Raw genomic sequence first — 57671 nt, forward strand, 5'->3', positions numbered from 1 at the left:
TTCCCAAAATTGTTGTGGTTCACTTAGTAACGTTAATTGATAACCCGAGGGCGTTAAGAGGGTACTCAGAAGCTTTAAGAGAGAGGAATCGTCATCGACAATTAATATTTTCGCGCTCGATTCACTCGCCTGTCGCAAGGTTTGAGTGACAACCGCTAAAATTTGAGAGGGCACTACAGGTTTTACCAAAAAGTAGTGATTTCCCCATCGGGCGGCTTCGATTCGTTTTTCAAAGCTTTCCTCTGCGGTTAATATTATTGCTGGAAGGCTTGGATGCTGACGGTTAAGGGTGGCGAGAAATTGTAGCCCTGTTGGCTCAGAATCGTAAAAATTAAGGTCTAGCAACATTACATTACATTGACCGCTATTGAGTAATTTCTCGGCTTCGTCCAAGGTTGTCGCCACTTGGGTTTCAATCCCCCAAGTCAATGCTTCTTTAACCAGAAGTTGTCTTAAAGTCATGTCCGACTCTAATATTAACAGGGTTCCGCGTGGGGACAAAACAAGGCTAACAGAAGATTTTTTTTGCCTCAAATCGCAACTATTTGGATTGGGCAAATTACAGCTTAATGCTTCAGTTAATTTGGTTGTCCATTGAAATAATTGTTCTGTTTCTAACGGGTTTGGCGGCTGGGGTTGCTTGAATATTTCTTCAATTCGACGCGCTATACTTGAAGCGTTTTCTAGACCAAAACTTCCCAAAGAACCTGCTAGGGTGTGAGCTTCTCGTTCCGCTTGATGTTGCAAAAGGGGGGTTAGAGTTCCCTTTTTGAGAGCCGTTACAGCTTGCTGGATGATTGAAGCGCGATCACAGTAAGACTGCCGGCACTCCTGCCACACTTCCCATAATTCGGGCGGGATTTGGAAACAAGAAAGACAATAGGGAGAAGATAAGTTTTTATCTCGATTAACTAGGCGTTTATCTTCGGCTTGATCTACCTTTTTCAATCTATAACCCATTTTATAAATTGTTTCTAATGGGTCGGGAACTCCTGCCTGCTTTAATTTTTGTCGTAATCCTTTAATATGCGCTCGCACTGCCCCTTCTGTCGGTGTTTTTTCGATACTCCATAAACTGTCAACTAATCGACTGAGGCTAAAAATTTGCTCGGGATTTCGTAAAAATAGCTCTAATAATTTATATTCTTTTTGAGCCAGTTGAATTTTTTGCTCAAGATAGGTGACTTGACCACTATTGGGACACAAGCACAATTGGCCCCATTTTAACATAGGCGCTCTCTCTCCTGACTTACGGCGTAAGAGGGCACGGATTCTAGCCAACAATTCCTCAAAATCCAATGGTTTTACGAGGTAATCATCGGCTCCTGCATCCAATCCCATTACTTTACTGGTTGTGGTATCCAACCCCGTCATCAGCAATATGGGAGTGTCTTGGTTTTGGCTAGGGATAAGACCATTTCTAGTCCGTAATTTTTCACAAAGTTCAATTCCCGTCAGTTTCGGTAACATCCAATCCAGTAGAATTAGGTCGTAAGCCGAGGTAGTGACTAAGTTCCATCCAGTCTCCCCGTCTGTTGCTATTTCTACTTCGTAGTGTTGCTTTACCAGGATTTGATAAAGCAGTTTGGCTAAACTTTCATCATCTTCGATACAAAGGATTTTCACAAATCTATTGATCTTTTGTGCTGTTTGCCATCATTATAGCCTTTATCGGCTTAATCAAAGTTCAATTTTGTCTTATCTATACTATAAATAAATCAACACTTTTTCCGAATTTTTATGGAGAAGTCCCCTAAGTTGATTTGCGCAGCCCACAGGGGTTGCTTCTAGCAGAGGCATCTCTTGCCAACAGTTTCGACAGAACCAGTACAACTGATGGTTACGAATGTGACGGAGCATGATGTGAGAGCAGCAAGGACAGTTATTCATTTTTACTCTTCTCTTAAAACTTTATTTTGAATCTCGGTTCATTTTTTTAAAGGTCGAGTTGACTTTGTTTAAACATCTAAAAAATTTATGAATTATTTATGAATTTTTGGCTGATGTAAATTAAATGTAATAATTCTCTAATTAACTTTTTAATTGATTAATCTAGTGTAGAAAATGGTTTAAGCATAGTTACCATAACAATATATTAATAAGTCAAGGTAAGTGATACATACAACCATAATAGACCGCTTAACATTAAGAACCGGCTACGAACTGCCCCCTGCGCCCTTGTTGACAAAAGAAGTTAATTTTCGTTTAAAGTCCAGCCTACAAGCTTGGCTATTTGTTGAGCTAACGTGTTAACATTAAAGGGTTTAGTTATCACTCCTTTAATTTCAATATTGTTTTTGCTTTCTGCCTCCATAAAAATGATTTCTGCTGTTAATAAGATGACGGGTAATGTTCGAGTTTTGGGGTTTTCTTTTAAATGTTTCAGCACAGTAAGGCCATTCATTCCTGGCATCTTTATATCTAAAATTAAAACATCAAATTGTTCTTGGTTTGCTTTCAATAATCCTTGATACCCTGTACTCGCGGTTGTTACTTGCCATCCAGCTAGATCTTCTAGAGATCCCTGTACGACTGTTCGCACCCCCGCGTCGTCATCAATCACTAAAACTCGTTTTTTAGCCATTTTTTCAAGATCCTTTAGGTTTTTAACAATTTTTTTTATTATTTAAGCCATATAATCTTTGTTTGAAGATAGGGAAATTTTGTGAATTATTTATGAATTCTTGGCTAATGTAAACATCCAGCAACAATTCTCTACATTACTTTTCAATAAAGCTTCGTTTTTTTATTGATATGTTTTTAATAACTACCTGTATAAAAATCAAAATTACTGTGTAAGAAAAGTAAACCTTTTTTTGTTTTCACTTCTCTTTAAGATACTGTTTAAAAAAAATAAAGAAAACGGCTTGACGGGGTGACAAGCAATGGCTAAACCCAGATGCGGCTTGAATTTAAAATATGCGGAAGAAGCAAAAAATCAACTTAAATTATAAAAAAAGCTAATTCTCAAATAATTTGAAATAAGTTTAGCTAAATTATTGTTGGCAAATTTTCTGAACTTTCTGGGGTTGATTTTTTCGTCAAGTACAAGGTTATATTAAATTATTAATAATTTTTTAAAATTCAAACCCCAAAAGCATTTAAGTTTTAATAAATGGCACTAATTTGAGAATAAGCTTTCATTCCTTTTTGATAATTGAAAATTTTATGCCGGTTAATAATCATTATTTCTTGTATAAAATTAAAGCAGAATTCTACCGCAAAAATCCAGTTGTCGCCATATAAACCTACCCAAAAATCACTATGTCGCTTATTTTTTCTCTTGGGTTCGCTCAATCTTGAAATATATTTTTGATATCCTTTATTTTTGATGACTCTACCAAGTAGTGCTGAACTTGTATAAGCTATAGCTATTAATAAAATTAAATTTGTGAGTCTCACCTCATTTCCTTTACTGCCTTCAAGATTATAACCACCTGTTTTACAGTCTTTAAACATTGCCTCAATACCGCTTCGTTTTTTATAATATTTTATTGTTTCATCTAAAGAAGGCAAATTAGTTAAAATAAACCAGGGTTCTTTTTCTTTATAGTTTAGATAATTTCTTTTCCAATAAATTCCTAAATTAAATTGGCCAAAACCTTTCTTTTTCGTGATTTGTACATTTGAGAGAAAGATTTTTATTCCTGGACCTTGGACTAGAGTCTTGAGAAGTTGATAATCATTTCTTCCTTTTTTAAAATTAACGTCTCCTTTTTCTCTAAAAGCAAAGTGAATTTTATTTTTACTTTTTCTATCTAAATTTTTTAACCAATAAGCCAATTCTATACCATGAAACTCTCTATCTCCTAGAATAACTAAACTATAATTAGCCAATAATTTTAAGACTGGCTTAATAATAGCTTGTTGTTCCTCTAAACTACTTCTTCCCTTTTTATTTAAAATTAACCAATATAAAGGAAAAGCTCTTTTTTTCCAGATTAAACTTATCACAAAAATATTATTATTTTTCCACTGCGTTCTATCTAAAACAAGAATAAGACGTTCTTGAACTTGAAAATTTTTTTGAATAATTAATTGAATTAAAGGAAACCAAAATAAAGTTAAACTTAATTTTTTTAAATTTAAAAATCTCTGAATTTTTCGGCGACGGCTTTCATATAAAATTGGAATAGGTAAACAAGCCGCTAATCTCTCTATTTTAACTTGTTTATGAACTTGAAGTAACCAAATTAATAATTTTAATGTTAACAGTTCTGAAGAAGTTAAGGTATTTTCAAAATAAGTTTGATAATATTGTAAAAAATCCATGAATCAATTGGTCTATTGAACAGTAATAGACCAATATTTTTAGCACTATTAACAACAAGTCATGATGATTTTCAAGAAAATTTAATTTTTTGAGCCGCTCTTTCAGGGTTTGGGGATTTTTGTACTAATTTACGTACTCAGCCGCACCCAAATTTTTCACGACCCCAAATCCTCAACCTGTGAAAAAACCAAGCTTTCAGGCTGCTTGTCACCCCGTCAAGAAAACGGCTAAAGAAGATTTTTAGGTTCTTGCGTACTTAGTGTGCTAAACTATTAAGACAATGCCCAAAAAGTAAAGCTAGTATTTCAAAGTTATTAAAATTTTAAAATCCAAATCCACTTACAATTATCACATTTAAATATACGACGATTTACTCTTAATATTACTTCTTTATTTCCTATTAGTAAATCTTGACTAAATACTTTTTAGTTTGATAAAGACGATAGCTTTTTTAACGAAGTAAACGCAGTTTGCGCCGTCGCACGGTGGGAAAACGTTGACCACAACGAGGACATATTGCTGTTTTTGAAGCTTTTTTTACTGATAAAATTAAAGTATTTTCTGCAACAGCTTATAACCCCTGGTAAATTTAGGAGAGCCATAAAATTTCTTTTGTCTAAAGTCCAATACTATAAATTTGCCGCCCGAAATTTCTTAAACATTAGAAAGGCAAAGATTTCAGGCGACTTGTTACCCTGTCAAACTCTAGGGTTGTGCGTCACGGGATACGAGATCGCACCAACGATTGAGCAACCGCCGCTTTCCGGCCGACAGGTCACGAGTAACGGACATATAGAGGGTACTCTCGAACATATCATCAGCGCTGACTGCCTTCATTTGCATCCAAGCCCCCTCAATTAACGTGCGATCGTCTAGGGGGAGAACCTCGGACATGACCGGATAAATTAGGTTGTAGACCCGGAAAATGTTGTTGTAAATAAACTCCCAATTGAGTTCTTCATCAGGCTTGCTATCCAAATCGTTGTCAAAAGGCATAGCCCGAATAGTTATATAGTTGTTGTACTCAGTATTCAACGGGTTTGGCAGGATCGGCATCTGTCCACCAGAACCGAATGGGAAAAGCCCAAGATTACAACAACCTGGTTTGACGGACTGTAAGTCAATCTTAACTGTTCCGTCTTCGCCAACTTCCACAACCGTACCGGTAGGTATGTTGACGCGCCCTGAAGGCTCTTCCTTGACTGCCTTTGCCGTTCTTTCTGCCCGTAACAAGGATAAGTCAATCTTGCTATCTTCCTTGATTGATCGAGAAGAAGTGCTGTGATCAGAGCCATTAGGATCGATTAATTTTGGTCCATTATTATCATTATCATATTGTGCTAGGAGTAATTTCGTCCCCGCAGGAGCCGGTTTACCTTTATATTGAACTTGGATGAGGCAAGATTTGGTTTCACCCTGTTCGATATAAACTCCCCGGTCATCGCTGATCGCCGTGTAGGGTTCCTCTAAAAGTGCTTGGACACCTTTGTCGCAGGGCAATCCTTGGCTTACTGACAGTGCTAGACAACCCTTCTCAATTTTCTCAATTAGTCCTTCATCCTTGAGCTTAAGATCAATAATCCCGGCACGAGCCTCATAGGCTTGTTTGTTGTAGTCTTTGTAATAAAGGGTAGCGATGTCCGTGATGCTTTGATCGGGGTTGATGACCTGAACTTTTAATGGTCCAAAGTCGGCTTTATGGGCATCTTTGTCGATTTCAGGGATTGTATCCAGAAAGTCAAGGCTCAAAGTCTTGCGCTTGGGATCGAGTTGGGCGAGTGCGGGTTTGAGGCGGAGGCGCTGAGTGCTATTTGGGGGTGTGACGGGATTGCTGGCCACTAAGTAGCGACCTCCAGGGGCAGTAGCCGGTTCACCTTGGTTCCAGATCCCAATCGAACCAGTCACAAGACTGTAAGCTGGATTCATAACCAACTTACCCTGTAAATACAACTGGCTCAGTTCCTGATTATTGCGAGGTTGGTATGGATATTTGTTCCGTATGCCATTTTGATAGTAGAGGGTTCGATAGGTGCTAAAACGAATCATTAACCCCTGAGCCTTAGGCTGCTGCATAGCTTCGATTAGGGCTGCCAGGAGGGCGGAATTTTCTGGATTGTTGATGGTAAGACCCTCAAAGGGGATCGCTGTTTGCCAAATGACACTAAAGGTACCGGCGATCGGCAAAGGGGCCAAAGAGCGCTTTCCAACCCAGTAAGAATACATCCTCTGATATCGCGGACCTTGAATTCCTGTTTCCTCGTCTCCGATGGCTAAACGATTAAAAAAGATCTGTGATGACCAAACCGAGTAAGGATCGACATCCACTAAGCGGCAGGGGGGTAGAGTTTTTTGGGCGTTGAAAGCGTTGCCGAGAATCTGAACTCCTTTACCAATAATGGGATCTCCGACCGTAACATCACGCCCGTCAGGCAGAGTCCCCCCAACTATTTTAGTTTTTCTGGCTAAGGTATCGTCATAGTCAACGAAATTGCAGGCATGGTCGCCGAAATAATTCCAATCGCCAGGAAGCTTACCTTGTTGATAAGTCATCATATATTGCTTGTAGGTCTCATAGGTAACCCCTTGCGGCAATGGTGTTGTGACCTCATTAGTAGATTCGTTGTAGTTGTCAGGAGTATTGTTAGCCGTATCTGGATTCCAGAATATTTCTCCTGTGAAGTAGAGACGCGGCAGAGATAGAATGCTCATAAGTTTATTCCTCTTGTTGTTTGATGTTTCAGCTATTTATAAACAGAACTGAAGTCGAGTTAAGTTTCTTAACGCTGGCGCTTGGCTAGTCGTAATGACCAAACGAAATCCATAGGGATGAATTCCTTTTGCTCAATCTGGTCTAAAATCTCTTGAGGAATGTCGCCCACATAGTAGGATAAGTTACCTCCTCTTGTATCCACAAACGACAGGCGGAAAGGTCCCGTATTCTTCGTGGCAATGCTGGCAAAGGCATGACAAGTAATACAAGACGAGGCTGGCTGAAAATGAGATTCGATTTGGGAATTGGCTAATAGCGTGGGTTGGTTGAAACCTATTTGGGCCCCGACTAATTCGTAATTAGCATATTTGCTTCCCTTCTCTCGCAATAGAGGTTGAATCTGATTATTGACGGCTTGTGCTTCCTCGGGAATTCCTAACTCAATAAAGGAAGTCGTATATTTGGCGTTATTGACATTTTCAAAGGTTGTCCAGACCCAATTGGACAGGGCTTTAGAGGTAATGTGCATTCCGGTTAGAGCGGCGCGTCCTACTTGATAGACGGGTTTCCCTGCACTATCGATCACTGGCTGACCGTTTTTGCCGATCTCCTGATAGTAAGCATTGCTGGTTATGTAGGTGTTGTTGATCGTGTCGTACTGAGGATTAGTTTTGTCTAGCCACAACCACGAGGTTTTGATTTCCTTGGCATTCCAATTAAAATCGATACAATCCCAGGCCGGAATCTGACTGTTTTGACAAGATTTTGCCGCTTGTTCCTGGCCGTTAATTTTGTAAAGTCCTGTTTGGTAGGGATTCTTTCCCAAGATATAGTCAAAAGTGCTTTTGTTCATCGCTAATTCATAGCGAATCGGTTTACCTTGATTGTCTTCGTTAGCTTTGAAGACTAGACCGGATACCTGCTGGATCGAACCGATATTTTGAAAGGGTTCATCAACAGGTAATCCTATTTCTTTTGCTTTTTGCAGGACCTCTAGGGGGACTTGCTTCTGGGTTCCCCAAGGTTGAGGGGTAGCCCCGTTTGGTAAAAAGACTTCGCTGGTTGTTTTCCAACCTTCCCAGACCACTACCCCCGGATTACCAATTTCTTTGTTAGGATCAGGCCGCCAAGGTTGATCTTCCCGCCCCGGCCAGTTCAAGGCGATGAACAAATCCCAAGCGTAGCAATCTGGCTGAGTTTGAGCAAATTGCTTAGAAAGTTCTTCGTCAGCCAATATCGCCATAATCTTCTCAATATTGAGTCCTTGACAGGCTGAATCTATTTCAGTAGGCGCACTACTGGCTGCTGGTATATAGATCAAGCTGCTCAGGAGAAAACAGAAGCCGATAATCGTTATGAATAGGCATCTTTTGAGTAGTGATCGCCTTTTTGATTTATTCATGAGTGTTTCAATCCTCTCTAGCTGGAAATTTTCAATCAACTAATGCTTTTAGTCTCAAGTATCCGCAAGTTGCGGCCGTTGCCGATGAACAGGGAGCCATTTGGCACTTGACGCTCCTCGAAGGTTGCATGGTTGTAGATCCGGACTAAGTATATAACTTGAAGTTTAAGACTTAACTTACATAGGATGACACCTTGTCTAAACATTAAAAACAAAGCAAAATGAGAATCTAGTTTCAGTATTCTTTGTTAGTCAATCCGCCGTTTTAATCCTTTAACGAACATGAAATTTTTTCGACTTAGCTAAGTCGATTTATCTTCGTAGTGGCTGTGTTTCTAACTTGGTAAAGTCTCTGAGGTGACTAATGCACCTTTCTTTCATAGTAATTTGGATGAGTAATATTGAGATCGCTCGTTTACAAAAGTTAATTTTACCTAAAATAGCTTTAAAAATCTATTTTATGTTAATATTCTAAGTTATAGTGGCAAGGAAGATCTGAGGCTAACGCTTGATGATAGGCAAGCCATTAAAACCCTTCGCTCTGGATGGTGTTCTCATCATTGGAGTGTGGACGGGGTTGCTTGTAACCTCTTACTCTTTGTTAACTTATTACTCTTAAAAGTATTGGCTACAGAAAATCATAAATTCCTAATAACCAATGGGTGCTTTTTCCGAGCGCTCCTACCCAATGATCAATGACGTACTGACAAATTTTATGAATTATATAGATCCTCATATTCACATGAGTTCCCGTACTACGGATGACTATCAAGCGATGAAACAAGCTGGAATTGTCGCCGTGATTGAACCCGCTTTTTGGTTGGGACAACCCCGCACAAATGTGGGAAGTTTTCAAGATTATTTTAACACTCTAGTAGGGTGGGAACGCTTTCGAGCCGCACAGTTTGGAATTCGTCATTATTGCACGATAGGATTAAACTCAAAAGAAGCCAATAACGAACCCCTAGCAGAAGAGGTAATGGAACTGTTACCTTTATATCTGAGTAAAGAAGGAGTGGTTGCTATTGGTGAAATTGGTTATGATGATATGACTCCAGCAGAAGATAAATACTTTCGTCTCCAGTTGGAATTAGCGAAAGAACTCGATATGCTGGTGTTGATTCATACTCCGCACCGCAACAAAAAAGCAGGTACTCTTCAAAGCATGGATGTCTGTTTAGAGCATGGGTTAAAACCGTCTCAGGTAATTGTGGATCACAATAATGAAGAAACTGTCCGGCAAGTGTTAGATCGGGGCTTTTGGGCGGGTTTTACCCTTTATCCCCATACCAAAATGAGCGATGCTCGGATGGTAGAAATTGTCCGTCAATATGGATGTGATCGCATTATTGTAGATAGTAGTGCAGATTGGGGGATCAGCGATCCCTTAGCTGTTCCTAAAACGGCTCAGTTAATGCGAGAAAATGGTATTAGAGAAGGGCAGATTAAAGCCGTATGTTATGAAAATGCCTTGGTGGCTTATAGTCAAAGTGGTCAAATGAATGAGCATGACTGGCTTAATCCTCAACCCGTTGATCAACGACAACTATTTGGTAGTAGTTCGGTTTTGCGAGGACAAAAGCCTGTAGTAGAAGAATCCAGCCAAAATTATATTCTCATTGACTAGAGAAGATAGATTATGCAGATTCAGAACTCCCATACCTCACCTGAATAATCTTTGGCAAAAACCAGAATTTTTGAAGAAAACTAATAAAGGATTAAGCCTTTGCCTCTTCCCCAAGAACCATGAATCCCGAATACAAGCAAGCAGTTTACTCGTAGCTTATTTTCTTACTCATACGATTATGACCATTAGGATTGATCAAAAACCACAAGTAGATTTTCAACCGATTCATCAAAGTGTTCCTATTACATTTCACTATGATGTTCATTTTACAAGAGGGCTATTTGAAACCAACAATCCTTTATTAGCAAAAATTATGGTCGCCGATAGAAAAGCCAGAATTAAACAAGCTATTGCCGTCATAGATTCAGGAGTTTTACAACACCATCAGCAGTTATTAAAAAAACTTCAAGATTATAGCGAGCATCACCAAAACTTTTTTACTTTAGTCGGCAAACCTATTATTGTCAAGGGGGGTGAAGAGTGTAAAAATTCTCCCAAATTAATAGAGAGCATTCATGCTTTTATCGATCAAGTAGGATTGTGTCGTCATTCTTATATTTTAGCTATCGGTGGCGGAGCCGTTCTCGATCTAGTGGGTTACGCTGCTGCTACCGCTCATCGGGGGATTCGTTTAATTAGAATTCCGACTACTGTATTAGCTCAAAATGATTCTGGTATTGGAGTTAAAAATGGGGTCAACGCTTTTGGGAAAAAAAATTTTCTCGGCACTTTTGCGCCTCCCTATGCAGTTTTAAATGATTTTAATTTTTTGACCACCCTAGATGATCGAGATTGGCGCTCAGGGATTGCAGAAGCGATTAAAGTCGCACTCATTAAAGATGCTGATTTTTTTGAGTTCATCAGTATATATGTTGGAGAACTTGTCAGTCGAGACAGGTCAATTATGGAACAAGTAATTTATCGGTGTGCCCAGTTACATTTACAACACATTGCTAACAGTGGTGATCCCTTTGAGAACGGGTGTTCTCGTCCTTTAGATTTTGGTCATTGGGCGGCTCATCGCTTGGAACATTTAACGAATTATCGCCTCCGCCATGGAGAAGCAGTAGCAATTGGCCTTGCTCTTGATTGTACCTATTCTTATTTATCAGGGCTACTTTCACAACAGCATTGGCAAAAAATTCTCACAACACTGGCTGCACTCGGTTTTAGTTTTTATATATCAGAATTAGGACTAACCAGTTATAACGGTGAATTATTTCAAGGGTTATCTGAATTTCAACAACACTTAGGAGGAGAATTAACTATCACTTTATTACAAGAAATTGGAAAAGTAAGAGAAGTCCATCAAGTTGATCTAAAATGCTATCAACTATCTGTTAATGTTTTAGAAAATTGGGTAAAAAGCCAAAGAGAAAACTTGTTTTCTTAGCAATAATATTTATCAAGAAAGATGAAATAGCTGGAAAAATATTTGAAGACGAGTATGATTATGTATTAAGCTATATAGCAAATATACATTATATCAGAATATGTCAGAAAAATAAACTCAATACACCCAGGAAAAAATAATATTAATTTTTGTAAATTAACCGATTTTAATATATCTAAGTTAAATTACCATGAACAAAAGGTATATAACTCACCTCAGAGACTTGACCAACTGAGTAAAAAAGCACAAATAACTACCTGAACAACAATAAAGATAACTTGCGTTTGACAGGTGGTGGGCAAGAAAAAAAGGTGTGGAAAAAAAGTAGGCATTTTAACTTATTGCGTTACTTGAAAAACTACAGCTAAACAAAAAAAGCTAATCCGAGCAGAAATATTAAGTTTTTACTGATTTTTTTCTTCTTTAATTGATGATTGAAGCCAATCAGTAGAAGAATGTTTTTGATAATTTTAGTCCAATAAATAGATTAAAAAGAATCTAAAATTTAGTCATTTATCAAACTTGATGATTGACTTATTTTCTCTTTTCAACAATATTTATTGATAAAATTTAGTTTAAATTTTGTGATGTGTTTAATACAAAAAACTTGATTAATATGGCAGAAAAAAATGATATGATCGCTATAGTTTATTCTGTTGAGAGTTAAAAACAATAATGAGTTATCTAAATCCATTACGTCTGGTGTTTGCAGGTGACTTTCAAGCCGATGTTTCAACAGTCAACAACGATGTTCGGATCTACGACAATACGACCTTCGAGGATCGTTTTCAAGAGCTTTTTGTCAATGCGTATCCCGCCGGTAACCCAGACATAATTTATAACGGTTATTGGAACCCAGTAGGTTCTGGGGCATTCCGCATCATTAACTCGACGGTTCGAGGGGTTTACTATCAAGATGGCAGTAGTGCAACAACCCCTATTAACGGTGATCACTCAGTAGGTCTTTACATCAATGGTTCTAATAACCGAGTTGGCGCTAAATTAGTAGATCTTGATCCTCAATGGCAGTCCTCTTCGGAAATTTGGGGGCTGACCATTCGGTTAAGTGACAGTAATGGTAAGGACTTGCTTGTTGGTCAATTTGAACCAGCACCCTTTAGGGATCTCTGGTTAAATCGGCAGCAAGGAAATATAGCAGATTGGGATCAACCCGCCTCTGCGGCTTTCCAATCAGTGCTTACCCATCTACAGTGGGCGACAGATTTATCTCAATATCGGTTTCTCCAAGAACTGAAAGAAGTGACTGAAGCATTTCAAGGGGAAAATGGAATGCTGTCAATTATGATAAATACCTTTGCCTACAAAAGAGACCCTAAAGTCAACAGATTTTCTCTCGGCAGATTAGTAGGAGCCATTGGCCCCTATGTACCGAATGAACCTCACTCTGTCGTAATTGGACGACGCATGGTTCCGAAAATATTACCAAACCAAAATCCTCTTCGACACAAAATCAACTTTTTCAATGGCACAGTTGATCAACCCTCATCCTCAATCTTCCTGGATTTAGGCAATGCTCTGCCATTCACCATCGAAAATGAAAATCAGAACAATGAATATATAGAGATGTGTGATCTCGGCAGGTTACGGTTGGCGGTGCTTTGCCCTCAAAACGAAACTTATCCTGCTGAAGGGGATCAAGTCACTAAAGACCACAATTTTATTCTTTTAGGAAACGAAATTGTTTACCAATATGATCAAGATCCAGACTGGCTAAATCGAACTGCTGGGATATGGTCTACAAAAATACCAGAGGCGTATTATCCTTTAGTTTTCAATCAACCCCTCGCCCTGATTCAGATGATTGATAACAGTAACGGAACCGTACTCATTCGGGAGAGTGAAAATGGTTTGTTGGTTCGTGCAGACAACTTTGTTAACCGTGTTGAACCAGGGAACACAATTGATGTAACTCTGTTTGCGGCTCAGTATGGGCAACCCTTACCTCATGCAAACGTGATCATGTCCCTTGCAACCCCTGAGCAGGAGGCAGGAATGCCAGTTGACAGTAAGGATCATCCCCTTGCTCCTATCCCCTATACGAATATACCCGCCGAGGCGGTCATTTTTCCTTCATCCCTAACAACACATAATCAGGGGAAAGCTATCTTAAATATTAAGACGACCGATCCCAATAATCCTCGCGGTTATATTGACGGACAAATTTACCAGATTATCTACCTGCTTGACCGTCAGCCTTCAAACCAGCAACATATTCTTGATGGCGCTATTCTCCTGTTATTCAACACCTATCAAGTGCCTGAACAACCTACATGGCTTGAGCATATTCAGCCAATCTTTCAGCAATATGCCAATCTTTATCCGATTATGAGCAAAAAATTGGTTGATCTGAGTAATTATGAATCAGTTAAGACCCATCGAGCTATTCTTGATCTAGCTTTTTCTCTCGCTCCTAGCGATCCCAACTATATGCCAGTGGGTCGTGACTTGTCTGACCCTAAACGCACGACAATTTTGAAATGGTTACGCCAGAAAAATTCAGATGGCACATATACCCTAGCTTATGGCTCTCCAAGCCAACAGATTGTTTCACCCTGTAAGATGACCGTGCCCGATCAACCTATCTCTAGGTCAGCAGATAAGAACATCAGCAGCCCAACCCGGAATTACAAAAATTTCAAATAGATGGCGCTCACAAAAGCCAAAACCATCGGCAACAGGACATAGTTTGACAAAACTCTCAATGCGGCGAGACGGCACTGCTGATGAGGGCCAAGAACCGAGTTTAAATTTAGGTAGTCACAGAACTTCCCTTTAAACCTAATAGCCAAATACCCTTACTACTTTGAGGAGAACCCTATGGTAAAGATACTGCAAAAACAAATTCAAAAGGTTCGTCAAGCATCAAGTGCTTCTGAGCTATACCAACCCCTGCAAGATGCTATTGATTTAGAACATTCAACGATTCCGCCCTACCTCACTGCCTTCTACTCGATCAAGTCCGGTTTCAATCAAGAAATTGCCGCTCTGATCCTATCGATAGTGCGTCAAGAAATGTTACACATGACTATTGCCGCCAATGTTCTCAATGCTATTGGGGGTCAACCAGTAATCAATGAGCCTAATTTTATTCCCCACTATCCGGGTAACCTACCGGGGAATGTGGAACCAGACTTAGTGGTTGGTCTTGCGCCGCTCTCCTTGAGCGTGGTCAAAAATATTTTTATGAGAATTGAACAACCAGAGAATCCCCAAGAATTTCCCAAAGAATATATTCCGATCTCCTGTGATCTTGCCGAACAGGAAGCACAGTTTAATTTTATGTTGAGAACCCAGGAAGAGTATAATACCATTGGGGAATTTTATCAGGCAATTATTGACAAAATACATCTATTAGGGCCTGACATTTTTATTGGAAAACCCGAGCGACAGGTGGTTAACGAGCAATGGTTTGCCCCTAACTTACTATTTGCTGTCACCAACCCAGAGGAGGCGACCCGAGCTTTAATGATCATTGCCGAACAGGGCGAAGGAGTGGGGACAAGTCCCTTAGATTCTCAGGGAGAACTGGCTCATTACTACAAATTCAGCGAGATTTTTCAAGGATATCACCTTTATCAAAAAGCACCCTTTGAGTTTGTCTATAACACAGCGCAACCTATCCCTTTAGATCCAACAGGCATCTATAATTTAGTGGAGAATTCTAAGGCTAATATGTATGTACCGGGTACGATGGCTCGACGTATGGTAGACCAGTTTAACTACTCTTATACTAGCCTCCTCAACGGCCTACACAAAACATTTAATGGTGAGCCGAATTATTTGAATACAGTGATGGGTTTAATGTTTGATCTGAAGTTACAAGCCCAGAAAATGGCAGAGACAATACTAACCCCTGAAGACTTATCCAGCCCGAAAGCCTGGGACAATGTAGATAAGTCCCTGGCCCCATCCTTCGAGTATGCCTCAAACGACTGATATAAGTATCTAGACCTCAATTTGACATTTATTTACATATTGTTCACGAAGTGGCGCGGAGTGCTTCTTTATTTATGTCCAGGTACTTACCTACATCTTACAGTTAACTTTATTTACTCACGACGGAGTCTGCATGAACTGTTTAAGTTGGATACTCTCTATGAACAAACGAGTCATAGTTTCTTTGTTGGCTTGTTTTTTAGTGGTTACCGTCTGTTTAGGCGGCTGTAAAGCTGTTGCCAATAATCCAAAGGGACATATATATTTCTCGCAAGGCGTACATAATACCGAAGGGTGCGGCCAATCAAATGATAATTGCATAGCAACACGAAATTTAGATGACCCCAGTGATCCAGAATACCCCCAGTGGTGGATTAGTGACTGGACAATGTATCGAGTATTTCAACATTATAAGGAGGTTCCCCCTCCCTACGACTTGCCCCCAAAAGACTTAACTCCCGATGATTATGAGGTTTCCTATGGGACAACCTACTACGACTCCACCTACATTCCTGAAGATGGCGACGGGGAAGGTGCAATGCTGGAGCATTATGAAAAGCGGTGTTTGCCTATCTTCCCCCAAAACAACCACTATACCTGTTCTTTTGTCTCTCTGGGTAATAAAGCTTATTTTCTGCGTTATGACGACCAAAACCCCAACCAAAAGCCAAATATCTGCTTTTTTTCACCTTACAACCATCCTCCCCGCACCGATTTCATCAAGCATTTACCCTATAATACAGAAGAAAGCACCCATCTCAATAATTCCCTGCAAGCTTATTCCATACGAGTCCCCAATGGCGATCAAGACATTCTGTTTGGGTATGCTTTTAATAAAAACTCAACCGGGGATAGCTTTAACAAAAGTGCTAAACCCTATCGGCATCCACAATCTTTCTACTTTTCTGGCGATCCTAACCCTGAACCAAACGCGCCTATTGTCAGTCAAAACTATACCAATTTCCGTATGGAACAGCCAGAGCCACTGATGTGGAAGGAAATTGTCGAAATATTACCCCCCAAATTGGAATCGTGCTGCTTGTTTGCTAACGACTGCCCGAATAGCGTAAGCAAGAGCAAGGATCAGCTCTCTAGCGGTCTGGATGCGCTAACCTATAGCAAAAATTAGTCAGTTTCTAGGCTGTTGAAAATGTGAAGAAATCCAGAAAAATTTTGTACACAACTTTTATGTTAAAAGCGGGAGAAGAATGGTTAAGACAATTTGACAGAATAATTCTGTATTCTTTTCATTTATCGCTCAAATTGCTCAAATATACCCATTAAATCGCTTAATTGCTGCTGTAGATGAAGCAGTAGCCTTCTGTCGAAGGTGGTTAGTGGAGTATTAACGGGTGAAACCCCTCTATTGCTCTGTCTCGGTTGAGGCTGCTCCTGAGCCATCAACAAGAGTCAGTTGTCTATGTATATCCTGGATAAGATTCCTTCAGGCGAACGCTTCCGCGTCATTGCGTGTTCGCCTTGATCATCTTTTTAAAAAAAACAATTGTACTATCAAAAAATTAGGGCTAACAAGAGTTTTTATTCTATGAGTGCGATAGATTTTAGGCTATAAGCAAAAACTTAAAATAAATTTTAGATAAAGTCAAAAGACTTAATATGAAGATTTAGTGAATTTAAATCAAATAGGGCGCGAAATACATTGACAAACAAAGTAATGTGAGATAAATTAACTCGAGAATAGTCAGTAAATTCAACTATTTTGAGGAAAAAATATTTAAGTAATAAATTTAGAAATTTTATATCAATGTCAACTATCCTGTAAATATTGGTAAGTTATGAAAAATAATAATGTAAAGCTTGAGATTGAATCTTTAGCTTCAATCTCAAACGAGAAAAAAATTATCTCTTCTTTAAAAGAGTGCATAAATATTAGTTTTTTTTTGATAGTCGGTATTTTGGGATTAGACAATCGAGTTTTGGGCGCAGAGCTTAACTTATTATCGGGATGGGAAATAGCTGGAGATGTACAAATCGAAAGCGCAACTCGAGTAAATTTATCTAGCGATGGCTTATTCGATGATGACATAGACTTAGCTGTGCAAACAGGAGAATTTAACTTTTCTGGCAATGCCGCCTCAGTTGTCGGTTTTGGCTCGTTAGAAACTTTTTTAGGAATTGATGTAGCCCAACTTAATTTGGAAGGCGTAGCTTATGAAGGTTCTGCCATTAAAACAAACCTGAGTGTCAATACTCGCAGTGAATTGAGTTTTGACTGGGAATTTTTAACCAATGAAACTTTTGAATTGCCGCTAAGGCCATTCAACGATTATGGCTTTGTCCAAATCGGACAACAAGTTAATAAATTAACTGATTACCAAAATACTCAAAAATCGCCCAATTGCTCATTTGGGTTTGTTGGTTGTACAGGAGTAAAAAGCTTAAAGTATACTCTCGCTGCCGGACAATATACTTTAGCTTTTGGGGTTATAGATGTTGATGATTTTGCTATCACCTCTGCCTTAAAAGTAAGCAAAATTAATTTAACGCCAAATCAAGAAGAACCCGTGACTGTGCCTGAACCGAATTTGGTGTTTGCCATATTTACCGCCCTTTCATTAGCAACAAGCTTATCGCCCAAAAAATCCAACAATAAAAATTAAGCCTCACATCAGGTAAGAAGACGAAAATGGAAAATTTAGAAGCCAATTTTTTCAATTTAGAATCTTTAAACAATGGTAACGATGCAGCACTGGGGTTAAATGATCCTTTTGCCCAAGCTCAACAATTTTTAAAAATGCGTCCACAACAGTTAAATGTGGAGGAGATTGGCGAAGAAATTGCTTTAATATCTCCGGAAAATATTGTTCACCCTCAAAGCGGCTCTGTTGAAAATCGTGTACCGTTTGGCTCTGGAAACAACTCACTTTCAACGGGAGCTAATTTGCCTAATTTACTTTTTCAAGCCAAAGAAAAAGTTAGTCATACTCTAGCTCAATTTCTCGCTCAACCTGACTACCGCGAGCGCTTAGAAACAACTTTTGGCACAGTTTGGAATATTGAGACGGCTACCACCCTTATAAAACCTTTAGCTAGTGGCCAACAATATCCCTCTATCGAAATACTTTCCCCCGATATATTGCTCTCACAAGGGGCATTCAGCCAACAAAACTCGACAATTTATCTTTCTAGTCAGCTTTTTAGCGGAACAAATAGCAATGTAGAAAATATATCCTCAATTTTACTAGAAGAATTGGGACATTATTTAGATGCTCAACTCAATCTGGGAGATACGCCAGGAGATGAAGGAGCAATATTTGCCGCCTTGATTAAAAATATTAATTTAACGCCGCAACAGCAACAACTTTTACAGTCCGAAGACGACAGTACCACCCTCTTAATAAATAATCAAATTCTCAAACTCGAACAATCAACTAAAGAGATTATAGGAACAAGTGGACGGGATATTTTAACGGGAAGTGCAGAGAATGAACGATTTATAGGTGGACAAGGAGCAGATTTAATCACTGGAGGGTTAGGAAATGATGTCTTTGTTTACCAGAGTTTTAGAGATGCAGGAGATACAATTAAAGATTTTGAAGTCGGCAAAGATAAAATTGATCTGACGCTTGTTTTGCAAAGTTTTGGCTATACAGGATTAAATCCTTTAGAGGATGGCTATGTTCAATTGAGTGTTTACAGTGGAGGAACGGTTGTCTCGCTTGATAGTGATGGCAACGGTTCCTTGACCCCAAGACCTTATATTTATCTTGAAAATATTCAACCAGAGCAGTTAACTTTTAGAGACATTCTTCCTAATAAGGGTGAACCGCCGACAATTACTGTCAGTTTACTGAATGATACAGGAAGTTTTAATAATGATCGCCTGACTTCTGACCCGACAATAAGCGGGCAAATTGTTTACAAGAGTCAACTTACTAATGTTAAAGCTCAATTAAATAGTAACCCTGTTGAAATTTTATCACTGATAGCGGCTGATGGTAAATTTACCCTTAATAGTGCCCAACTAGCTCAAATTAACGGAGGAAGTTTAGCCGATGAAAATTATACCCTAAAGTTGACTGCACAAGATGAAAAAAGGAATATTTATTCAGTTTATAGTTACAATTTTATTTTAGATAAGACTGCACCAAATTTAACTTTAGACCTAGACCCTAACTTCGATTCTGCCCCCGTTGGAGACTTAAAAACAACCTTTGAAACAGTAGATTTAATAGGCACAGCAGAAGCAAATTTAACAGTGTTTTTAGGGGGATTAGGTACGACGGCAAATGGATTAGGAGAGTTTAAATTTAAAGGTCAGTCTTTAGAATTAGGTAATAATATTTTTAGTTTATCGGTCACTGATTTAGCCGGAAATATAGGAAAATTTAATCAAACAATAGAAAGATTAGCTCAACAAATCAATCATGCTCCAACAGACTTAATTTTATTTCCTGATACCCTAGCTGAAAATAGTGGGAATAATAGTCTTGTGGGGATGTTTAATACTCAAGATATCGATGAGGGCGATAGCCATATTTATGAGCTAATTTCAGGAGCAGGAGATAGTGATAATTCTGCCTTTACTATTGTTGATAATGAACTGAGGATTAAAAACTCTCCAGATTTTGAAGCGAAACCTGATTATAACATCCGAGTGAGAACCACTGATACAGAGGGGTTAACTTACGAACAAATTTTTACTATTAATATTACTAACGTTAATGAATCTCCTACCGCGTTGACCTTGAGTAGAAATGCGATTGCCGAAAATCTTGCTCCTAATTACCCGATTGGAACATTTACTACCAGCGATTTGGATGCGGGTAATATTCATAGTTATAGTTTAGTGTCGGGTACAGGAGATAGTGATAATTCTGCGTTTACTATTGTTGGGAATGAATTAAGGATTAATCAATCTGCTGACTTTGAGACAAAACCTTTTTACAATATTCGGGTAAAAACTACTGATGCAGGGGGATTAAGTTATGAACAAACCTTTACAGTTAATGTTATTAATGTTAATGAATTTCCTATTGCAGATGAAAATAAATTATTAATTGTTAATGAAGATAGCGGCGAAACTCCCTTGAACATTCAATCTCCTACTGATGTGGATGGAGATTTATTGACGATAACGGTTAATGTAGTTCCCAATAAAGGAATAGTTCAATTAAGCAATGGAACTATTCTAAAAACGGGAGAGACTTTAAGTATAAATCAACTAGAAAACCTCAGCTTTATTCCCAATGAAAATGCCAATGGAGAGGCAGGAACATTCAGCTATACAGTCAGTGACGGGAATGGTGGTACAGATGCTCAAACCATTAGCTTTATTATTAACCCCGTTAACGACGCACCCACTTTAATTGTTCCTCCTGGAAAAACAGTTAAAGAAGCAACTAACTTAGTCATCTCGGGTATTAACATTAATGATATTGATGCAGAAAACCTCAGAATTAGCTTAACAGTCAATCACGGAATACTCAGTCTCAGTCAAACTAATGGATTGACATTTACCAGTGGAGATGGAAGCGGAGATAATACTTTAATCTTTACGGGAACCCTGGCAAATCTCAATGCTGCACTCAATAATTTAGTCTATCGTAGCAATAATAATTTTAGTGGAGATGATCCTCTCACAATAACAGTTAATGACCTCGGTAATACAGGTTCTGGAGGAGCATTAGAAGTTATAAAAACTCTCAACATTACAGTGACAGCACTTAATTCTCCCCCAGTCGCCGACGAAGATAAACTGCTAACAGTCGATCAAAATAGTGGTGCAAATTCCTTGAATATTAAGCCGCCAACAGATGTAGATCAAGATCTTTTAACTATTACGGTTACTGCTATTCCCGAGCCGGCTAAAGGAAGTATAAAATTAGGAACACAAACCCTAACAGTTGGGCAACTTTTAACCGGACAAGAGTTACAAGAATTAGGATTTATCCCCGCTAATTCAGTGACCGGAGATGGAGGAATATTTAGCTATACGGTTTCTGATGGACAAGGCGGAACGGATAGTCAAACTATTACTTTTAATATTTCACCAGTCATTATTTTACAAGAAGGAACCAACTTTAAAGTTATCCACTCTGAACAAATAACCGTTCCCGCCGCCCTTTCTCTCTTACGTTTCACCTACAAACAACTGAATTTTGATAAAACCGATACAGACTTTATTAACGATGCGTTTGAAGTTGCCTTAGTTGATAGCGATGGAAATAGTTTAGTTCATACGATTTCATCAGGAAAAGATGCTTTCTTTAATGTGACGGAAGATCAATCAATTGCCGTTGGTGCTAGTGCTACTGCCGCCAATGAATCGGTAACTTTAGACTTATCTGGAATACCAGTAGGAACAACAGGTAAATTAATTTTCCGTCTGGTCAATAATGATAGTGATACTTTAACCAGTGTTCGTATTAGTAATATAGAAATTCTCCCCAGTGGCGGCAGTGGAATTAGTAGCTTTACCCCTCAAGTTGGTAATTCATCCAATAATAACCCCATTAACTTTGCGGTTCTAGATGATGTTTCCAGCAGTGCTAAAGCCGAGTATCAACAGACATCTTTTAATGAAGATAGCAAAATTTTATCAACAGAAGTTGGGATCAAAAATATTGGAAATTATGGGTTTAATGGGTCGTTAATTGTAGCGATTAAAGGGTTAAGTGACCCAAATATACAAGTAATAGGGGCAGATGGGTTTACGCCTGAAGGTTTACCTTATTATGATTTTACCAATTTAGTTAATAATCGAAAATTAGATCCCAGTCAACTCAGCCAAACCAAAACCTTTACCTTCAAAAATCCTCAAGGAATACAGTTTACTTACGAGTTAGTTATTCTCACAGAAGTTAATAAAAATCCAGTTATTGAAACCACGCCCGTCATTGAAATTATAGGGGGACAAACTTATCAATACGATGTCAATGCTACGGATGCAAATGGGGATACTTTAACTTATCAGTTGGCGATCGCCCCTACCGGAATGACCATTGATCCCCAAAGCGGATTAATTAATTGGACAACAACCCTTGCAGATATCGCCAATCATCAAATCACCCTACAAGTGACTGATGGACGGGGAGGAATTACACAGCAAAATTATAGTCTTTCCGTGATTGCTGCGCCACCAAACCGTCCGCCAATCTTCACCTCTATTCCCGTAGTCGATGCTTATATTAAACAGTTATATCAATATGATGCTAACGCGATCGATCCGGATCAAGACCCTTTAACTTATAGCTTAATTATCGGTCCCAATGGAATGACGGTTCATCCCGATACTGGGTTAGTAGAATGGACACCCCCACCCGCCTTAATTTTAGGGGATACCGTATTAGGACGCATTGCGATCGCCGGCGAACAAGATGAATTTAACTTTGCTGGAGTCGCCGGACAACGTATCTATATCGATTCGCTTCAGTATTCAGGTAGTTATAATAACTGGAGTTTCGATATTTTCAGTCCTAGTGGTACTCAAATTATTAACGATGATCTTGACGGGGGATTACTATTTACCCTGACAGAAGACGGTAACTATCGCATTGTCGTTGATGGGAATGATGACTTTGTTGGCAGTTATGCCTTTAAGATTATTAATACAGCATTAGCACCCGTCGCTAACTTTGATATAGTTATTTCCAGTAATTTATCACCGGGTTCAGAAGATGATATCTACACCTTCCGTACCGGCGGAGGACAAAAACTGTATTTTGATGCACTCAGTGCCGATGGAAGCTTAGGATGGGTACTCTACGGGCCAGGTAATCAAGTGATCGGTTCTGATAATAATTTTAACGACCTTGAACTCAATCTATCCGTATATGGTGACTATACTCTACTGGTTTATGGAAGGGACAGTTTCACCAAGACGGTTAATTACAGCTTTAAGATTATTACCCCGGACTTAACTACCCAATCTTTGATGCTAGATACTAATATTACGGGTAGTATCAGTGAAAAAGGAGAATACTATACCTATACTTTTACTGGAAAAGCGGGACAGCAACTCTTTTTTGATAGTTTAGGAAGTGACTTCTTCTATGGTTATCTTTACGATCCCAACGGACGACAACTCTGGCAACATAATATTCAAAATGATCGTGGAATAAACGATGGATTAGTATTACCTATTGATGGGACTTATACATTACAAATTGATGGGGGACGAGATCAGGATAATTATGCAGTTACGGGTAATTATAAATTCCGTCTTTTGAGTCGAGACAAAGCGAAACCTTACAGTTTAGATACTGATATTACAGGAACATTTGACGAGTCAGCTAGAGGAAGTGTTGAGTATAAATTTAGCTTAAGCGATCGCACTTATATTTATTTTGATGGACAAAGTAATACAAATGCTTGGATTCTTTACGGTCCAAACGGACAATATATTAGTTCTAATAACTTAAATTCTGATACAGAATTCTGGCTTAATAGCGGAGATTATTATCTAGTTACTCAAGGTTATGGAGATGCTAATAGTGCTGATTATAAACTACGTTTAATTACCCCAGAAGTTTCTGCTACAACTCCCTTATCTTTAAATACTACTATTAATAGTAATATTAGCGAGAAAGGGGAACAGGATATCTATACATTTACCGGCAATATTGGACAAAGATTGTATTTTGATGTCCTTAATCAAGCAGGATACTATGCGTTAACCAGCGCCAATCTCTACAGTCCCAGTGGTCGTAATATTTTAAGTCGATGGTTATATGACCAAGATCCCGATCCGATTACCTTAACTGAAGCGGGAACTTATCGCTTAGTTATTGATGGAAATGGGGAGAATACTGAAAATTATAGTTTTAGTTTATTAGATATAGGATTAACAACGACGATTAACTTAGATACGGATATTACCGGACAATTAGAACCCGGACGAGAAACCCATTTCTATAAATTTACAGCTAATGCAGGACAACGATTATACTTTGATTCATTAAGCAGTTCTTCTAATACCAATTGGACACTCTATAATCTCTCAAATCAAGCATTAGTTAATCAAGGATTCAGCGATTTTGAATATACCCTATCTAATAGTGATACTTATTTTATCGCTGTACGAGGATATAACAATACACCAGTAGATTATAAGTTCCGTCTCATTACTCCCGACACTCAAACCTTATCTTTAACGTTAGGAAGTGTTATTAATTCTGCGATTAGTGAAAAAGGGGAACAAGATGTTTATACCTTTAGCGGAAATATTGGACAAAGATTATATTTTGATGTCCTCAATCAAGGAGGATATTATGCCTTAACCAGCGCCAATCTCTATAGTCCCAGTGGTCGTAATATTTTAAGTCGATGGTTATATGACCAAGATCCTGATCCAATTACCTTAACTGAAGCGGGAACTTATCGCTTAGTTATTGATGGAAATGGAGAGAATACAGAGAATTATAGTTTTAGTTTATTGGATGTGGGATTAGCCACCACTATTAATCTTGATACCGATATCACCGGACAATTAGAACCGGGACGAGAAACTCATTTCTATAAATTTACAGCTAATGCAGGACAAAGACTCTATTTTGATTCGTTAAGCAATTCTTCTAGTACCAATTGGACACTTTATAATCTCTCAAATCAAGCATTAATTAATCAAGGATTCAGCGATTTTGAATATACTCTATCTAATAGTGATACTTATTTGATCGCTGTACGAGGATATAACAATACACCAGTAGATTATAAGTTCCGTCTCATTACTCCCGACACTCAAACCTTATCTTTAACGTTAGGTAATGCCATTAATTCTGCAATTAGTGAAAAAGGAGAACAAGATATCTATACCTTTAGCGGAAATATTGGACAAAGATTATATTTTGATATCTTAAACCGAGGAGGATACTACAGCACTAAAGCCGACCTTTATAGTCCCAGTGGTCGCAATGTTTTAAGTCGGTGGTTCTACGATCAAGATCCAGACCCAATTACATTAACTGAAGCGGGAATATATCGCTTAGTTATTGATGGGAATGGAGAAAATACTGATAGTTATAGTTTCAACCTAAATGACCTTTCTTTAGCAACAGAAATTACTAGCAGTATAGGAAAAGGAGGTATTGTTAATCCTGCTAATAACCATACTTATTTCTTGACAAATTCAGCAATCTGGACTGATGCCCGAACTCAAGCACAAGCTAAAGGAGGATATTTAGTTACTATTAATAATGCTGCTGAAAATCAATTTTTAGTCGATACATTTGGGGGTTCAGAATATTTATGGATAGGGTTAAATGATGCTACTGTTGAAGGTAGTTTCCAATGGGATAATGGCGAACCAGTTACTTATACTAATTGGAATGCAGGACAACCCGATAATTATTTAGGAATAGAAGATTATGCACACTTAAACTTTGCCAATGCTGGACGCTGGAATGATTTACCCAATTCTCCAAGTCAATTAGGTGGTGGTTGGTCTTCCCAAATACGCGGTATTATCGAAATTAACAATACTTCTGGTGTAATCCCCGCCACAGAAATTTTTGGAACATTAAATTCTGCACAAACAACCAATTTCTATAAACTCTCAGGCAAAGCCGGACAAACCCTACGTTTTATTCCCACTCTGTCTCCTTCAAACACCAACTGGTTCCTCTATAATTCAGCCAATAAAACTATTATTAATTCTGGGGCAAATATAAGTCAAACAGTAACTTTGTCAAATACTGATAATTACTATTTAGGGATTCAAAGTTCTAACAGTACCCCTGTTAATTACCAGTTTAAAATTGTCGAACTTAATAATCCTAACTCTTTGCCTTCAACTGATATTCCATTAACGATCGGGTCAATAGTCAATGGCACAATTAATACTACTGGTCAAACTCAAAGCTATAGTTTTAATGGAACTGTCGGACAACAGTTATTTTATGATTCTTTAGGAGGAAATTACTTTAAACTCCGATTCTATGATCCAACGGGAAGAGAAATTTATAATACTGATAGTCGTTATGATCGCAGTTTTGATAACGGTTTAGTATTAGGAATGAACGGAACCTATCGAGTAACATTAAGTGAAGGTACAGGTAATTATAGTTTCCGATTTTTAGATAAAGCCTCAGCAATTTCAATTAATCTCGATACCAATATTACAGGAACATTAGACAATGGCGGCATAGAATCAGATAGTTATCGCTTCACCCTAACCGACAAACAATATTTATACTTTGATGGACAAACGGGAAATTATGATAATGCTTGGATTTTATATGGTGCAGGCGGACAATATATTACCAGTAAATATTTCTATCAAAGTCAAAATTCTGTTTCTTACAATGATGCCGAATTTTCATTAGATGCTGGCGACTATTGGTTAGTGATACAAGGGAACGCGGCTGAGTCGTGGACCGGCGGAAGTAACGATTACAAATTCCGTATTGTTACTCCTCAATTGAATACTGCACCCCTGACAATGGGAACAGTAATTAATGGCAGTATTAGTGAAACTGGAGAACAAGATACTTATACCTTTACTGGCACAGCCGGACAACAATTATTCTATGATGCTTTAGGAGGAGATTATTTAAAATTCAGATTCTATGACCCCACAGGACGAGAAATATTTAATGTAGATAGTCGTTATGATCGCGCACCCCATGACGGATTAACATTAGCCTTAGATGGAACTTATCGAGTAGTGATTGATGGGGAAGGAGACGGAATAGGTAACTATAAATTCCGTTTATTAGATAAAGCCTCGGCAATTTTAATTAATCTCGATACAGATATTACAGGAACTTTAGACAATGGCGGCATAGAATCAGATAGTTATGGCTTCACCCTAACCGGCAGACAATATTTATACTTTGACGGACAAACCGGAAATTATGATAATGCTTGGATATTATATGGTCCAGGTGGTCAATATATTACCAGTAGAACTTTTTATCAAAATTACAATTCTGTTTCCTATAACGATGCCGAATTTTCATTAGATGCCGGCGACTATTGGTTAGTCATACAAGGAAACGCGGCTGAATCTTGGACAGGCGGAAGCAATGATTACAAACTCCGAATTGTTACCCCTCAATTAAATACTGTACCCATGACAATTGGTACAATAATTAGTGGCAGTATTAGCGAAACTGGAGAACAAGATGCTTACACCTTTACTGGCACAGCCGGACAACAATTATTCTATGATGCTTTAGGAGGAGATTATCTAAAATTTAGATTCTATGACCCCACAGGACGAGAAATATTTAATGTAGATAGTCGTTATGATCGCGCACCCCATGACGGATTAACATTAGCCTTGGATGGAACTTATCGAGTAGTGATTGATGGGGAAGGAGACGGAATAGGTAACTATAAATTCCGTTTATTAGATAAAGGTGCTGCAACTGTTGTTAATCTCGATAGCGACATTATAGGAACATTAGACAATGGAGGATTAGAAGCTGATGGTTATCGCTTCACTCTTACAGAAAGAAAATATTTATACTTTGATGGACAAATAGGAAATTATGATAATGCTTGGATATTATATGGTTCAGGTGGACAATACATTACCAGTAAAACTTTTTATCAAAATCAGAATCCTTTATACTACAACGATGCCGAATTGTGGTTAGATCCCGGTAATTATTGGTTGGTCATACAAGGGAACGGCGCAGAACCTTTTACAGGAGGAAGTAACGATTACAAACTGCGAATTGTTACCCCCGAATTAATCACCAATCCGATGACCCTCAATACAGATATTAGTGGCACAATTAATGAAAAAGGTGAACGAGATTACTATACTTTCACGGGAAAAGCCGGACAAGAACTGTTTTATGATTATCTCGGCGGAGATTACCTCAAAATGTATGTATACGATCCAGCCGGACGATTAATTGTCGATACTGATAGTCGATCAGATCGCGGACCCGATTATTACAGTAACGGATTAGTGCTAAAAATAGACGGAACTTATCAAGTTACTGTAGATGGGGAAGGAGAAGGAACAGGAAATTATAAATTCCGCTTCTTAGACCGTACAACAGCTAAAAAAGCCACCTTAGATACAGATATTACAGGAACCTGGGATAATGGGGCGCGAGGAAGCGATGCTTATCAATTTAGCCTCACCGAACGCACCTATCTTTATTTTGATTCTCAAGGGGGTGCAGGCGCTTGGATTGTTTATAAAGAAAATGGGCAATATGTAGATGCTAGAGACTTACGGAATAACGATAACGAATTCTGGCTAGATGCCGGCAACTATTTTTTAATTATGCAAGGCTATGGGGATAGTAACAATGCTAACTATAAACTGCGAATTGTCACCCCAACCTTAAATACTACTCCTTACAGTTTAGGCAGCGTCATTACAGGATCAATTAGCGAAAAAGGAGAGCAAGACTACTACACCTTTGAAGGAACCGCAGGACAACGACTGTTCTTTGATAGCCTCCTTTACACTAACAACACATACCTATCCATAACTACTCCCAGTGGTAAAGCGATCGTTAATGGTGCTTATACTCGAGATAACCGGATTAACATTATTCTCGATGAAACTGGAACCTATCGAGTGACATTTGATGCCAATGGAGAAACAACCGAAAATTACAGCTTCCGTCTGTTAGAATACGGTGCAGCCTTTTCTCATGCGGTTTCACAAGCAACCCCCACAAGCTTAAATACTGAAATTAGCGGCACGTTTGACGATCCCCAACAACGAGAATCAGACTTTTATCGCTTTACAAGTACAGCCGGACAATATCTCTATATCGATACTCTAGAGGGAAATTCTCCTAATGGCTGGACAATTTTCCGTCCTAATGGAGAATTGTTACTTAGCGGCTATCTCTACGAAGATAAAGAAATCCGCTTATCCGATACAGGAGAATATACCCTAGAAGTTTGGGGTGTTGGTTCTGGAAATAAAAACTATAAATTACAATTAATTACCCCAGAATTTAATACAGTTGCTTATACCCTAGGGGAAACCATAACTTCTCAAATTACCCAGAAAGGAGAACAAGATATCTACACCTTTACCGGTACAGCCGGACAGTGGCTTTACTTCGATCAATTTAGCGGCAATAGTAATCTCAAAGCGAGGCTTTATAGTCCCACTGGGGTAGTAGAAGTTGATGATAATACCGATAGTGATTGGAATCCTGTAATTTTACGAGAAACAGGAAATTATCGCTTAATTATCGATGGACAAGGAGAAACCACAGGGGTTTATAGTTTTGCCCTACGCGATCGCCAATTAGCCACTCAAATTAATTTAGGAACCACTCTTACAGAACAACTTAATGCGGGTAATGGGGCTAAACTCTATCAAATCAATGGACAAGCCGGACAAGTTCTTCAGTTTAATCATTTAGGACAAATTATTACCTCCCAAATTGACTCAACGACTGGTCATGCTTACGTTTTAACCGATTTGCCGGGAACTTGGAACGAAGCCCAATCAATGGCCCAAAGTATGGGAGGACATCTCGTTACCATTACCTCGGCGGCGGAAAATCAGTTTTTACTCAATCAATTTGGGTCTTCTCAAAATTATTGGATTGGGTTGAGTGATGCAGTTGTTGAGGGTAATTGGCGGTGGGTAAATGGAGAACCCTTTAACTATGCAAATTGGGGGAATGGGGAACCCAATAATGCTGGGAATGAAGATTATGCTGTCTTTAACGGGAGTGGAGTAGGACGCTGGAATGATGCACCCCCTAACTACGCCAGCTTACGAGGAATCGTCGAGAATGATGGGACAACGCCGTTACGGACTAATATCTGGCAAGGGGCTAATTGGGTATTGTACGATCCTAGTGGACGAGTTGTGGCTAATCCCAGTGCCAATAGTCCAGATTTTCAATATAGTTTAGCCAGCAGTGGAGTTTATACCCTAGCGGTTTTAGGAAACAGTAGCAGCCCGTTTAACTATGAATTCCAGGTAACAGACGTTACTCCCACCTCAATAACATCCTCTGGACTCAATCAATTACAAAGTGGTAGCCTTAACGCCGGACAGGTCATTAATTATAATTTCAGTGCTAACGCCGGGACTTTAGTCTATTTAGATACTCAAGATAATAGTAGCTGGCAAATTCGCTATCGTTTACTTAACCCTGATGGTAGCTTCCTTTTCAGCGATCACGATGGAACAACTGATCGCCTTCCTTTCAACCTCTCCCAAAGCGGACAGTATACTTTACAAGTCTTTGGCTATTACAGCAACACCACCGGTAACTATGAATTTAATTTACTCGAATTACCCAAGAGTTTAGCCTCTCGTGCCGCTAATTATTTAGAACAGGGTAGCACTATCTCAGGTAGCCTCAACAGTGGAGAAACTAAGATTTATAGCTTTGAGGGACTCCAAAATAACAAAGTCATGTTGAATATGATGAGTGCTAATGGAGTACGAGTCAGCCTCTATAATCCTAACGGAACTCAAATCTTTAGCGGCGACTACGATTCTTATTATCAATGGTATGATAACGGGCTTTATTCTCTGGCCCAAAACGGCAAATATTATCTCGCTGTCAGCGCCTTTACCGGAGCAAATCGCAATTATTCTTTCCAATTCCTCACCCCAACCGAAGCCCCCGAAATTGCTTATGGAATCAGTGAGCAAGGAACTCTAACCCCTGGACAAGCTTCCACCTTCTATACTTTACAAGCTAATGCCGGTGAGCGGCTGTTCTTTGATATCCAATCTACTAACGCCCCTAACGGCAATTATCGCTGGATTCTTTACGGTCCGGGAAATAACGCTCTTTTCAACCAAGAACTACGCTACAACGCCGAAGTAACCTTGACAGCCGGAGGGCAATATACCCTCTATCTCCAAGGCGGGCCTGATGCAACCCCTATTAACTATCAATTCCGCGTTTTTAACCTCGATCAACCCATCCGTGACATCTTAACCCCCGGCTCTGGGGAACAGTCGAGTAATGCCACAGGTGCGCTAGGATTGTTTGATGTCAAGTTAGGGGTACGAGATGGACGCGGCGGTACAGCCGTACAAGACTATCAAATTCGCCTTTGGCCTGACCCAGAAAATAGCAATCCCGTTATTATTAGTAACCCAGAAACCCGCTTGGCTCTCGATACTAAAGCCTATCGCTATCAACTTAATTCTATCGATCCCGATGGCGATCCCCTAATTTATCGACTGTTGGATGGCCCGGCGGGTGCTTTCATCAATGGTGAGACGGGAGAATTACTCTGGTTCCCAGAAACAAACGTTAAACCAGGGGATAAAGCAACCTTTAGCGTTGAAGTTAATGATCGCCGGGGCGGTTTCGATAAACAAACCTTTAGCGTTGATGTGTTTGGTGGACTAGGAACCATTCGAGGAGGCGTATTTGATGACCTCAATGGGAACGGTTTCCGGGATACTAAACTCATTCGAGGGGACGATCCGGCCTTAATCTTTACTATTGATGTTTCCGGTAGTACCGCCGCTCCCTTCCGAGGGAAAGGAGACTATGAAAATATTAAAACTGTTGTCGATGCACAAGTGGCTGCGGCTCAAGTGTTGTTAGATGCAATTGTTGCTCAAGGGGCGGGCGATCGGGTTAAAGTGGGATTAATTCTGTTTGGGTCCGATGCAACGATTCAAGATTTAGACCCCACTACCCCAGGGTTACAGCAATACATAACCGTCAACGCCGATGCCGATCATAATGGAAGACGAGACTTCGACCAAATTCTCAAAACCCTTCGTCCTGGCATGATTCCGGGTGGCACAGATATACATAAAGCCCTCGATAAAATCGATACCCTTTTCGATGTGCTGCCGGGCGATCCAAACTTCATCTTTATGTCTGATGGTTATGATAGCGAGTTTGATAAAGCTAGAGCTAAAGTTACTATCGATGACCTCAAATCTAAAGGGGGCAATATCACCGCCTTTGCCATTGGAGAAGCCGCCACTACAGAAAACTTAAAAGCGATCAATCCAGATGCGATTCAAGTTGTGGACTTTGACGAACTGTATAACATCTTCTTTGGGTTTGATGACCGCTATGCGGTTGAACCCTGGTTAGAAGGGGTAACGGTTTATCTCGACCTCAATAATAACCAAGTTCTTGATCGTAATGAACCCTTCCGAGTCACGAAAGAGGATAACAGCGTTAACACATTAGGCAATACCAAGTATTACTATACCTTTGACAACCTGCTGCCCGGTAACTACACCGTGCGGGTAGAAGTGCCTAACGGCTCCCTCTTAACTGCGCCTCCAGCGAACCAGATACCGGTCATTGATACGGTAACCCTGCAAGGGGAAACCTTTAATCATCTCTTCGGACTGAGTAAGATAAGTGATCCCCCCAATGCTGACCCGATTTTCCTGTCCACTCCTCCGACTAAGGTGCAACTGAAGGCGGGACAACTGCTCAAATATGATGCAGATGCGCGTGATGTTAACGGCGATCCCCTCACCTATCAATTGACTTTCGCTCCCTCTGGGATGACCATTGACCCAGAAACGGGAATTGTCGTCTGGAACCCCACCAAGCAACAAGTTGAACAAGCTTATCAAGAATTACGACAACTTAACCAAGCTGCAATTGATAGAGGACGTTTAGATTTAGTCCAGCCCTTACCTCTGTTTAATGTCCTCATCTCGGTTAAGGATGGGCGAGGCGGCACAGCATTGCAATATCTTAACGTTGAACTGCTCTCTGATAATCACCTGCCGGTTTTCACCTCAATTGCGCCCGAAAACGCGATCGCCCAAGTCGGTAAACCCTTCCGCTATCAAGCTGCCGCTCAAGATCCCGATGGAGACACCGTGACTTACTCCTTAGTTGCAGGGGCACCGGCGGGAGTTAGCATGGATGCAAATAAGGGATTACTCACTTGGACTCCAGCAAGTAATCAGTTAGGAGCCAGAGAGTTTACGATTAAAGTTGCTGATGGAAAAGGAGGAGAAGCCCTGCAAACCGTCTCCCTAGTCGTTAATGCACCTATCCCAAATCAAGCACCAGTAATCACTTCTAATCCCCGCACTAGCACCCGTACTGGTGAGGTTTACTTCTACCAAGTTCAAGCCAGTGATCCCGATGGGGATGTTTTGACTTATAGTTTACCCGTCGCCCCGGCAGGGATGACCATTAACAATGGTTTGATTACCTGGCAAACGACAGCCGCTCAATCGGGAAGTCAAAATGTTACCTTACGAGTCAGTGATGGGCAAAGTTTCACCGAGCAAAGTTTTAGCGTTACTCTGGCTCATCGCAGCGCGAATAACATCCCTATTATTACCTCAAGTCCTAACACCGTTACCAATCTCGAACAAACCTATAGTTATAACCTGACGGGACAAGATGCTGATGGGGATCTGCTGTTCTGGAGTTTAGAAACAGCACCGGCAGGCATGGTGATTGATACCCAAACAGGGGCATTACGCTGGCTTCCGACTAGCAGTCAATTAGGGCAACATTCGGTGATTGTTCGCTTATTTGATAATTTTGGCGCGTTTTCCACTCAAGAATATACCTTAACGGTCAATGGAACCAATACTCCCGCCAGAATTGTCTCTACCCCTATTACCCGCGCCGCAATTAATCAACCTTATACTTATAATCTTACAGCGACCGACCCAGAAAATAGTCCCCTCAGATACAGTTTAGGGCGTAAACCCAACGGAATGACTATAGACTCAACGGGCAAAATTGCATGGATACCCACCCAAGCCGGCAATTATGATATTGACCTCATTGTTACCGATGTACAAGGCGCAACCACTACCCAAACCTATCAGCTAGTCGTAGGAACACAAGCTATTAATCGCGCCCCCAATATTACCTCAACACCTCAATTTGTGGCTAATGTAGGCAGTTCTTATCAATACCAAATTCAAGCCAGCGATCCCGATGGGCACACCTTGACCTATCAACTCGTAGACGCGCCTCAAGGGATGACGATTAATGCTAATACGGGGTTAGTACAATGGAACAATCCCATTACAGGTAATTATAAGGTTGTAGTTGCGGCTTTTGATTCCGAAGGATTAGGAGTAACTCAGGGTTACACCTTAAATGCTAAAGTCAACAGTCTACCCGTGATTCGTTCAACCACTCCCCCGGTTAGCGCGACTCCCGGCGTACCCTACCGCTACGACATTCAAGCTACCGACCCAGATGGCGGAAGTTTAACCTATACCTTAGATGCCGCTTCTGTGGCTAAAGGGATTACGTTAGATGATCGAGGGAGACTAAGTTGGACTCCTTCTGCCTCTCAAACCGGAAACCAAACGATTACCTTAACCATTACCGATGCAGCAGGGGGACAAGTAACTCAAAACTTTAATCTAACCGTTGCACCAGATACCACTGCTCCAAAAGTTACTCTCATTCGCAGTGTCAATATTGCTAATCAAGGTGATGAAGTTTTCTTCCAAGTGAGAGCGACCGATAATATTGGTATCGCCAATCTACAACTTCTCGTTAATAACCAGCCTATCCTAGTAGATGCTAATGGGGTTGCTCGCTTGAAAGCTGCTCAGGTAGGAACACTAGGGGCAAAAGCGATCGCCACTGACCTCGCAGGTAATAAGAGTGAAGCCACTACAAGCATATTAATTCTAGATGCAACCGATACAGAAGCCCCCACTGTCCAGTTAGATTTATCGAGTATTAGCAACGGTACAATTACCGCACCCACCGCCATTCGGGGCACAATTAATGATTCAACCCTGCAATATTACACCCTCGAAGTTGCGCCACTAGAAGGGAATGCACCCTTTAAAGAGATTTGGCGCGGAACAACCTCGGTGACTAATGGGGTATTAGGTCAGTTAGATCCCTCATTGCTTGCTAATGATACTTATAGGTTACGAGTGACCGCTTATGATGCTGGGGGTCATATTAGCACTCTTGAAGATACCATCAGCGTAGCAGGGGATTTAAAACTGGGCAATTTCCAACTCTCCTTTACAGACCTTGAAATTCCCGTGAACGGTATTCCTATTACGTTGACTCGTACTTACGATACTCTCACTGCTAACAATCAAGATGACTTCGGTTATGGCTGGCGGATGGAATTCCGGGATGCAGATTTACGGACAAGTGTAGGTAAAGATGAATTCTTCGATGAGTATGGCATTCGGGATAACGGGTTTTATAATGACCAAACAAAAGTCTATATAACCTTACCTGGAGGCAAGCGAGAAGGATTTACTTTTCGGCTTAAAGAATATAACTCAGTAATTAATGCTTATCTGCGACGTGCGGCTGCCGGTGCAGGAGTTAGCGAAGATACGGGGCTTTACATTCCTTCTTTCATCCCTGATGAAGGGGTAACTAGCACCCTAACAGTGCCTACGTCTGGAATTGTCCTCCTGCGAGGTGACGATGACCGCGCTATTCCCTTTAGTGGAGGGAGTGCTTATCGCTTCTATAATCCTCAAGACTGGGGCGGCTATTACACCTTAACCACCCAAGACGGCATCGCTTATCAAATTGATGCTCAAACAGGAGATATTAATAGTATTACTAATACAAACGGCAACAAACTTAGTTTTACTGATGCAGGAATTACCAGTTCGACGGGTCAGCAAATAACCTTTGAACGGGATAGCAAAGGGCGAATTACTGCTGTTATTGATCCTTTGGGGAATAAAATTCAATATCAATACGATGCTAAAGGCGATTTAATTGCTATTACTGACCGAGAAAATAATAAAACGGAATTTGTTTATGATGACAGACAACCTCACTATCTCGAAGAAGTGATCGACCCATTAGATAGAAATGGGGCAAAAGCTCAATATAATGATGAGGGACGTTTAGTTAAACTCATTAAGACAGATGGGAATGCAGTCGAGTGGGTTTATGATCCTGATAATTTCCTGCAAACTGTGAAAGATGGGTTAGGAAATCCCACAACTTATGAATACGATGAGCGAGGAAATGTTATCACGATTATTGATCCGCTAGGCAATATTAGTCAATTTACTTACGATGACAAGAACAATCTAACCAGTGAAACCGATCCCCTTGGCAATGAAACTATTTATACTTATGACGCTCAAGGGAATATCTTAACTAAAACAGCACCAAACGGGGAATTAGTTCGCTATGCTTATGATTCTTATGGACAATTAACTCAACTGAATTTATCGACAGGTGCGAGTTTTAAATGGGATTATGATCGGCGTGGAAACTTATTATCCATTAAAGATGGGGATGGTAAAGTTATCAATTTTTATACCTATGATAATTCTGGACGAGTTATTTCAGAAGGCGATTCTTTTGGTACATCTTTCTATACCTACGATAATTTGGGTAATCTTATCGAGCAAAAAGATCCCAATGGCAAAATTACAAAAATGGAATATAATACTGCCGGCAATTTAATTAAAATGATTGACCCAGACGGCAGAGTTGCTACGTTTAGTTACGATAAACAAGGACGAAAAACTAATGCTGATTATGGTGAGGGAATTTCGGTAAATTACAGTTACACCGGGTCCCTCAATGAATGGACGACCGCAGAAGGTCCCACAATCGGTAAGATCGAACGCAAATTAACGTCTAATGGAAAATTAGCGGGATGGGTTGCACCAGATGGTAGCACTTTGACCTACGAGTATGATGCTGCCGGACGCTTAACAAAAGAAACCGATCCGTCAGGGAAAATTACGGAATATACTTATGATGCTGCTGGGCGATTAATTAAAATAAAAAATGCTACAACAGGGGCGACTGTAACCCGAGATTACGACAAAGTGGGACGAGTGATTAAAGAAATCGATCCGTTCGGCAACGCGACCACTTATACTTATGTTCCCTATGAAGATGAGATTGCCTCGGTTACCGATGCTAAAGGCAACACTTGGACTTATGACTATACTGAAACCACAACGACTGTAACCGATCCTTTAGGCCGTAAGACAACTTTGGTAAAATCGCCCTATTTCTTACCGATTGAAACTCGCTATTCTGACGGTAAAAAGCAAAGTATCGAGTATTTACTGAATAACAGCCTCCAAGAAGCCGAAAATTATCCTACTCGCTTTGTGGATATTGGAGGTAATGACCGCGCCTTTACCTACGACAGTTTTGGTCGTCTGAAAACAGCAACGGATTTAGGAAATGCAATTTACACTTATGCTTATAGCGATGATGGATTAACACAAATAATCAGTCCTACCGGTGAAACCCGTAAATACAGTTATGATGACCTCGGTAATTTAAAAACTATTACTTACGACAATAACACCGTCAAACAATTAGAGTATGGTAACGATAACCGCCTCGTTAAAGTAACCCTTCCTAACGGAGAAACACTTACCTATCAATACGATGAAGCGGGTAATGTCACTTCTCAGGTAATCTCTACAGGAGAAACGATCGAGACAACCTACACAACTTCAGGCAGCATTGCGACGAGCAAAAATGCTGCGGGAACAATCACTTATCACTATGACACCAATGGAAATCTTCAGGGTATTGAATATCCTAACGGTAGCAGTATATTCTACGAACGAGATGTCCTAGGTCGAGTCACCAAAATTACTGAAACAGCATCGGGCAGTATCACAGCAGCACTCACTCGATATACTTATGATGAAGTCGGTAATCTTAAAACAATTACCGATCCAACCGGTGGGGGTCACAACCATGACCTACGATCAAATTAATCGTCTTGTTGAGCGCATTTTACCTAACGGTGTCAAGACTACCTATACTTACAATACCCAAGACCACGTTATCTCAATAGTTCATAAAAATACCGATGGAACCGTCTTAGCGTCTGTCACTTACGAACGTTCAGGTATTGGTGAACCGACAAAAATTATTCGTGAAGATGGATCTTATACTTTACTCGCCTATGATTCAGCTTTGCGCTTAACTCAAGAAGCTTATTATGATGGGGCCGGAACATTACTCGAAAAAATGAGTTACAGCTATGATGAATCCGGAAAACGCATCACTAAAATCGATAAAGCGGGAAATCACAACTACAATTATCAATCAGATTATCAACTGACCAGTATTACAGAAGCCTCGGAAACCGAAGCTTATACCTACGATAACAACGGACGTTTAACCTTAGTATCACGGGATGGTCAAACTTTAGACTTGAATCATGATGTCTTTGATCACTTAACAGAAGTAGAAAATCAAACAACGGGAACGACGCTCGAATATACTTATGATGGAGAAGGTCGCAGAATCAGCGCTATTGAAGGTTCAACTGTGCGCCAGTTCCTTGTCGCCCCGGCTATGGGTGGAGGACTAGAATCGACAGATTTACTTAGCGATGAGCAAGGTAACTTGTTGGCGAATTACATTTATGCTGGCAATACTCCCTTTATGCGTCTGGATGCTAATGGAAATCCCATCTATTACTTGACAGATGGAATTGGTTCAGTCATCGGTCTAGCTAATGCTACGGGTCAAAACATTGGCAAATTTGTTTATGATAGTTTTGGTAATATTCGGGTTGCTAGTGGTTCAGGCATTAACCCTGCTAAAACAGGGGGGGATTTCCGCTTCCAAGGACAGTGGTTAGAGTCAGAAACAGGGTTATATTATTTACGTGCAAGAGATTATGATCCCAAAACGGGACGCTTTTTAAGCCGTGATCCTGTGGATATTATTGAAACTGAGCCGGAAAGTTTTAATGCTTATCAGTTTGCTTATAATAATCCGCAGATTTATAGCGATCCTACTGGCGAGTTTACTTTAATTGAAATTAATACATCTCTCAGTGTTCAAGACATTTTACAATCGATTAGAAGTTATGCCGCTTATGAAACAAAACAATACGTCAAAGACAAAGTAGGTTCTATAATTTCTAATTACCTCTTGCAAGCTATTCAAGCTTTTGTTCCTATTCCCGGCCAAGTTTTTGATGTGTTGCGTAACGGAGATCCAAGAGATGCTGGAAATACACTAGAACGGTTAATTATCGAACAAGTTTGCGGTGTGTTTCATGGAAGTCAATACTTACAATGGCTGTGGCTACAGCCCAGTGTCTCTGAAAATGGCCAACCCATCAGTGATGGTTTCAATTGTCCTGGAGGTCTTAGTATTATTCCTGGTACACGCCGGCCTGATTTTATTTTCAAAAAAGGCGGACCTGCCTCCACAGACTTTGCCGCAGGCAAAGGAGATAAAGCTTACCTTATAGGAGATATCAAGCTATCAGTAACAACTCTTTATAAAGATTATGTGGCTCCTGGTAGTAAAGTAGGACAATGGCACGCAATTAGTAATTATGCTAAGTATCAAAATAAACATCAAGTTGTTCCTATTACTGGATTTATAACTATGTTCCAAGGCCCTCAGCGACAACAACAAAATTATATCAGTGCGCTCGAACGGCTTGCTTTACAGCAACAGGTGGCTATGGTTATTCTTACTTTACTTGGATAATTCATCACCTTTGTAAGTTTGGTGAATAAATTATCTCCCTTAATCTCTCACCCAACAAAAGTGGATTTATATGAAAAAAGCCCGCAGAAGCGGGCTAAAATCCTAAAGGGGGACTAAGTAGGTGGACAAAATTAAAGTTAACTGTGAGATTGGGCAATGGGGTTGCGGGGAAAGGGCAATGGGTAAGAGTTAGGAGAGTTTTACATTTCTTAATACAGAAAGCTTTATTTATGTCCAGGTACTTAACATGGATTTCATATATAGCAGTCAAAGCAAAGGTTGCGAAATTTTAAAAACTTCTTGAGAAGTTTTATATTTCAATCCCACCAAAGAAAAAGAGTTTTTGTCTTTTGCAAAAATTCTGCTAAATCTTCAATAGTTTGGTTATCCAATGCTTCTTCCCAATCTTCTATACTTGCATCCTCACTTAAAGATTCACCGATATATCCTTGAGTGAGAATATTTGGACAAAACTCATAAATTTCTTGAGCAAAGGCATTAAGGTTATCGGGAAGCGTTTGAAATTGCAACTCCAGCCAATCAAAATCAGCACCAATGATTTGAAAAGCGCAAAACTTAGCCCATTGCTCTAAAAGATGAACAATATCATGATTTGTAATATTATAATTAGCTCCATTAGTAAGCTGAATTGTTAAAATATCATAGGAATTGTAGCTTTTGATTAAAATAGCTTTACCTTGATTTTCGGTCTGTTTATACTCAGTAGCAAATAATAAATACCCTTCTAGTAGTAATGCAGATTGAAACTCAGCAATTAGCTCTCTAATTTTAGATAGATGGCCAATAGCACTAACCCCTTCAACAATAAACTTAAGAACATAATCTTGGTATTCTGTGATTTTTTGTTTGAAAATAATTCGCCCTGGAAAAGCCTGTTCATCCAAATAAAAATTACTGCGTTCATTCTCAGGGATGGCTTTTTCTATTGTTACTTTGTGTAGTTGTGCTTGAGTATTTTCTTTGAGCATCAACAAAACTTCTTCCTGAAAATTGAGTTGCAAAGCAATTTTCTTTTCATCTAGGGAAAGTGACATAATCGTTATATTTCTCTTAAAATTATAATTAAATTAACCTTTATTTATGGGAGCATCCCATTTTTGTAAAAGTAAAACATAATTCGCTATATTGAATCGCGAATTAAAAAGCGAGTTATTTACTTTCTTGCTCTCCATCATATACAATGTCAACGGGCACAACTTTTTAAAGAACTAATGGTAGACTGTAATTCGGTATTGTTATAATTGTCAAGTCTAAGTTAATTGTTGTTTTTTGATTATGGACAAATTAACTCGGCAACAAAAAATAGCTCAGTTGAAAGCTGAACGTCATCAAGAAGCCAGAATGGCGATCAAGGACTGTTTACAACAAAAATCGGTTTTTGCTCAAGTGCTATTGAGAGCTGATATTTATAGCAGATATTGGTTGACCAAAGCTGAATTTAAGAGACTTGTCGCGGAAATTTCTTGGGAGTTAGCTCTAGAAAAGTCCGACAAAGTTTAAAAAACTTTATATTGTTCAAATAGTCAAAGAAGTTCAGACTGTAGCTAAATAATAGCTAAATTAGTTAAGTCACCGGTGTAACCTGTAATCTCAATAGACCTCTTGCGTAAATACACATTTTAAGCTAAACAAATAGGTATAAAGCTAAAAGTTTATTCAACCGCCTATGCGCTATAAAAAAGCTGTACAACTGCCTTCATCACAATTTAAACGATTATACGGTGTGTCAAAAGAAACATTTCAAGTTATGATTAGAGAGGTAGCGAAAGCCTCTTTAGGTAGGAAAGGTAGCCCATCTAAACTTTTAATTCCTGACCAAATTTTATTAACTTTACAATATTGGCGCGAGTACAGAACGTTTTTCCATATAGCTCAAGATTGGGGAATCCATGAGTCTACCGCTTCCCGGCTCGTAAAAAAAATAGAAAATATTTTAATAAAATCAGAGAAATTTCGTTTGCCTAGTCAACGTGAGCTACAAAAAATAGAAGCGGCTGTAGAAATAGTTGTTGTTGATGTAACTGAAGTAGAAATCGAACGCCCTAAAAAAAGCGAGTGCGTAATCTGGAGGTTTCCTCCAGATGTAAGACGCACTCAAGACAACAAAAAAGCTTTTATAGCGGGAAACAACGATGCCATACTCTTAAAGCACAGTTAATTATTAATAAAGATACCGGACAGATTATAGCTACAGATTATGGAAAAGGAATCCGGCATGATTTTTATATATTTAAAGCCGGTAAAATACCTATAAATAAAGAAATACAGGTTTTAGCTGATAAAGGTTATCAAGGTATAAATAAGCTTCATCAAAATAGCTTACTACCTCATAAAAAACCCCAAAAAAGCCAATTAAGCCGCCAGCAAAAACAAGAAAATCGTCAACAGGCTTCAAAAAGAATTATTGTTGAACATATTATCAGGCATTTCTGACGGGGTGACAACAAATATTACAATGTACTTCTGATAAGCTTTATAGCATTCTGGCCTCGCTGATAATAAGGTTTTTTATGGGGGCTAAGTGCCATTAATTGTTGCGTTATTTCCCGGAAATCATCTAAACATTCTATCCATCCTTTGCCATGTAAACCAATATAAAAACTACTATGGCGACGTTGAGTTCTTCTTGGCTCCTTTTGACGACAAATATATTTAACTTTTCCTTTTTTCTTCATGTTTTCCCCTGAGATAATGGCACTACTATAAGCTAAAGCAATTAATAAGATTAAGCAACTTAATCGCTTTCCTTGAACCCCTGTTTCCTCTAAATTATACCCTCCACTTTTAAAGTCTCGAAACATTTCTTCAATACCAAATCTTTTTGCATAAGCTTTTAAAGCTACATCCAAATCATCTAAATTTGTTAAAATAAACCAAGCTTCCTCGGCTGACCAGCCTCGATATTTACGTTTCCATCTTGCCACAATATAAGCATTTTTTAATTTTTTTGTTTTAGTAACTTTTACTCCCTTTAGATAAATAGATACTCCTGGTACTACACCCATATCTTTTAATTGAATCCATAAGTCTGATTCTATTTCTATATATTCATTCTTTTTTAATCTTAAGCAAAAATAAGTCTGAGACTGGCTTCTAAGCCACTTAGCTAGGTCAACTGAACAAAATTCCCGGTCTCCTAAAATAACTTTTTTATAGTTTTTTAACAAAGCTAAAACTTTCTCTATAGCACTTTTTTGTTTAAGGTAATTAGTATTGCCTTTTTTGGGAAGAATTTCCCAATAAATAGGAATTGCTCTTCGGTCATAAATTAAACTAATCATTAACAAATTAATTTTTCCCCAACTCGTGCGGTCAATGGCAACATATAATACTTCATCAAGGGAAAATGAGCGAGTTAACCATTTATTAAATAAAGGAAACCAAATAGTTTCTAGATTTAAGTGAGAAAGTGATAAAAAACGTTGAATTTTTTTTCTTCTACTTTCAAATAAAATCTTTTGTGGAAACTGAGTTGCTAATTCCTCAATTCTTACCCACCTATGAGATTGTAAAAGTGTCAGTAAAACTGAACAAATTAAAAATTCACTACGTTTAAGTTGGGTTTTTAAGTGTTCAGTATAAAATAAAGGTAAAAGATTATTTTTTATCATTAAGCTAGACCTTCTTGAGAATAGGGGGTCTATTATTTTTAGCAAAAAGTCTGCAAATACGCAAGCTATAAGGGTTTCAGTCTTAGTTGTCACCCCGCCAGAAATTAAGGCTTTTGTCTAAAACTCCATTCAAATAAAAATTAAATTTATTACCATCATAGGTCATCGCAATATGATTCCACTGATTTAATTGCAAAGACTTAACACTATAGTCATATCGCCAGACTCCATAAATATCTAAAAATACGAAATGAATCCTCATTTCATTAGGAACAATAAATAATCCATAATTTCTCGCTGTGCCGTTACTCGCTTCTTTTGTAATAAGCGGCTGCCAATCTCCTTTAATTTGGTTAGGATTAATCCAAGCTTCAACGGTAAAATTATTAAGACTCAAATTAGAACTATGAGGAATAGAAACATAATCATCTACCCCATCAAAAGCTAGTGCAAAATCTTGTTCAGTATTGCTTGAACTTTCAGAAGAGACTAAAGTAGCTATCTCTTGGTTTGAATCAATATTATTAGAAATCATCATAACCCAACTCCCTAAGAAACCACAACACTACTGTTGGTTACTTATTAAATAAAGTATTCAGTGACAATCTTCATTTATTTGAGAGGAGTTATCATTTGTGGTTAGGGTGGTTTTAATTGCTGTAACTAGCTCAGTTCGTCTAATAGGGTTTAATCCCTATCTACATATATCTCCGAATGTTCATGAGTTAATGTTGATAAAATCTATAAGTAATAACTCCTCAATTATTTGAAAAATTGAACAACAAAATCCCCAAGTTGGTTGAATTAAGATTAAGGATTCTTTTTTAATTCCAAGAGTAGAGAATTGATTTTTTTTTATCTATATGCAATTATACTTATTTTGCTCTTGATTGTTCAATTTTTCTGTTAATTTTTATTAACGGCTTAAGAGGCTATCTATAAAGTCAATCTTAAGAAACAAGGCGGCGTAACATAATTCTTGTCATAACTGCATAAATAGCCGCTTCACTCATTTGAGGCAACTTTTCGTAGTCTTTGCTCAGACGACTCAGCATTCATCCCATCTCTGGTAAACCCGAATTTCCCCAACTCCTCCACCTCACCGAAGACTCTTGCTTCTGTCTCCGTCTGCCCATCAATCAAGTTCCCCTCATCTACCGACTCGCAGGAAAAACCCTCACCCTTAATAAGCATAAAATCCGCCTTGGCTTACCAGAATCTCAATTTATCACCCCTCATCATCTCTATTCCCGTCTCGCTATCATTCGCGGATTTGATGAACCTCAAGCCTTTATTACAACAAGCATTTCAAGTAGATAAAAGAGGATTAATATTACTCACAGGATTAGATCCTCAAACTATGCCATTAATTAATACAATTAACTTACATCAAGCGCTTACCGCCACCTTATTGCAACATAACCAGTTTGTTACTACAATTTTCGACCAATACAAAGTTTCAGGAATCAACTTATATAAAACTCCGCCTTATTTATTACTGAATTTACTGATAGAACTCTTAATTCCTGAGCAATTTTACTTATTATTGAAGGGTAAACCTAATCCACAAGTATCAATAGATGTTACTGCCCACTCAAATTATACAACTTTATTTTTTTACTTTTTATTTAACGTAACGGAAAAATAAGATCTTTAGTAGGCATAGTTATACGACTTTATTATGAGTCTACATCTGTGGGATAGTCTCACCACTGCTGTAGACAATGAATGATAATTTTAGCCGCCCTAGAAGCACCATGTTCGAAAAGGATCTTTTCCCCCAAAGCTTTTGCTGCCTCTCTTACTTCTGCCCTTAAGACAGATGTAATAGCTGTAGATAGTTTTTCGGCCGTTAGTTTTTTTCGGGGAATAGGAACTGCCCCCACGCCGAGAGAATAAACCCGACTGCCCCAAGCGAATTGGTCGTTGGCATGGGGAATGACAACACTCGGTACACCAGCCCTTAACGCCGCCGCCGTTGTTCCCGCACCGCCATGATGAACAACGGCAGACATTTGAGGAAATAACCAAGCATGGGGCACACTATCGAGCATAAATACGTTTTCGGGGATACTCGCTAGTCTTGTCATACCATTCCATCCTGTGGCTAAAATGCCGCGTTGCCGAGAGCGAGAAAGCGCATCAATGACTAATTGTGTTGTTTGCTCGGATTGAGTGGGGTCTCCCAAACTGCCAAAACCAACATAGACAGGAGCCGGTCCGTTTTGCAGAAAATCTTGTAATTCGCGTGGTGGTTGCCAATGGTCGGCTTTATCTAAAAACCAATAGCCTGTATTGTGTACCTGTTCTGGCCAGTCTTGGGGTTTGGGAAAAATATAATTACTACAAGACACTATCGTCGGATGCTGTAGGGTCTGTTGTTTTTTAAAGGGATTGGCAAAATGGGGGGGGGCCATCCCGAATTCCTGTTGCCAAAATGCCTTGATATGGGACCTCGACATTCCCCACATAATCTGCTCAAAGATGTGATGGGTTAGGCGATTCAAGCTTTTGCCTCCTCGAGGGAAATTATAAAATATCAGTGCAGGATAGTCCCCTGTCGGTGTCATGGGAAAGGGTGAGGCAAGGATACTGGGAATATTAAAAGCCGCAGCAATAAAATAGCCGATGGCTGCACCGGGATGATAAATGATCGCGTCCGACCCCTGACAAGCCCGATAAAAATCCTTCTGTAAGTCAAAAACCAGAGATTTTAGGCGATTAAAACTCATTATTATCTTGAGGGGGTTATCCGCTTGCATCGCTTTTCTGACGCGGCTATCAAGGGCGATTTGGGATAAGTCCCCCGGAAGTGGGTAAAAGTCTAATCCATATTCTGTAACTAAGTTTTCAAAGCTAAGAGATGCGGCAATCCTGACGGTGTAGTGACCCGCCGCTTGCAGGGCGACCCCCAAAGCGATATAAGGTTGCACATCTCCTCTTGTGCCGGCGGTTAGCATTGTGATCAACATTAAGCCTTGCTGCTATATAATTAGTTAGCCTAACTAATTATAAGAGCAAAAGGCTAGGTCTGTTTAAATACTTTGACTAACTTGGTAATGATGGACTGGAATTGTCGAGCTTCCTCTTGGGTTAGCGCGGCACTGATAAACTCTCCATACTCTTTTAGGGCTTGATATTTGGCGTTAATTAGCCGCATACCGGTTTGGGTCAAACTGACACGAAAAACCCGTTTATCTTGGGGCGACTGCGTTTTCGTAATATATCCCCTTTTGCTCAGATTGTTAATCCCTGCTGTGACTGAAGCTTTGGTTATTCCCAAATAAGTTGCAATTTCGGTGATCGTCGGTTCCCCAAGTTGATAGATGGCATCGATATATTGAAATTGACTGATAGTTAGCCCTAAAACCCCAGAGCGGCTTCCGGCTTCTTCTTGTAGCTTTTTGAATAATGAATCCAGTGTGTTTACAAATTCAAGTAAGATTTTTTCCATCGTTCTCTTCTATAGTTAGTCAACCTAACTAACTGTATAGGAGGATTAATTTTTTGCCCACTCAAAAATCCCAATATTTATCGTTATACTGTCGATATAAAAAAAAAAGTTAATTACAGTTACGCCAATATCGGATTAAATAGTTTATTAATATATAGTAATTTTTGAGTTAAAAATTTAGGTTTAGCTAAAAATTTTAACTCAAGAAAATGTCAAAGTATCCTCCTTAAGAAAGAATAAAAGCTAAGAAAAATCTATGTTATAGTTAACAGGATAACCAATTCAGTAAAATTTGTTGCTAAAGGAGTTTAAGCATTTAATCACATTAGTCAGAGAGTTAAATTTGACTTTCTTAAGAAGAAAAAAAATTTTCTTAAGCGACAAATACTCCTAGAAGCGCAAAATTTTTTTAAAGTTTTTAATTCGAGGACATAGCCGCCATAGGTTAATGAAAGAGTGTAAAACTCCTAACCAAACGTCCGGGTGAGTAATCACAGTATCTGATCTTTAAGAACTCGCTCTGTTACCTGAATAATCTCTGATAGCTAGACTCAAAGAGACTTTCTCCTCTTAAAAAAAATTCTTAAAAAATCCTGAAAAAGTTTTTGGATAGCCGATGCTCTCAAACAATCAAGATCAAGCTCACAAAAGAGAATGGAGGCACTCGCCCCCAATACCTGCTCCCATCTCACTCGGTATTAAATTTAAAAACATTACCCTCCTACAGCAATTTCATAGTAAGATGACAGATATTAAACAGTCATGCCTTATGCAGTTACCGAGAACTTCCTTAAACCCCCCTAAAAATCGAGAGCGCCGTAAACGTCTGGAAAACTAAACGGCGATCGCAACTCGGAATGGGTTTTTGTTCGTTCTCCCTTCACAGATTAAGAAAGGAGGTAGTTTATGCAATAACAAAAACTAGAAAATTTAACATTTGACTTCATTCTAGCAGGTACTTGATCCCGTTTCAAGTGACCGATAGGTCAATCTATGCTTGTTTTTGCCGAAAAACAAGAGCCTATCCTCCTTTTGGAGCCGTAAAAAACGACTATTGTCACAAAATAGCCGTATAGAGGTTAATTGTTCAATTTTTAGGTCACAAAAAAGCTGGAGAACCCCAAAGCGCAAGCGTGAAGTGACTTCCACGGCTTGGTCACAACGAGGCTACACCAGCCTCAAAGAATACAAATCAACTCCATGATAAGTTAGTCACTTCATCATTGAACAGGGTATTTTCAGCAACCTCTCGACAAACATTATTTTTACAGGAGAAAAAAATGGTTGCCACGAATAATCTCAATAATCGTTTAATCGCCGGACTACAACAAATCATCGCTTCCGGTATCGATTTACCGTTAGTACCGATCGGCACTCACAAACAGCCGCTTGGGGACAATTGGCAAAATCGACCTTATAAAGCCGCTCAATTAATTGAAGCCTTACAAAATGGGGGGGTGGAAGTCCCCATCAAAGGAGAAATCAAAAAGTTACAGCTTGGCGGCTTTGGCGTGATCACCGGACTGCCCGTTACGGTGGAGGGAATAAGCTATTATTTAATGGCATTAGACCAGGATGGAGAGAGTGCGATCGCCATCATCGACCAACTGGGTAATGGTAAAGGCGTTCCGCCAACCGTTGCCTTTACCTCTGGAAGGCCAGGGCGTTGCCAATACCTATTTTTAGTTCCTTCCTTCTATAAGGATCTTATCCGAACCAAAAAGCTCAAAACCGCTCAGACAGGAGATGATGACAAACCCGAACAGCTAGAATTTCGCTTTGCCAATATGCAGTCAGTGCTGCCCCCTTCGATCCATCCAGTCACAGGGGTTTATCATTGGATTGAGGGAGCGGCATTAGGAGAAGTGCCTATAGCGATCGCACCCCCTTGGGTTATATCCCAGATGTTAATTAATATGAGCCGCCTAGAGGGACAAATCCTGCCTCTGCTGCATAAATATGATATTCCTTTAAAAGTAGATTCCACAGGAACTAAGATTGACGGGAGCATCATAGAACGACTACATAAAAAAGTAGATCTTCTATCCGTCATAGGAGAATATATTCCCTTATACGAACGAGGAAAAAATTATGTCGGGCATTGTCCCGTTCATGAAAGCAAAGCGCCTAATTTAATGGTATATCCCGATAAAAAAATGTTCACCTGTCATGACTGTGGAATAGGAGGAAATATATTCAATTTCTTACAGTTACTCGGTAAAAGCCAATTAAAAGAAACCATAACTCCTCAATCAACGCCTCAAAAACGGTTAACCAATAATAACGGACATCATAACTTTTGGAGTAACGTTGATTGGGCACTATCCTATTTAAATGCCCTTTCCCCCTTCCGCGCCGATGATTATGATGATTGGTTAACCGTCGGGATGGCTTTACACAGTGTCGATGACTCCCTGTTAAAAGAGTGGGATAATTGGAGCCGCTCGTCAAGCAAATACAAACCGGGTGAATGTGAGAAAAAATGGAAATCCTTTTCTTCGGGTGGTGGCGTTAGTTTGGGAACTTTAGCGCATTTAGCCAAAAGTGATGGATGGCGTAGCCCGTTTGAAAATAATCATCGTGTTTATAGTAACGGTAGCAAAAATATTGCTCCTTCATCTTCGGAGCGCAATTTTGTCGATGAGCATACAGTTAATCAAGGGGAACCCACTTTAGCGCAATTAATCGAAGAGATACTCGCTCAAAACTTCGATGATGCCACCCAAGATTTAGCCCTAGTCGAGTTGGCAAAAAGTTACGATAATTACAACCCTTCAGAAATTCGAGCGATCGCCAACAAGCTAATCGACGCTAGGCATGAGCAAGATTACTTATCAGAGAGAAAAGCCGAATTAGAACAACTTGAAGAACACGAGAGCTTTGAATATTTGCCATTCGACGATATTTTTTATGATTGTCCTGATGTGGCATCAGCTTTTAAATACGCCTGTCAAGTTAACAAAAAAATTCAACCCCAGTATTTTTTAGGAATTCTGCCGGTAACCGCAGGAGTAATAGGCGTTAAAGGAGAAGTGATGGCTCCAGTGCTAGGAAAAGTCAAAGGGACCCTAAATCTGGCTATTGTTGGGGAATCCGGGGAAGGGAAATCCATTGTCTCAAAAATTTTAATCTCTCCGCTTTATCGATTACAAAAGGAGATGATGGAACAACATAAGAAGCAAAAAAGCGAGTATGAAGAAGCGTTAAACAATTGGAATCGACAACATCGAGATTATCGCCCAGCAAAACCCACAGAATCTGACTATATTACCACTACGGATGCGCTCTTGGTCATTAGTGAATATTCACGAGAAGGAATCGTCGCCAATCATGTTGACAATCCCAATGGATTTTTAATTTACCAAGAAGAGATGGTATCCTTACAACGGGCACAGAACATGTACCGTCAAGGCAAGGGAGATGATCGCCAGTTTCTTAATAACCTTTATGATAATGGGCCTATCTCTCGGGCCCTCAAGTCGGAGCGGCGAGAAGTGTCCCAATCAGCCGTTAGTACCTTTGGCGGCTATCAACCCGACATAATCTTGGGACAGATGGGAGATCTCAGCGATCCGGACGGACAATGGGCAAGGTGTAATTTTGTGTTTGGAATTGAAAAAAAAGTCCATACTCGATTGAACCAACCCTCAGTTTGCCTCGATGATCTTTTCTATAACCTCTACAAAAAGGCCTTGTTTGCCCCCTCCATCCAATGCCGATTTGACTCCGAACGATTAAAGTACCTAGAAAAATTTGTCAATGAAATGGAAGATGCCCGATGGTCTTGCTTGGAGAGCGGGATGCGGGCAGTCTATTCTAAGGCTTCTGGAGAGGTAATGCGGATTGCGCTCTTATTGCATTGGATCAACTGTTTGTTAAAAGGCGTACCCGTGGCCCCTATCATTCCAGCGATCGCTGTCTTAAAAGCGATTAAGATTAAAAAATTCTTCATTTCTCAAATTGCCATCATCCGCACTTGGGGAAAGAGTTCACCCCGCTCTGAAGAGGGATTAGCCCCCCTTTATCGGACTATCCAAAAAATAGCGGCACGGTTGGAGGGAATAGAAGAAGTCCTGACCACCCGGCGCGTTTTAGCGGCTCGTGTGCCCATTTTTAAGGGGTTAAAGGCCAAAGACATCGAGAAATTGTTTAAAGATCTCGCCGCAATGGGTAAAGCCACCCTAGTCAAGTGGAAACGTGGGATAGCATTATCTATCAAATCTTTGCTAGATGGGATGGATAAATCCACAAAGCCAGGGAGAAATGGAAATGGGGGTAGCCCCATTGATAAGGGTTCTGATGACAGGGATAGACCATCATTTACCAAAGACGGCAGAGGGCAGAGGGGAGAAGACACAAGCGAGTATATCAAACCTCCTGCCTCCTGCCGCTTGCCTCCTGAATTGAATGAAATAGTCGCTCCCATTAAAAATAGTTCATCTTCTAACACAAGTTCAGTCGTTCTTCCCATCTGGGGCAGTTTTGCCCAAACTGCTGAAACGTTGCTTATTGAAAAGAATTGGCTACAAACGGCTTATTCTTAAAACTACAAGAGCCGCTTATATAGCTCACATCTCATGGTCAGAATGGATAATGGTTTTACAGACTGCTGTCAAAGAAAATCTAGACACGCAAGCCGCCAATACCGCGAATGTAGCCAACGTCGATTGGAAGACGGGACAGACTTGCCTTCATAACGGGGTAAAAGTGGTCATTAATTGGTTTGTCAACAAACTGGTGGCGAAAGTAACCGAATACGAGTCAAACAAACGCTATGAGGTAGCCATCGTCCACCTAAAGCCGCTCATCACAGATGGCAATAACGCGGCTGTAGCTAATCGAGTGCCATCAAACCGTTTATCCATGCGTTCCCAAGAAATCCCCGAAATAGTTCAGACGGAACAACTGGATATATTTTCACCCCGCCAACAGCCGGGATAATCCTTATGACCAATGTTTACAAATTTTCACGTCAACCTGAACAGGAATCGGGGATAAAACAGGTTTTGCCGCCTGTTTCATACATCGAACCAAAATTTTAGCCGCATTCTGAGCTAAATCCCTAGGGCATTCTAGGACAATTTCATCATGAATAACAGCCACTAAAAGGATTGACGGATAAACTTCGAGTAAATTTCCGCCTAAAAGCGCGATGGCTCGTTTAAGGATACCCGCGTTTGTGCCTTGAATGGGGTTGTTGAGTAGTTCATTAAGCGTTGGACCAGAAGTTAAGCTCCAGATACGCCTGCGTCCATCAAGGGTTCGGCTAACCCTTGTACCTTGCTGCCATCTTTTTCGTTTCTTTTTATGATAAGCAGCAATACCCGTGTAAGTTTTAAAGAAAGTTTTACGGAACCGGGAAGCCTCAGCCGCAGATAAATAAATCCCATAGTTGAATGCCGTACAAACTAAAAATTTCTTCACTCCCATGCCATAAATAAACCCGAAATTAACAATTTTACCTAGATAACGTTCCGAATCGGTGATTTGAGCCACAGGTTTGTTAAACAATTGCGCGGCGGTTAACTTATGGAGATCTTCCCCCTTTTGATAAGCTAACTGCATCAAAAGGTCCCCACTCGCTTTAGCCATAAGCCGCAATTCAATTTGACTATAATCTGCTTTAATGAGAACGTTTCCTTCTGTTGCCACAAAACAGCGACGAAACCGCGTATCTTTAGGAATATTCGTTAAATTAGCTCGATGACAACTAAAGCGTCCTGACTTTGTGCCCATTTGAAACCAATGCCCATGAACCCGCCCGCTAATTGCATGGATGTATTTAGGGAATCCCTCAATAAAGGTACTCATTAAAGTCGTGATGCTACGATAATCAAGAAGATTCCGTATGATAGGATGTTTTTCGGCTCTTAGAATCAGTTCGCTCGCATCGGTTGAGTTAACAGAAATGCCAATTTTTTTTAAAGCGGCGATCACTTGTTGGGGCGAACGTAAGTTAATGCTGGTTGTCTGTTGAGGCGCGTACTCTTCAAGAAGAGATAATTGTACCGGTTTCGGTTCTAACTCCAATTGAAGAGAAATAGTTTCGCTTAATAAGGTTTGTTGCTGCTGTAATTCGATTCCCAGCGAATGCCATTGTTCTAAATCCAATTTCAACCCATTTAATTCCATCTGAGCAACGAACTGAAGACAATTAAATTCGTCAAGGGCTGTCGAAAATAAGTTAGCTTTTTCTAATAAAAATATTAAGGTTTCATGAAGCGGTAAAACAATAGCAGCATCCGTCGCAGCATATTGTAATTGTTGGGCAGATAAGGTTTTTTTGTTCCAATTACTGGTTTGGAGAGACTTATCTAATTTAATATTGAGTAAGCTCAAAGCGATAGAAGAAAGACTAGATTTTTTTTTAAGCCGGCAATTAAAACTTGATAACCCAGCATGGTATCAAAAAAAGGAGGAGATAGTTTAAATCCGAGTCTTGTTAAAAATTGTAGTTCAAACTTAAGATTATGTCCAATTTTCAAAGAAGAACTTGTAAAAATTTTTTGAATATATTCTTTTTCTTCATTAAGGGCAATCTGATCAATAATTAGGACGGGATAATCGGGTATAGCCAGTTGTAGTAATCTAATTTCATCCTTTAAAGGATCTAAGCCGCTTGTTTCACAATCAATACCAATGGCTGATGCTTGTAGATAAGGAATAATTTCCGGTAGCTGTTCAATCTGATCAATATAAATGTAATCCGTCTTAAATAAATCAGGAGGGTGGGTTAAAGGAGATTTTTTAGGGAGTATAGCTAGAGTTTCCTGCCAGCTATAAAAGTCATAATTATTGGGCATAAATTTTAACCAAAAAGGGTGAACTTAATCACCGAACAGGGGGAATTACGACAAGGGAACTTTGACTTAAAATGCCAATTGAATTAAACGCTAGGAGAAAAACGTAAATGTCTAATCCCTTACGTTCAGGTGGAAATTATGAGGATGGATATCGAGAAAATGTTTATGATTTGTCGAACTTAGGCGACAACCCTTATTCAGATTCTCTCGAAAATCCCAATCCTCAACTCGCTCATTTACAGGAATTAGAACGTTTGCAACAACAACAAAGAGAACAACAGGAGCAATTAGAACCAGATGCGGGCTAGAAAAAGGCTAGTTCTTCCAACAAAAGTGCCATTGCTGAGAATTTTTAATGATGCCATAGGGCAAATTAGGTCTTCTTGTTTCGTTGAACTCTTCACTGTTGAGTTCAGGGTCAAATTGGATCGTCTGACTGTTATTTTTCATCGTAACTGATTTTTAAATAGCGATAAAACTGAAGCGTTAGCTTCCCCAAAAAAAGATGACAAAAAGTTCTTTTGAATTAAAGTTTTTAGAGGAGAAGTCCCTTGTGAGTTCTCAGGTTGAGTCCGTTCCTCATAATCCCTCGATTGTTTCCATTGATTTCGGGCGTTTATTGGGCAAATATGCAACGCCAGAAGGAGCATTAATGCTCGGTTTACTGGTGGTATCGTTATTGTTGACCAAATTAGGCGGCTCTTCGGCTAAACTGACATCAGGACGCTTTTGTGGACGAAAAGAACTCTGTCGTGCTACGGCAACTGCCCTCAAACAAATAGAGGAAAAAAAGTGTCAACCCGTGACATTATGGGCGGGAACACCAAAATATTGGTTAGGGGGTAAATTAAAAGGATTGAGTGCCTTCATCCAAACCCTGTTAGGTTCATCGCCTACGGTATGGTTTCCTCACGCTGAACGGGGAATTTTAGTGATTGGTGCGCCGGGTTCGGGAAAAACCGCTTCCGTGATTGACCGGGCGATTGAATCGGCGATGCGCCAGGGGCATAGTATCCTAGTCTATGATAAAAAGGGAGATCAGGTGCGGCTTCATGCGGCTTTAGCCACCCGTTATGGTTATAGTGTAGAAGTTTTCGCGCCTGGGTACAGTTACAGTGGAGTTATTAATCCCCTGGATTTTGTCACAGGACCCGAAGACACGACGATGGCCGGGGAAATCGGCAAAATTTTTACCAGTAGTAGCCGCACTGGCGAGAGCAAAGGCAATGAATTTTTTGAAACTGCCGGGGAAATGTTGGCACGAGGGTTAGTGCAATTGGCCAAGGCGAGTAACTACCGTGATTTAGCTCAAGTTTATGCTTTTATTCAGTTGCCGAATTTTGTGGAACGCATCTATCATTCCATTTACCGCCCCGATAAACATCCTTTAAAAATGAATCCTTGGATTGCTCCCTCGTTTTCTCAGTTGATGAGTTCCAAAGATGCAGAGAAAACGGTCGCGGGAATCAAGGCCACCGCAGAGATGGTTTATAGTGCCTTTATTCAACGTGATTTACTACGGGCGTTTATCGGTAAGAGTACGATTCCTATTAAGCTTAAAGAAAAGCAAATTCTCTTCTTTCAGTTGGATGATGAACGTCGCACGGTTTTAGCACCGTTAATCGCCGCAGCACTCCATTTATGTATTGTTTCTAATCTCTCGCAAAAACGCACTAATCCTTTTTGTTATTTCCTTGATGAGTTTCCTTCTATCGGTCGGTTGCCACGCACCGTTAACTATGTCAATGAGTACCGTTCTAATGGCGGTGTACCCGTCCTCGGTATTCAATCTCTAGAGCAACTTTACGATACTTATGGTGAGCGGCAAGGAAAAGCGATTGCTTCTGCCCTTTCTACTCATGTTTTATTTTATCCAGGGGATTACAACACGGCTGAACAATATTCGAAACGGTATGGAGAAACCGAGGTGGTTATCCGTTCTCGCAGTACCGGCAATTCTTATGGCGGTTCTCAAACGAGTCGTTCTACTAATTGGAGTGAACAGATTCATAAAAAACCGTTACTCTCACCGGATGAAATTTTAAGGTTTCCCCAAGGCGAATGTGTAATTACTTCTCCGGCTTACGGGTCGGGTAAAGAAGCACTTTTTCCCTATAAGTTAAAAATTCCGATTGAACAGCGTGAGTTTAAGCGAGCGAGTGAGTCTGAGGCGTTATGGGATAGCGTGATTCGACCCCAATTAGAGCAAAGGGCTTTTAATTGGGCTAAATTACAAGAATTGGATGAAGAGAATTTGCATCTTGAAATTACCAAACGAATTGAGGAAGCGTTCCGTATGCTGCCGATGCCGGGTGAACTTGCTGATGGGGTGGTGGATAAGAATAATTCAGACTATAAAGAGCAAATGAAAAAGATTGTTGCTCAAACGTTAAAAAAACTTCCCATTGATTTGAGTCGTTTGGCGGCTTAAGCCGAATCTTTATCTTTATTTTATAATTTTAAAGATTTAATAAAGGTAAATTAGAACAAGATAAAAAAATGAATAATTAAAAGTAAAAAAAATAAACAAGCGCGACCAATAAGGGTGAAGGAGGAGTAGGTTATGGTTAGTTCCAAGAGTGAAAATCATTTAGCACAAGAGGATAAATTATGCCAACAGAACCAAGTTTTGCTCAATATTTCTCATGAGTTGCGGAACCCTTTAACGATTATTACTGGCTATATTGAAATGTTGGGAGCGACTCGCTTAGATTCTAAACAGCAGCAGTATTTGAAAGGAATTGAACGTTCATCAGATTTTTTAATGGGGTTAACGGATGAAATCTTATCTATTCTTCGCTCAAAAGAAGAGCAAGAAAAATTAAGATTATCTCGGATTGATTTAGGCGATTTTTTACAATCTTTGAGGGATATTTATGAACCTTTAGCCCAGAAAAAAGGATTAGGTTTTTTTCTAGAAGTTTCAGAACTGCCTCAAGTGAGAGGTGATGTGGTAAAACTTGAGCAAGTTTTGGGGAATTTACTGAATAATGCGATTAAATTTACGGAAAAGGGCTGGATTCGCTTACAGGTTAATGTGTTTGCACAAGATGGACAAACAGCACTCGTTACGTTTCGCGTGGTGGATACGGGTATCGGGATGAGTGCAAGCGAATCTGAGCAAATCTTTGAAGCGTTTTACCAAGCGACATGGGGGAGTGGTGGGGTAGGCATTGGACTGGCAATTAGTAAAACCTTGTGTGAAAAGATGGGGGGAAGACTCGATGTCAAAAGTAGTCCTGGGGTGGGAAGCGTTTTTGAGGTTTGTCTGCCCATGAAACTGGAAAATAGACTCTTTTGTTGTTATGAATTAGGACTCGAAGAAGGATTATCAACTCTTAATAGGGACATCGTGATTAATCTAAAAAAGATGGCAAGTCGCGGAGATTTTTGCTTGTTAAAAAGCTATATAAAAACTCGAATTATGCCTTTTAATAACCAAACATCTCAAATTTTATTAACCTTGGTTGACCAGTTTCGTCTAGATTTAATAGTCGATTTATTGCCGAATTATACAGAAAATATTGGCTGAAATAGAACTAAAAACTCGAGAAGAGATGCCAAAAATTGAATTTGATATTTTGATTATTGATGATGAGGTAGAGAATTTACGTCTGCTGGCTCTGATTTTAGGAGAAGCTGGCTATCAAGTCCGTTCTGCCATAAACGGGCGAGCGGCTTTAGGGGTCATAAAAAATCAAATTCCCGATTTGATTTTACTGGATGTAAAGATGCCGGTAATGGATGGATTTGAGCTATGTCAGACTTTAAAAGCCGCCTCAGATTGGTGTGATATTCCGATTGTGTTTTTAAGTGCAGCAGAAGGGGTGTCAGATAAGGTAAAAGCGTTTGAATTAGGAGGGGTTGATTATATTACCAAACCCTATCATGCGGCTGAAGTGATTGCTAGGGTTCACATCCATTTAAGTCTTCATCAATTAAAGGAGGAATTGAGTAAACGTAATGAGTTTTTGCGACGACAAAATGATGGGTTGGCGGCTCAAATTAAGGCGACTCAAGAAGCCCAAAATGCGATGCGCTTTGTGCTGCATACTGTTTCTCACGATTTAAAAAATCCGCTATTGGGATGGGGA

32 protein-coding genes and 2 pseudogenes (2 of these 34 only partly in view) are annotated in these 57671 nt (G+C 39.6%); 19 read left to right on the plus strand and 15 right to left on the minus strand.

What is annotated here, in order from left to right:
- The 6 genes and pseudogenes from CYAN7822_RS29565 to CYAN7822_RS29585 form a co-directional block, all read right to left on the minus strand.
- Nucleotides 1-1626, minus strand: partial view of a response regulator gene (locus CYAN7822_RS29565; RefSeq protein ID WP_013334641.1) — the 5' portion only. The gene continues 816 nt to the left of window position 1, outside the view; only the first 1626 of its 2442 coding nucleotides appear in the window; the start codon lies at nucleotides 1624-1626; its stop codon lies beyond the left edge, outside the window.
- Between the two features lie 568 nt (nucleotides 1627-2194).
- Nucleotides 2195-2584, minus strand: coding sequence for a response regulator (locus CYAN7822_RS29570; RefSeq protein ID WP_013334643.1), 390 nt, complete (start codon nucleotides 2582-2584; stop codon nucleotides 2195-2197).
- Between the two features lie 524 nt (nucleotides 2585-3108).
- The gene (locus CYAN7822_RS29575; RefSeq protein ID WP_013334644.1) at nucleotides 3109-4272 is read right to left on the minus strand and encodes an IS4 family transposase; all 1164 of its coding nucleotides are present in this window, start codon (nucleotides 4270-4272) and stop codon (nucleotides 3109-3111) included.
- A 339-nt stretch (nucleotides 4273-4611) separates the two neighbouring features.
- Nucleotides 4612-4875: pseudogene (locus CYAN7822_RS40585) on the minus strand (transposase family protein); the annotation flags it as partial.
- A 103-nt stretch (nucleotides 4876-4978) separates the two neighbouring features.
- Nucleotides 4979-6982 (minus strand): hypothetical protein, encoded by a 2004-nt coding sequence (locus tag CYAN7822_RS29580; protein ID WP_013334645.1) that lies wholly within the window; start codon nucleotides 6980-6982, stop codon nucleotides 4979-4981.
- Nucleotides 6983-7050: 68 nt separating this feature from the next.
- The gene (locus CYAN7822_RS29585) at nucleotides 7051-8385 is read right to left on the minus strand and encodes a hypothetical protein (RefSeq protein WP_013334646.1); all 1335 of its coding nucleotides are present in this window, start codon (nucleotides 8383-8385) and stop codon (nucleotides 7051-7053) included.
- 715 nt (nucleotides 8386-9100) lie between these two features.
- On the opposite strand from CYAN7822_RS29585, the gene CYAN7822_RS29590 reads away from it, so the two are divergent.
- The 5 genes from CYAN7822_RS29590 to CYAN7822_RS29610 all read left to right on the plus strand — a co-directional run bounded on the left by CYAN7822_RS29590 (nucleotide 9101) and on the right by CYAN7822_RS29610 (nucleotide 16491).
- On the plus strand, nucleotides 9101-10012 hold the full coding sequence (locus CYAN7822_RS29590) for a TatD family hydrolase (protein ID WP_071881449.1): 912 nt from the start codon (nucleotides 9101-9103) through the stop codon (nucleotides 10010-10012).
- A 178-nt stretch (nucleotides 10013-10190) separates the two neighbouring features.
- A complete protein-coding gene (locus CYAN7822_RS29595) occupies nucleotides 10191-11405 on the plus strand; it encodes a 3-dehydroquinate synthase (protein WP_013334648.1) in 1215 nt (404 codons plus the stop codon).
- Nucleotides 11406-12080: 675 nt separating this feature from the next.
- Nucleotides 12081-14069 (plus strand): hypothetical protein, encoded by a 1989-nt coding sequence (locus CYAN7822_RS29600; protein WP_013334649.1) that lies wholly within the window; start codon nucleotides 12081-12083, stop codon nucleotides 14067-14069.
- A 174-nt stretch (nucleotides 14070-14243) separates the two neighbouring features.
- The gene (locus tag CYAN7822_RS29605) at nucleotides 14244-15362 is read left to right on the plus strand and encodes a ferritin-like domain-containing protein (RefSeq protein WP_013334650.1); all 1119 of its coding nucleotides are present in this window, start codon (nucleotides 14244-14246) and stop codon (nucleotides 15360-15362) included.
- 160 nt (nucleotides 15363-15522) lie between these two features.
- Nucleotides 15523-16491 carry a hypothetical protein gene (locus CYAN7822_RS29610; RefSeq protein ID WP_157871983.1) on the plus strand — a complete coding sequence of 323 codons (969 nt, stop codon included), beginning with the start codon at nucleotides 15523-15525 and terminating at the stop codon, nucleotides 16489-16491.
- Nucleotides 16492-16613: 122 nt separating this feature from the next.
- On the opposite strand, the gene CYAN7822_RS38155 is transcribed toward CYAN7822_RS29610, so the two are convergent.
- Nucleotides 16614-16763, minus strand: coding sequence for a hypothetical protein (locus CYAN7822_RS38155; protein ID WP_157871984.1), 150 nt, complete (start codon nucleotides 16761-16763; stop codon nucleotides 16614-16616).
- A 395-nt stretch (nucleotides 16764-17158) separates the two neighbouring features.
- Here CYAN7822_RS38155 and CYAN7822_RS29615 point away from each other — a divergent pair, with 395 nt between their 5' ends.
- From CYAN7822_RS29615 to CYAN7822_RS29625, 3 genes are read left to right on the plus strand one after another with little or no spacing between them, the layout of a single operon-like run.
- Nucleotides 17159-17983: a hypothetical protein gene (locus tag CYAN7822_RS29615; protein WP_013334652.1), complete on the plus strand. Its 825-nt coding sequence runs from the start codon at nucleotides 17159-17161 to the stop codon at nucleotides 17981-17983.
- 26 nt (nucleotides 17984-18009) lie between these two features.
- Nucleotides 18010-37947, plus strand: coding sequence for a putative Ig domain-containing protein (locus CYAN7822_RS29620; RefSeq protein WP_013334653.1), 19938 nt, complete (start codon nucleotides 18010-18012; stop codon nucleotides 37945-37947).
- A complete protein-coding gene (locus CYAN7822_RS29625) occupies nucleotides 37928-39688 on the plus strand; it encodes an RHS repeat domain-containing protein (protein ID WP_013334654.1) in 1761 nt (586 codons plus the stop codon). The genes CYAN7822_RS29620 and CYAN7822_RS29625 overlap by 20 nt, the downstream gene beginning before the upstream one ends.
- Nucleotides 39689-40005: 317 nt before the next feature.
- On the opposite strand, the gene CYAN7822_RS34960 is transcribed toward CYAN7822_RS29625, so the two are convergent.
- Nucleotides 40006-40743, minus strand: coding sequence for a DUF4253 domain-containing protein (locus CYAN7822_RS34960; RefSeq protein ID WP_013334655.1), 738 nt, complete (start codon nucleotides 40741-40743; stop codon nucleotides 40006-40008).
- A gap of 241 nt (nucleotides 40744-40984) precedes the next feature.
- Between CYAN7822_RS34960 and CYAN7822_RS29635 the strand changes: the two genes are divergently transcribed.
- The 3 genes from CYAN7822_RS29635 (at nucleotide 40985) to CYAN7822_RS40590 (ending at nucleotide 42142) form a co-directional block, all read left to right on the plus strand.
- Nucleotides 40985-41209: a hypothetical protein gene (locus tag CYAN7822_RS29635; protein ID WP_013334656.1), complete on the plus strand. Its 225-nt coding sequence runs from the start codon at nucleotides 40985-40987 to the stop codon at nucleotides 41207-41209.
- Nucleotides 41210-41375: 166 nt separating this feature from the next.
- On the plus strand, nucleotides 41376-41867 hold the full coding sequence (locus CYAN7822_RS29640; protein WP_063820755.1) for an IS5/IS1182 family transposase: 492 nt from the start codon (nucleotides 41376-41378) through the stop codon (nucleotides 41865-41867).
- Nucleotides 41765-42142: a transposase family protein gene (locus CYAN7822_RS40590; RefSeq protein ID WP_071881450.1), complete on the plus strand. Its 378-nt coding sequence runs from the start codon at nucleotides 41765-41767 to the stop codon at nucleotides 42140-42142. Before CYAN7822_RS29640 ends, CYAN7822_RS40590 begins: the two co-directional genes overlap by 103 nt.
- Before the next feature lie 17 nt (nucleotides 42143-42159).
- On the opposite strand, the gene CYAN7822_RS29645 is transcribed toward CYAN7822_RS40590, so the two are convergent.
- From CYAN7822_RS29645 to CYAN7822_RS38160, 3 genes and pseudogenes are all read right to left on the minus strand, one after another.
- Nucleotides 42160-43320, minus strand: coding sequence for an IS4 family transposase (locus tag CYAN7822_RS29645; RefSeq protein ID WP_013334657.1), 1161 nt, complete (start codon nucleotides 43318-43320; stop codon nucleotides 42160-42162).
- 82 nt (nucleotides 43321-43402) lie between these two features.
- Nucleotides 43403-43858, minus strand: a complete 456-nt coding sequence (locus CYAN7822_RS29650; protein ID WP_013334658.1) for a LamG domain-containing protein — start codon at nucleotides 43856-43858, stop codon at nucleotides 43403-43405.
- 412 nt (nucleotides 43859-44270) lie between these two features.
- Nucleotides 44271-44366 (minus strand): annotated as a pseudogene (locus tag CYAN7822_RS38160) (IS5/IS1182 family transposase); the annotation flags it as partial.
- On the opposite strand from CYAN7822_RS38160, the gene CYAN7822_RS36315 reads away from it, so the two are divergent.
- Together CYAN7822_RS36315 and CYAN7822_RS29660 are read left to right on the plus strand one after the other, a co-directional pair.
- Nucleotides 44356-44640, plus strand: a complete 285-nt coding sequence (locus tag CYAN7822_RS36315; protein ID WP_071881451.1) for a type I-MYXAN CRISPR-associated protein Cas6/Cmx6 — start codon at nucleotides 44356-44358, stop codon at nucleotides 44638-44640. The pseudogene CYAN7822_RS38160 and the gene CYAN7822_RS36315 overlap by 11 nt on opposite strands.
- Complete coding sequence (locus tag CYAN7822_RS29660; RefSeq protein ID WP_041934101.1) at nucleotides 44597-44968, plus strand: hypothetical protein; 372 nt, start codon at nucleotides 44597-44599, stop codon at nucleotides 44966-44968. Before CYAN7822_RS36315 ends, CYAN7822_RS29660 begins: the two co-directional genes overlap by 44 nt.
- 58 nt (nucleotides 44969-45026) lie before the next feature.
- Here the strand turns inward: CYAN7822_RS29660 and CYAN7822_RS29665 are convergent, their stop codons facing one another.
- The gene (locus tag CYAN7822_RS29665) at nucleotides 45027-46292 is read right to left on the minus strand and encodes a glycosyltransferase (RefSeq protein WP_013334659.1); all 1266 of its coding nucleotides are present in this window, start codon (nucleotides 46290-46292) and stop codon (nucleotides 45027-45029) included.
- 53 nt (nucleotides 46293-46345) lie between these two features.
- On the minus strand, nucleotides 46346-46774 hold the full coding sequence (locus CYAN7822_RS29670; protein ID WP_013334660.1) for a MarR family winged helix-turn-helix transcriptional regulator: 429 nt from the start codon (nucleotides 46772-46774) through the stop codon (nucleotides 46346-46348).
- A gap of 1280 nt (nucleotides 46775-48054) precedes the next feature.
- Here CYAN7822_RS29670 and CYAN7822_RS39800 point away from each other — a divergent pair.
- The gene (locus tag CYAN7822_RS39800) at nucleotides 48055-51318 is read left to right on the plus strand and encodes a DUF3987 domain-containing protein (RefSeq protein ID WP_013334662.1); all 3264 of its coding nucleotides are present in this window, start codon (nucleotides 48055-48057) and stop codon (nucleotides 51316-51318) included.
- Nucleotides 51319-51367: 49 nt separating this feature from the next.
- Nucleotides 51368-51715: a hypothetical protein gene (locus CYAN7822_RS29685; protein WP_013334663.1), complete on the plus strand. Its 348-nt coding sequence runs from the start codon at nucleotides 51368-51370 to the stop codon at nucleotides 51713-51715.
- A 3-nt stretch (nucleotides 51716-51718) separates the two neighbouring features.
- Here CYAN7822_RS29685 and CYAN7822_RS29690 read toward each other — a convergent pair whose 3' ends face one another.
- Together CYAN7822_RS29690 and CYAN7822_RS34970 are read right to left on the minus strand one after the other, a co-directional pair.
- Nucleotides 51719-53113 carry a DNA polymerase gene (locus CYAN7822_RS29690; protein WP_049802749.1) on the minus strand — a complete coding sequence of 465 codons (1395 nt, stop codon included), beginning with the start codon at nucleotides 53111-53113 and terminating at the stop codon, nucleotides 51719-51721.
- Entirely contained in the window at nucleotides 53110-53577 is a 468-nt protein-coding gene (locus tag CYAN7822_RS34970) for a 3'-5' exonuclease family protein (RefSeq protein WP_049802751.1), read from the minus strand. Before CYAN7822_RS34970 ends, CYAN7822_RS29690 begins: the two co-directional genes overlap by 4 nt.
- Nucleotides 53578-53684: 107 nt before the next feature.
- Here CYAN7822_RS34970 and CYAN7822_RS29695 point away from each other — a divergent pair, with 107 nt between their 5' ends.
- From CYAN7822_RS29695 to CYAN7822_RS29710, 4 genes are all read left to right on the plus strand, one after another.
- Entirely contained in the window at nucleotides 53685-53885 is a 201-nt protein-coding gene (locus CYAN7822_RS29695) for a hypothetical protein (RefSeq protein ID WP_013334664.1), read from the plus strand.
- 245 nt (nucleotides 53886-54130) lie between these two features.
- Nucleotides 54131-56008, plus strand: a complete 1878-nt coding sequence (locus CYAN7822_RS29700) for a type IV secretory system conjugative DNA transfer family protein (RefSeq protein WP_013334665.1) — start codon at nucleotides 54131-54133, stop codon at nucleotides 56006-56008.
- A gap of 132 nt (nucleotides 56009-56140) precedes the next feature.
- On the plus strand, nucleotides 56141-57109 hold the full coding sequence (locus tag CYAN7822_RS29705; RefSeq protein ID WP_013334666.1) for a sensor histidine kinase: 969 nt from the start codon (nucleotides 56141-56143) through the stop codon (nucleotides 57107-57109).
- 25 nt (nucleotides 57110-57134) lie between these two features.
- Nucleotides 57135-57671, plus strand: partial view of a hybrid sensor histidine kinase/response regulator gene (locus CYAN7822_RS29710; protein WP_013334667.1) — the start only. 651 nt of this gene lie beyond the right edge of the window; the window shows 537 of its 1188 coding nt (coding positions 1-537); its start codon is at nucleotides 57135-57137; its stop codon lies off the right edge, out of view.

The sequence above is a fragment of the Gloeothece verrucosa PCC 7822 genome, from assembly GCF_000147335.1.
GTDB classification, from domain to species: domain Bacteria; phylum Cyanobacteriota; class Cyanobacteriia; order Cyanobacteriales; family Microcystaceae; genus Gloeothece; species Gloeothece verrucosa.

Coding starts and splice junctions, on each gene's coding strand:
- CYAN7822_RS29570 (WP_013334643.1), bottom strand. CDS start 2,584: ATGGCTAAAAAACGAGTTTTAGTGATTGATGACGACGCGGGGGTGCGA.
- CYAN7822_RS29575 (WP_013334644.1), bottom strand. CDS start 4,272: ATGGATTTTTTACAATATTATCAAACTTATTTTGAAAATACCTTAACT.
- CYAN7822_RS29580 (WP_013334645.1), bottom strand. CDS start 6,982: ATGAGCATTCTATCTCTGCCGCGTCTCTACTTCACAGGAGAAATATTC.
- CYAN7822_RS29585 (WP_013334646.1), bottom strand. CDS start 8,385: ATGAATAAATCAAAAAGGCGATCACTACTCAAAAGATGCCTATTCATA.
- CYAN7822_RS29590 (WP_071881449.1), top strand. CDS start 9,101: ATGAATTATATAGATCCTCATATTCACATGAGTTCCCGTACTACGGAT.
- CYAN7822_RS29595 (WP_013334648.1), top strand. CDS start 10,191: ATGACCATTAGGATTGATCAAAAACCACAAGTAGATTTTCAACCGATT.
- CYAN7822_RS29600 (WP_013334649.1), top strand. CDS start 12,081: ATGAGTTATCTAAATCCATTACGTCTGGTGTTTGCAGGTGACTTTCAA.
- CYAN7822_RS29605 (WP_013334650.1), top strand. CDS start 14,244: ATGGTAAAGATACTGCAAAAACAAATTCAAAAGGTTCGTCAAGCATCA.
- CYAN7822_RS29610 (WP_157871983.1), top strand. CDS start 15,523: ATGAACAAACGAGTCATAGTTTCTTTGTTGGCTTGTTTTTTAGTGGTT.
- CYAN7822_RS38155 (WP_157871984.1), bottom strand. CDS start 16,763: ATGGCTCAGGAGCAGCCTCAACCGAGACAGAGCAATAGAGGGGTTTCA.
- CYAN7822_RS29615 (WP_013334652.1), top strand. CDS start 17,159: ATGAAAAATAATAATGTAAAGCTTGAGATTGAATCTTTAGCTTCAATC.
- CYAN7822_RS29620 (WP_013334653.1), top strand. CDS start 18,010: ATGGAAAATTTAGAAGCCAATTTTTTCAATTTAGAATCTTTAAACAAT.
- CYAN7822_RS29625 (WP_013334654.1), top strand. CDS start 37,928: ATGACCTACGATCAAATTAATCGTCTTGTTGAGCGCATTTTACCTAAC.
- CYAN7822_RS34960 (WP_013334655.1), bottom strand. CDS start 40,743: ATGTCACTTTCCCTAGATGAAAAGAAAATTGCTTTGCAACTCAATTTT.
- CYAN7822_RS29635 (WP_013334656.1), top strand. CDS start 40,985: ATGGACAAATTAACTCGGCAACAAAAAATAGCTCAGTTGAAAGCTGAA.
- CYAN7822_RS29640 (WP_063820755.1), top strand. CDS start 41,376: ATGCGCTATAAAAAAGCTGTACAACTGCCTTCATCACAATTTAAACGA.
- CYAN7822_RS29645 (WP_013334657.1), bottom strand. CDS start 43,320: ATGATAAAAAATAATCTTTTACCTTTATTTTATACTGAACACTTAAAA.
- CYAN7822_RS29650 (WP_013334658.1), bottom strand. CDS start 43,858: ATGATGATTTCTAATAATATTGATTCAAACCAAGAGATAGCTACTTTA.
- CYAN7822_RS29660 (WP_041934101.1), top strand. CDS start 44,597: ATGAACCTCAAGCCTTTATTACAACAAGCATTTCAAGTAGATAAAAGA.
- CYAN7822_RS29665 (WP_013334659.1), bottom strand. CDS start 46,292: ATGTTGATCACAATGCTAACCGCCGGCACAAGAGGAGATGTGCAACCT.
- CYAN7822_RS29670 (WP_013334660.1), bottom strand. CDS start 46,774: ATGGAAAAAATCTTACTTGAATTTGTAAACACACTGGATTCATTATTC.
- CYAN7822_RS39800 (WP_013334662.1), top strand. CDS start 48,055: ATGGTTGCCACGAATAATCTCAATAATCGTTTAATCGCCGGACTACAA.
- CYAN7822_RS29685 (WP_013334663.1), top strand. CDS start 51,368: ATGGTTTTACAGACTGCTGTCAAAGAAAATCTAGACACGCAAGCCGCC.
- CYAN7822_RS34970 (WP_049802751.1), bottom strand. CDS start 53,577: ATGCCCAATAATTATGACTTTTATAGCTGGCAGGAAACTCTAGCTATA.
- CYAN7822_RS29695 (WP_013334664.1), top strand. CDS start 53,685: ATGTCTAATCCCTTACGTTCAGGTGGAAATTATGAGGATGGATATCGA.
- CYAN7822_RS29705 (WP_013334666.1), top strand. CDS start 56,141: ATGGTTAGTTCCAAGAGTGAAAATCATTTAGCACAAGAGGATAAATTA.